The sequence below is a fragment of the Clavibacter nebraskensis NCPPB 2581 genome (assembly GCF_000355695.1).
Taxonomy (GTDB): Bacteria; Actinomycetota; Actinomycetes; order Actinomycetales; family Microbacteriaceae; genus Clavibacter; species Clavibacter nebraskensis.
In genome coordinates, this window is record NC_020891.1 from 2325738 (window position 1) to 2383188 (window position 57451).

Consider the following 57451-nt stretch of genomic DNA (forward strand, 5'->3'; position numbering starts at 1 on the left):
CGAGGACTTCGCGCACCACGAGGCGCTGGCCGACGCGCGGGCGTGCGCCGCCATCGTCGTGCACGCGGCCTCGCGGCACGGCGCCGCGTCGATCGCGGGGCTCGCGGAGGCGGCCGGCGTGGGCCTCGGCCGCATCGGCGCGCCGCGCACGCAGACCGTCACGCAGGCCTCCGCCGCCGCGACGCCGCCCATCGACTGGGCCTGATCCTCCGCTCGGCGGCCCCGCCGACCCGCGTCCCGGCCGTGTCGGGGGCCGCTGGCACACTGCACGCATGGATCCCGTCATCGCCCTCCTCGTCGGCCTCGTCATCGGTCTGGCCGTGGGCGCGGTGGTCGGGCTCGCCGTGTCGCGCGCCCGTTCGGGGGTGGATGCGCCCGGCAGTGCCGGTGAGGCCGCGCGCCTCGCCGCCGCGGAGGCCACGGTCCAGGCGCTGCGCGAGCAGCTGGATCGCACGGAGCGGCTCGCCGAGGAGCAGGTCGCCCAGACCACCGCGCAGTTCGCCGAGCGCGCCCAGACGCAGGACGCGCTGCACCGCGAGCGGCTCGACGCGCAGGAGTCCCACCTCCGCGAGCAGATCGGCCAGCAGGAGGACCGCATCGCGGAGCTGCAGACGCGGCTGCGCGAGATCCAGCGCGCCGAGGTCGCCCGCACCGAGGAGGACGGCCGCGTCCTCACCGCGCTCAGCCCCGTCGCCGAGAGCCTCAAGCAGGTGCAGGCGAAGGTGCACGAGCTGGAGGAGCAGCGCCGTCAGCAGCACGGCGAGCTGAGCGAGCAGCTGCGGAGCGCCACCGAGGCGGAGGAGCGGCTGCGCGCCACGGCCGAGACGCTCGCGTCCGCGCTCCGCTCCAACAGCACGCGCGGCGTGTGGGGCGAGACGCAGCTGCGGAGCGTCGTCGAGGCGGCCGGCCTCATCCACCGCGTCGACTTCGACGTGCAGTCGTCCGTCTCCACGGCGCAGGGCATCGGCCGACCCGACATGGTCGTGCACCTGCCCGGCGGCAAGAACATCGCGGTGGACGCGAAGGCGCCCTTCACCGCGTACCTCGAGGCGAGCTCCATCCCCGCGTCCGCGACCGGGCCCGAGGGCGCCCGCCGCGACGCGCTGATGAAGCAGCACGTGCAGGCGGTCCGCGACCACATCACGGCGCTCGGCAGCCGCGCGTACTGGGAGGGGCTCGACGCGAGCCCGGAGATGGTCATCGCGTTCATCCCGAGCGAGTCGCTCGTGTCGTCGGCGCTGGAGGCGGATCCGAGCATCATGGAGTTCGCGTTCTCCCGCCGGGTCGCGCTCTCCTCCCCCGTCACGCTGTGGTCGGTGCTCAAGACCGTCGCGTTCAGCTGGCAGCAGGAGGTGCTCACGGAGGACGCAAAGCAGCTCTTCGACCTCAGCCGCGAGCTGCACGCGCGCCTCGCCACGAGCGGCGAGCACATCGCCAAGCTCGGCCGCTCCCTCACGGGCGCGGTGGGCGACTACAACCGCGTCGTCGGATCCCTGGAGCGGCAGGTGCTCCCCACCGCGCGACGCCTGAGCCGGCTCGACGAGTCGAAGGTCATCGGCACGCTCGAGCCGCTCGAGGCGACCACCCGGGAGCTGTCCGCGGACGAGTTCACGCGCCCCGCCGCCCGGGCCGCTGGCACCCCCGCTGGGTAGAGTGGCGAGCACGCGGGGCCCGGCCGCACGACTCCACCCGCCGGCCGATCAGGATCCCGCGACAGCCGCACGGCGTCGCCGTGGATCCGCCGAAGGAGATGCACCATGCCCGTAGCAACCCCCGAGCAGTACGCCGAGATGCTGGACCGCGCCAAGGCCGGCGGATTCGCCTACCCGGCCGTGAACGTTTCCTCGTCGCAGACCATCAACGCGGTCCTCCAGGGGCTCACCGACGCGGGATCCGACGGCATCATCCAGGTCACCACGGGCGGCGCCGACTACTTCTCCGGCCACACCGTGAAGAACCGCGCGGCCGGCGCCCTCGCGTTCGCGCGCTTCGCCACCGAGGTCGCCAAGAACTACCCCATCACCGTCGCGCTGCACACCGACCACTGCCCGAAGGACGCCCTCGACGGCTTCGTCATCCCGATGATCGAGGCCAGCGAGGAGGAGGTCCGCGCGGGCCGCAACCCCATCTTCCAGTCGCACATGTGGGACGGCTCGGCCGTCCCGCTCAACGAGAACCTCGACATCGCGACGGACTTGCTCCCCCGCATGAAGGCGATCAACGCGATCCTCGAGGTCGAGATCGGCGTCGTCGGCGGCGAGGAGGACGGCGTCAGCCACGACACCGGCTCGCACCTCTACACGACCCTCGAAGACGCGATCTCCACGGTCGAGGCGCTCGGCCTCGGCGACAACGGCCGCTACATGGCCGCGCTCACCTTCGGCAACGTGCACGGCGTCTACAAGCCCGGCGGCGTGCAGCTGCGCCCGGCGCTGCTCAAGGAGATCCAGGACGGCATCCAGTCGAAGTACGGTACCGGCGAGAAGCCGTTCGACCTCGTCTTCCACGGCGGATCCGGCTCCTCCGACGACGAGATCGCCGAGGCCGTGCGCAACGGCGTCGTGAAGATGAACATCGACACCGACACGCAGTACGCGTTCAGCCGCTCCATCGCCGACTCGGTGCTCCGCAACTACGACGGCTTCCTCAAGGTCGACGGCGAGGTCGGGAACAAGAAGACGTACGATCCCCGCGCCTGGGGCAAGACGGCGGAGTCGGCCATGGCCGCCCGCGTCGTCGAGGCCACGCGCCAGCTCGGCTCGCACGGCCACTCACAGAGCTAGCGGCGCGCAGCTCCGCGCACTCGGGCGCGCACGACGGCGGGGCCGGTCCTGGTGGACCGGCCCCGCCGTCGTGCGTCAGATGCCGCGCATCACGGCCCGCGGCTCGACATGATCTGCTGGAACGCCGGATCCTGGACGATGAGCGTCAGCACGAGCACGCTCGTGATCACGGTGGCGACGATGGCGCCCACGATCGGGACCCAGAAGGCGATGCGCCGGCGCTTCACCAGCTCGAGCGAGATCCACGCGGCGAGCACGAAGACGACGATGTTCACGACGTTGACGGCGATGCCGATGACCGAGGTCTGCGGCGTGACCTCGTAGGTGCCGCCGCCGAACAGCGCGTACGACTGGTCGATGGCGAGCGACGGATCCGCGTTCGCGCCGATGCTGCCGACGACGTTCACGAGGCCCGCGGCGAGCAGGCCCACGGTGATGGCCGCGTCGAAGCGCCGGGGCGCGCGGCGCGGCTCCTGCCCGGCGAGGTAGGCGGGGCGCTCGGGACGGGTGCCAGGAGCGGCGCCCGCATCGCCGGCGGACGGGGCGGTCGACGCGCGACGCGTGTCCCGGCGCTCCATCGCGGCGGCCCTCTCCGCCGTGCGACGGGCGTCGGCGGCGGCCTTCTCCGCCTCGCGGCGCTCGGCCTGCTGGCGCTCGCGCGCGGCCTTGCGCTCCTCGGCCATCTGCTCGGCGAGGGTCTGCGGCGCGGCGGCCTTGCCGCCCTTCTTCCCGCCTCGGCCGGCGGACGCCGGGGCGTCCCGCTCGGCCTGGGCGCGGCGGTACTCCGCCGCCTCGGCGACGATCCGCGCGTCCGCCTCGGACAGCTCCGACGATCCGCTGCCGTCCGCCGAGGACGGCGACGCGTACTCGCCGTAGCGGGGTGCCGGGCGGCCGGGACGGCGCGGGCCGTCGTCCTCGCTCACGCGCGGGTGCGCCCGCCGATGGCGCGGCTGTCCGTGTTGCCGGACTGGTCCTTGCGCAGCTCCTTGGGGAGCGAGAAGACGAGGTCCTCCTCGGCCGTGACGACCGCGGTGACGTCGCCGTAGCCGGCGTCGGCCAGGTCGTCGAGCAGCTCCTGCACGAGGACCTCGGGGACGGACGCGCCGCTCGTGACGCCGACCGTCTGCACGCCGTCGAGCCACTCCTGCTTGACCTCGGACGCGTAGTCGACCCGGTAGGACGCCTTGGCTCCGTACTCGAGCGCGACCTCGACGAGGCGCACGGAGTTGGAGCTGTTCGCGGATCCGATGACGATCACGAGGTCGGCGTCGACCGCGACCTTCTTGATCGCGACCTGGCGGTTCTGCGTGGCGTAGCAGATGTCATCGCTCGGCGGGTCCTGCAGGTGGGGGAAGCGGGCGCGGAGGCGGCGGACCGTCTCCATCGTCTCGTCCACCGACAGCGTGGTCTGCGAGAGCCAGACGAGGTTGTCGGGGTCCTTGACCTCGATGACGTCGGCGTGCTCCGGGGAGTTGACGACGATGGTCTGCTCGGGCGCCTCGCCCGCGGTGCCCTCGACCTCCTCGTGGCCCTCGTGGCCGATGAGGAGGATCTGCATGTCGGCCTTGGCGAAGCGCACGGCCTCGCGGTGGACCTTGGTGACGAGGGGGCACGTCGCGTCGATGGCCTGGAGCCCGCGGTCGGCCGCGCCCTGCACCACGGCCGGCGAGACGCCGTGCGCGCTGAAGACGACGTGGGCACCCTCGGGGACCTCGTCGACCTCCTCCACGAAGATCGCGCCCATGCGCTCGAGCGTCGAGACGACGTGCACGTTGTGGACGATCTGCTTCCGCACGTAGACGGGGGCGCCGTAGCGTTCGAGCGCCTTCTCGACGGCCACGACGGCGCGGTCGACGCCGGCGCAGTACCCGCGGGGAGCGGCGAGCAGGACCTTCTTGGGTCCGGCCACCGGGTTATCCTTGAGCCTGTTGCGGACGCCGGGCATCCGCGGCATCGACAGGCTGACGACGGGTGCTCCCACGAGTCGCTGGTCAGTGGTCGCTGTAGTCACAGTCCCGAGTCTAAGCGCCCGTGCTGGGCGACGAGTGGGGGAGCCATGAGCGAGACGCGCACCGTGTCCATGCCGGCAGCCGGCGCCCCGACGGTCGACGCCCCCTGGCCCGTCTCCGTGCTGTCCGGGAAGATCAAGGGCTGGATCGACCGGCTCGGCACCGCGTGGGTCGAGGGCGAGATCACCCAGTGGGGCGGATCCGGCGGCAACGTCTACGGGAAGCTCAAGGACCTCGACGTCGACGCCACCATCAGCTTCACCGTCTGGTCGTCGGTGCGGGCGAAGATCCCGGCGGACCTCGGCCAGGGCGCGCGCGTCGTCGCGCTCGTGAAGCCGAACTACTGGGTCAAGGGCGGCACGCTCACGATGCAGGTGCTGGAGATGCGCCACGTCGGGCTCGGTGACCTGCTCGAGCGGCTCGAGCGGCTGCGCCAGACGCTGCGCGCCGAGGGCCTCTTCGACGCCGACCGCAAGCGGCGCCTGCCGTTCCTGCCCGGCTGCATCGGCCTCATCACCGGCAAGGACTCGGACGCCGAGAAGGACGTGCTCCGCAACGCGCAGCTGCGCTGGCCGAGCGTCCGCTTCCGCGTCGTGCACACCGCGGTGCAGGGCGACCGGGCGGCCGGCGAGGTCACGCGCGCCATCGGGGTGCTCGACGAGGATCCCGAGGTCGACGTCATCGTCGTCGCGCGCGGCGGCGGCGACTTCCAGAACCTGCTCGTCTTCAGCGACGAGACGCTCGTGCGCACGGCGGCCGCGTGCCGCACGCCGCTCGTCAGCGCTATCGGCCACGAGGCCGACCGGCCGCTGCTCGACGACGTCGCCGACCTCCGCGCCTCCACCCCCACCGACGCCGCCAAGCGCGTCGTGCCCGACGTCTCCGAGGAGCTGTCGCGCGTGCAGCAGGCCCGCACCCGCATCGGCATGCGCCTCACGTCGCAGGTGCGCGGCGAGATCGACCGCATCGAGCAGCTGCGGTCGCGGCCGGTCCTCTCGAGCACGTCGTGGATCGTCGACTCGCGCGCCGAGGAACTCGGCCGCTACATCGCGCGATCCGCGGAGCTCGCCGGCCGCGTCGTCGAGCGCGGCATGCAGCAGGCGAGCGAGCTGTCCCGGCAGCTGCGCACGCTCTCGCCGCAGCACGTGCTCGACCGTGGATACGCCATCGTGCAGACCGCCGACGGATCCGCCCTCCGCGCCCCCGCGGACGCGCCCCACGGCACCGGCCTCGTGCTGCGCCTCGCCGCCGGCGCGCTCGGCGCGACCTCCACCGGCCCCACCGACGACATCCCGTCCTCGGCCGCGCGGCTGCCCGCCTCCCCCGCCCCGGGCGCCCGGCCGGCGTCCGGGGCCGAAAGCTAGGATCTCCCCCATGCCCACCAGCCCCGCCGACACCGGCGCACGCCTGCCCGACGTCTCCGAGCTCAGCTACGAGGAGGCGCGCGACGCCCTGGTGCGCGTCGTCAACGACCTCGAGCAGGGCGCGTCCACGCTCGAGGAGTCGATCGCCCTGTGGGAGCGCGGCGAGGCCCTCGCGGCCCGCTGCGAGGAGTGGCTGCTCGGCGCCAAGGCGCGGCTCGACGCCGCCCGCACGACCGCCGCATCCGACGCCGGCTGACCGTGGCGAAGCCCCGCACCCCGAACGTCGTCGCCGAGCTCGGCCGGCCCGAGACGCCCGAGGAGACCGCCGCCCGCAAGGCCGCCGACTCCCGCCGCCACCGCGCCAAGCAGACGTTCCGCAACCTGCTCTACTCGCTCCTCGTCACGGTCGCGACCGTCGCCGTGATCGTCGCGCTCGTGCCGCGCTCGAACACCACGATCCTGCCCGACGTCGACTACGGCGCCGCGGCCGCCGAGGCCCAGGGCGGGTTCCCGCAGACGCTCGTGGTGCCCGACCTGCCCACGGCATGGAAGAGCAACGACGCCGAGATCCGCCCGGCCGGCCGCGATGGCGTGGCCGTCTGGTACATCGGCCTCATCACGCCGAGCAACCGCTACATCGGCATCTCGCAGGGCATCGACGCGAACCCCACCTGGCTCGACGAGACGCTGCAGTCCGCCCCCGAGGTGAGCTCCGAGGAGATCGGCGGCCTCGAGTGGACGCTGTACGACAACGCGCAGGCCGACGACCCGGGGAACGTCGTCCTCGCGGCGAGCGCCGTCGACGGCGACAGCACCTACGCGATCTACGGCACGGCCGACGCGAACGAGCTCCGCACCGCCATCGAGGCGGTCGCCGCGGCCCGCACCGCCCCGGGCGGCACGACGGCCACGCCGACGCCCGCCGACGGCACCACCACCAGCACCACCGCACCGGGAGAGGGGGACGAGGGATGACGGACCAGGTCGAGACCGCCCAGGAGGACACCGTGCAGGCGCCCGCCCAGGTGTGGGCCGAGATGGTGGAGGGCAACGCGCGCTTCGTCTCCGGCACCCCCGAGCACCCGCGCCAGGACGTCGAGCGCCGCGCCGCGCTCGCCCACGTGCAGCGCCCGGTCGCCGCGCTGTTCGGCTGCAGCGACTCGCGCCTCGCGGCCGAGATCATCTTCGACAAGGGCCTCGGCGACCTCTTCGTGATCCGCAACGCCGGCCAGATCATCTCCGACTCCGTGCTCGGCAGCCTCGAGTACGCCGTCGCCGTGCTGGGCGTGCCGCTCATCGTGGTGCTCGGGCACGACGAGTGCGGTGCCGTGCGCGCCGCCATCGAGAGCGCGGCGCCGGGCGCCGAGGCGCTGCCGCCGCACATCGCGAACCTCATCGCCCCCATCGCGCCGGCCGTCCGCCGCGTCGCGGGCGACCACGTCGTACCCAGCGACGTCGACGCGGGCGAGGTCGGCCGCCAGCACCTGCGCGGCACCGTGACCCGCATGCTGGAGGCCTCCGAGATGATCTCCGACCGGGTGGCGGCCGGTAGCCTGGCCATCGTCGGCGCCAACTACAAGCTCCTCGAGGGCACCGCGGTGCCCGACGTCATCGTGGGCGACATCCCTCGCTAGAGGACCGCCCGCGCTGACCTGCGCGACCCGGGCCCGCGGGGCCCGGCGCATCACCCGTCCCGAAGGAGAGAGAAACAGCGTGGTCGACACTTCCCCCGGATCCGACAGCAGCTCGGCGGACGAGTTCCGCATCGAGCACGACACGATGGGCGAGGTGCGGGTCCCCCGGCACGCGCTGTACGCCGCCCAGACGCAGCGCGCCGTCGAGAACTTCCCCATCTCCGGCCGCGGGCTCGAGCCCGCGCAGATCCAGGCGCTCGCCCGCATCAAGCGCGCCGCCGCGATCGTGAACGGCGAGATGGGCATCATCGACGCCGACGTGTCGGCCGCCATCGTCTCGGCCGCCGACGAGGTCGCGGCCGGATCCCACCACGAGCACTTCCCCATCGACGTGTACCAGACGGGCTCCGGCACGAGCTCGAACATGAACATGAACGAGGTCCTCGCGGCACTCGCGACCGCGACGCTCGGCAAGCCCGTGCACCCGAACGACCACGTCAACGCGTCGCAGTCGTCGAACGACGTCTTCCCCACCTCGGTGCACGTCGCCGTCACGGGCGCGCTCCTCGCCGAGCTGATCCCCGCGCTCGAGCACCTCGCCGAGGCCCTCGAGACCAAGGCCGACGCGTGGAAGGGGCTCGTCAAGGCGGGCCGCACGCACCTCATGGACGCGACGCCCGTCACGTTCGGCCAGGAGTTCGCCGGCTACGCGCGCCAGATCCGCCTCGGCATCGAGCGCGTGCGCACCGCGCTCCCCCGGGTCGCCGAGGTCCCGCTCGGCGGCACCGCCACCGGCACCGGCATCAACACCCCGGTCGGCTTCCCGCAGAAGGTGATCCGCGTGCTCGCGGACGACACCGGCCTGCCCGTCACCGAGGCGCTCGACCACTTCGAGGCGCAGGGCGCGCGCGACGGCCTCGTCGACGCGTCCGGCGCGCTGCGCACCCTCGCGGTGAGCCTCACCAAGATCTGCAACGACATCCGCTGGATGGGCTCGGGCCCGAACACCGGCCTCGGCGAGCTGCACATCCCCGACCTGCAGCCCGGGTCCTCGATCATGCCCGGCAAGGTCAACCCGGTCATCCCGGAGGCCGTGCTCATGGTGTGCGCGCGCGTCATCGGCAACGATGCCACCGTGGCGTGGGCGGGCGCGTCGGGCCTGTTCGAGCTCAACGTCGCGATCCCCGTCATGGGCTCGTCGCTGCTCGAGTCGATCCGCATCCTCGCCTCCTCCACGCGCCTGCTCGCCGACAAGACCGTCGACGGGCTGCGCGTCAACGAGGAGCACGCGCGGGCGCTCGCGGAGTCGTCGCCGTCGATCGTCACGCCGCTCAACCGCATCATCGGCTACGAGGCCGCGGCGAAGATCGCGAAGCACTCGGTCGCGCAGAAGATGACGGTGCGCGAGGCCGTCGTAGACCTCGGCTACGTCGAGCGCGGCGAAATCACCGAGGAGCAGCTCGACCAGGGCCTCGACGTGCTGCGGATGACGGCGCCCGGCCTGTAGCCGCCTCTCCCACGGACGCCGACGGGCGCCGATCCCCTCGGGGACCGGCGCCCGTCGTCATGCGCGGGGCGGGTGGATCACATGGGGTCGCCGTCGAGCAGCCCCGTGACGAGCGCCGCGATCGCGCTCCGCTCCGAGCGGGTGAGCGTGATGTGCCCGAACAGCTCGTGGCCCTTGAGCGTCTCAATGACGCTCGCGACGCCGTCGTGTCGGCCGACCCGCAGGTTGTCGCGCTGCGCCACGTCGTGCGTGAGCACCACGCGCGAGTTCTGGCCGATGCGGCTGAGCACCGTGAGCAGCACGTTGCGCTCGAGCGACTGCGCCTCGTCCACGATGACGAACGCGTCGTGCAGCGACCGCCCGCGGATGTGGGTGAGCGGCAGCACCTCGAGGATCCCCCGCTCCACCACCTCGTCCATGACGTTCTGCGAGACGACCGAGCCGAGGGTGTCGAACACGGCCTGCGCCCACGGGTTCATCTTCTCGGCGGCGTCGCCCGGCAGGTAGCCGAGCTCCTGGCCGCCCACCGCGTACAGCGGCCGGAAGACCATGATCTTGCGGTGCTGCTGCTTCTCCAGCACCGCCTCGAGCGCGGCGCAGAGGGCGAGCGCCGACTTGCCGGTGCCGGCGCTGCCGCCGAGGGAGACGATCCCCACCTCGCGGTCGAGCAGCAGGTCGATCGCGAGCCGCTGCTCCGCCGAGCGGCCCTTGAGGCCGAACACCTCGCGGTCGCCGCGCACCAGGTTCACCGTGCCGCGGCGGACGACCCGGCCGAGGGCGGATCCGCGGTCGGAGTGCAGCACGACGCCCGTGTTCACGGGCAGGTCCTGCACGACGCGCGTCTGCAGCGTCTCGCCGTCGTAGAGGTCGGCCATCTGCGCGCTGGAGAGCGTGACGTCGGCCATGCCGGTCCAGCCGCTGTCCACGGCGAGCTCGGCGCGGTACTCCTCCGCCTGGAGGCCGATGGAGGCGGCCTTCACGCGCAGCGGCATGTCCTTCGAGACGACCGTGACCGCGAGGCCCTCGGTCGACAGGTTGAGCGCGACCGCGAGGATCCGCGAGTCGTTGTCGCCGAGCTGCAGGCCGTTCGGGAGGCCCGACATGCTCGAGTGGTTGAGCTCGACCCGCAGCGTGCCGCCGGCCTCGCCCACCTCGATGGGGAAGTCGAGCCGCTCGTGCTCCTCGCGGAGCTGGTCGAGGAGGCGGAGGGCCTGCCGCGCGAAGTACCCGATCTCCGGGTCGTTCCGCTTCGCCTCGAGCTCGGTGATGACGATGACCGGGATCACCACCGCGTGCTCGGCGAAGCGGAAGAGCGCACGCGGGTCGGACAGGAGGACGGAGGTGTCGAGCACGTACGTGCGCTCGGCCTGCGGCGCCCCCTCCCCCCGGCTCGCGCGTCGTGCGGTGCTGCTCTGGCTGTCCATCGGGGCCACGGGCCACTCCATCCCCGAGCGGTCGCGCTCGGATCCTGACGGCGATCGGGCCACGGTGGCGAGAAGAGATCCCGCGGCCCTCTCGATCGGGCGCCATGCCCGATGAGTGCGAACCTACGTCGCGCACCGCCGACATGACCAGAGCGACGCGGGTCCGGATGTGTCGTGGACATTAACTCTTCCTCCGCGCGCCCCGAGCGGCGCCGGGGAGCGCGTCAGGAGCCGAAGCGGCGCTGGCGGGAGGAGTAGTCGCGGAGGGCCCGGAGGAAGTCGACCTCGCGGAGGTCGGGCCCCAGCGCCTCCATGAAGTAGAGCTCGCTGTGGGCCGACTGCCACAGCATGAAGTCGCTGATGCGCTGCTCGCCCGAGGTGCGGATCACGAGGTCCGGATCCGGCTGCCCGCTCGTGTAGAGGTGCTCGCCGATGAGATCGGGCGTGAGGAGCGCCGCGAGGTCCTCCAGGGTGCCGCCCGCGAGGTGGTGCTGCTGCACGATGCTGCGCATGGCGTCGGCGATCTCGGTGCGCCCGCCGTAGCCGACGGCCAGGTTGATGTGGAGCCCGGCGTTGCCCTTCGAGCGCTCCTCGGAGGCGTCGAGCCGGGCGATGAGCTCGGGCGGCAGGCCCTCGTCGGATCCGACGTGCTTGACGCGCCAGTCGCGGTGCCGGGAGAGGTCCTCCGCGAGCTCGCCGATGATGTCGATGAGCGCCGTGAGCTCGGCGCTGCCGCGGCCCGTGAGGTTGTCGGTGGAGAGCAGGTACAGGGTGGTGACCTGGATGTCGAGGTCGTCGCACCACTCGAGGAACTCGAGGAACTTGGCCGCTCCGGCGCGGTGCCCGTGCGCCGCGGACTCGAGCCCGAGCTGGCGGGCCCAGCGGCGGTTGCCGTCGAGGATCATCGCGATGTGGTGCGGCAGCGCGTTCCGGTCGAGGCCGCGGCGGATGCGCTTCTGGTACGCCCGGTAGAGCAGACCGCGCCACGGTCGGATCGGCTTCTCTCGCACGGAGGCCACGCTATCCCACCTGCCCGTGCGCCCGGATCGCCCGCCCGGCGGACGTCGTCGACCGCTGTCCTACACTCGCAGGATGACGCCCGCCGCCTCCTCCCCCGGATCGTTCGGCAGACCGGACGGCGAGGCGCCGGAGGAGAACGCTCCCATCGCCCACCTCCCACTGCTCGAGGACGCGCAGGACGTCGGACCCGAGCCGAAGCCCACCTGGCGCGGCTGGCTGCACGCGGGCATGACCCCGGTGGCGCTCGTGCTCGGGATCGTGCTCATCGCAGTCGCCGACGGGGCCGCGGCGAAGGTCGCCTGCGCCGTCTTCGTCGCGTCGTCGCTGCTGCTGTTCGGCGTCTCGGCCGTCTACCACCGGTTCGACTGGTCGCCGCGGGCGAAGATCCTGCTCAAGCGGATGGACCACGCCAACATCTTCCTGCTCATCGCGGGCTCGTACACGCCCATCACCGTGCTGGCGCTGCCGCACGGGAAGTCGGTGCTGCTGCTCTGGCTCGTGTGGTCGGGCGCCGCGATCGGCGTGCTCTTCCGCGTGCTCTGGATCCACGCCCCGCGCTGGCTCTACGTGCTGCTGTACCTCGTGCTCGGTTACGCGTCGCTCGTGTTCATCGTCGACTTCTTCCGCGCCGACGCCGCGATGATGACGCTCATCCTCGCGGGCGGCCTCGCGTACACGGTCGGGGCGGTCGCCTACGCGCTGAAGCGGCCGAACCCCTGGCCCGGCCGCTTCGGCTTCCATGAGATCTTCCACGCGTTCACCCTGGTGGCGTTCCTCTGCCACTGGACGGGGATCCTGCTGGTGGCGACGCACCCGCCCGTCGTCTGACCGGGCGGGTGCGTCGGGCGCCCGCTACAGGTACGGCTGCACGTTCTCCGTGTAGGCGCTCGTGAGCTGCGTCGCGGCGGCCGGGAACACCTGGGCCGGGTCCGCGTCCTGCGTGAGGATCTGCGACCACGGCTGCTGCAGGTACGTGTCGCCGTTCGGGATGAGCGTGCGCGCCCAGTCCTGCGAGCGCACGTGGTCGAGGCTGTCGTACACGGTGCGGAAGGCCGGGTTCGAGGCCCAGAAGCCCGTGAGCTCGGACGACTCGCCCGCCGACGTGCGGGAGGGCGCGTAGCCGGTCTTCTTCGCCAGGGCGACCTGCTGGTCCACCTCGGTGAGGTGCTTGATGAACATGGCCGCCGCGAGCTGCTGCTCCTTGGTCTTGCTGCCGATGACCGCGAGTCCGGTGCCGCCCGTGGGGACGAACTGGCCCTGGGGGCCGCCCGGCAGCACGCCCGTGCCGATGGGGAACTTCGCGCTCGCGGTGACGATGCCGACCGCGCCCGCCGAGGCGATGGTGGACGGCGCGAGCCCGCCCGCGAAGTCGACCGCGGTGTCGCCGCTGGCCGCCGCCACGTTCGCGATCTTCGAGTCGAAGACGAGGCCGCGCGCGTAGCCGGCCGCCTCGAGCGTCTCGGGCTGGTCGAGCTTCAGCGTCCAGCCGTCGGAGTACTGGCCCCCGCGGCCCCAGAGGACGTTGCTCATCGCCCAGGTGCCGATGGATCCCTGCGGCAGGCGCACCGCGGGCGTGCCGCCGGTCGCCTTCATGATCGCGGGCGCCCACTCCTCGAGCTCGGCCCAGGTGTCGGGCGCGCGGTCCGGGAGGCCCGCCTTCTGCCAGATCGACTTGTCGTAGTAGAAGATCGGCGTCGAGCGGGCGTACGGCACCGCGAAGCGCGCGCCGTTGTACAGGTAGTCGTCGAGGAACACCTTGTTGAAGTCGTCGAGCTCGAAGCCGAGGTGCGACATGAGGCCGTCCATCGCGATCGACTGCTTGTTGACCATGTAGCGGAACCACCAGGTGTCGCTGGCGTTCACCATGTCGGGCATGCTGTCGGTGCCCGCGGCGGCCTGCAGCTTCTGCGCGATCTCGTCGTAGCTCGCGCCGCCCGTCACCACGTTCACGGTGATGCCGGTCTTCGCGAGGAAGTCCGCCGCGAACTGGGCCTCGAGGTCGGAGGTCTGGCCGGGGTGCGTCGTCCACCAGGTGATGTCGGTGGCGGGCTGGATCCCGTCCCAGTCGGTGTCGGTGGCCGCGCTGGCCGCCGTGTCGCCGCCGACCGACGGACCGGAGCAGGCGGCGAGCATGGCGGTGCCGCCGAGGACGGCGCCGAGCTTCAGCACGCTGCGGCGGTCGAACGGGCGGGCGGCGAAGCCGCCGAGGGCCGAGCGGGGATCGATGGGCATGGTTCTCCTGGGTTCGGGATGCGGGTCGAGCGGGGAGGGGTGAGGCGGGAGGGAGAGGCGCGTCAGCCGGTCACGGCGCCGGCGGTGAGACCGCCGACGATGCGCCGCTGGAAGACGAGGAAGACCGCGAGCACGGGGATCGTGACGATGACGGTGCCCGCCATGAGCACACCCCAGTTGGTGATGCCCGTGGTGTCCTGCAGCAGGGTGAGGCCGACGGGGAGCGTCATCATGTGCGGATCGGTGGTGACGAGCAGCGGCCAGAGGTAGTCGTTCCACTCGCCGACGATGGAGACCAGGGCGACCGCGGCGATCGTGGGGCCCGACATGGGGACCACGAACGACCACAGGCGGCGGAGGTGCCCCGCGCCGTCCATCGCGGCGGCCTCGAGCACGGAGCCCGGCAGCGTGAGGAAGTGCTGGCGGAACAGGAACGTGCCGTACGCGCTCGCGACGCCGGGGAGGATGAGGCCCGGGTAGGTGTTGATCCAGCCGAGGCCCGCGATGACCTGGTAGTTCGGGATCATCACGATCTGCTGCGGCACGAGGAGCGCGAGGATCACGACGCCGAACCACACGTTCTTGAACGGCACGCGGATGAAGACCAGCGCGTACGCGGTCATGAGGCCGAGCAGCACCTTGAGGCCGGAGCCCGCGATCGTCTTGATGAGGCTGTTGGTCGCGAGCGTGGAGAAGGAGACCGTGTCGGACGCGGTCGCGTAGTTCGTCGGCGCGAAGGACGACGGCAGGAGCTTCAGCGGCAGCGAGTAGATCTCGCCGAAGTCCTTGAAGCTCGTGAGCACCATCCACACGAGCGGCAGGAGCATGACGACCACCGCGAGGGCGAGCGCGAGGTACGTACCGGCGAGGGACGGGCGGGCGGATCCCGACGCGGAGGGACGCACGCCGCGGCGGGAACCATGCGATCCGTCGGGGACGGCCGCGGGCTCCGGGCGGGCGAGGGTCGTGGTCACGAGTAGTGCACCTTCCGCTGGACGACGACGAGCTGGACGAGCGTGACGACGAGCAGGACGAGGAACAGGATCGTGGCGACGGCGGACGAGTAGCCGGCCCGTCCGGCCACGAAGCCCTCGTGGTAGATCTGGTACATCATCGTGGTGGTCCCCTGCAGCGGCCCGCCCTTGGTCATCGCGCTGATGAGGTCGAAGGTCTGCAGCGAGCTCAGCAGGGTGGTCACGCGGAGGAAGAACGTGGTCGGGCTGAGCAGCGGCAGCACCACGCGGAGGAAGGTGCGGATGCGGCCGGCGCCGTCGAGGGCCGCGGCGTCGAGCAGGTCCTTCGGCACGGCCTGGAGGCCCGCGAGGTAGATGAGGGCGCAGTAGCCGAGGTCGCGCCACACCTGCACGGTCGTGACCATCGCGAGGGCGGCGCCCGGGTCGCTGTACCAGTCGGGCGACGGCAGCCCGACGAGCTGGAGGCCCGCGGAGATCAGGCCGAAGTTCGGGTCGAAGACGTAGAGCCAGAGGAAGCCGACGGCCACGCCGGAGAGCACGTACGGCGCGACGATGATGGTGCGCACCGGGCCACGCAGACGGATCTTGCGGTTGAGCAGCACGGCGACGCCGAGCCCCAGCACCATCGACCCGACGACCGTCACTCCCGTGAACACCAGCGTGACGCCGACGACCGTGGGGGTCTGCGGATCCTGGAACCAGGCGACGTAGTTGGCGAGGCCGACCTCGCGCGCCACCTGGGAGCCGATGTTCCACTGCAGCGTGGAGTAGTAGAAGGACTCGAGCAGGGGCTTGTACGTGAAGACCGCGAGCAGCAGCACGTTGGGGCCGACGAACGCGAGGAAGAGGAGCCCGTCGCGGAGGCGACCCGGTCGGTGACGGCGGCGAGGGGCGGAGCCGGGACGCGCGGCGGTCGGGCGGATCGGCGTCGAGACCGCATGCGGCGTCGGCGTGACCCGTGTGGGCGCGGGGGCGTGCGTCACGACGGTCCTCCTTCTGGCGCACGAGGAGGGAACGTTCCCTCCGTGCCTGGCAAAACTAAGGAGGACGGGTTAACCGCGGGGGTCGCGCAGGTGGCGCGCCGGCGGACGGGCGACGGCCGACACCCCCTGGACGGGGGACACGCGACGGCCGGCGTCCCAGATCCGGGACGCCGGCCGTCGGTCCGATCGATCAGGCGCGGAGGCGCGGGGCGTCCTGGGAGTACAGCATCCAGTTGTGCCCCTGGCGAGTGTCGAACGGACCGTAGCCGCCGGCCGTCTGGAACGCGACGTGGCACTCGGGGCCGTCGTAGCTGGTCTCCTCGTAGGTACCTTCCGGCAGGTCGACCTGGATGTAGGGCCAGATGTCCGCCTCGGGCCGGTAGGCGCCCATCGAGTAGCAGTTGGAGATGGGCTTCCCGGCCACGTTCTTCGACTGGATGCGGATGGACCGGACGTGGGGCAGTCCGGGCACCCAGTGCGTCTGGAACTGGATCCTGACGGTGCCGGTCCCGGAGACGGCTTGCGTGCTGATCGCTTGCGCGCCGAGCTGGCCGTGGCCGGACGCGGCGGACGCCGGCGCGCTGCCGAACGCGAGGACCGCGGAGAGCGCCAGGGCGACGCCGGAGACGAGGGCCCCCACCCGCCGGACGCGACGGGGCGTTCGGGTGGAGAGGGTGGTGGATGTCATGGGGATGGTGCTCCGTTCTCGGTGGGGGATGGGGCGAGGAAGCGACGGATATCTGGTCCCGGACCAGGGTTGCCTGCCGTCGCGCGGATCAGGCGCGTGGGGTCGGCTGGTCGTCCGAATGGACCATCCAGTTGCGGTAGTCCGTGTACCGGCCCACGAGCGACGGCCTGCGCCCCTCGGATGGAGGACGCCGGCCGTGGGCGCGTGGATCAGCCGCTGACCATCAGCCGCCGTGGTGACCGTGGCGCCATTCCCCGATCGAGGGCAGACCCACGTAGCAGGGATCCGGCTCGGACTGGGTGTGGTTGTGCCCCATGGCGCTGACGCTGACTGCGCCCGAGGCGACGGTCGCGGCGACGTCCGTGACGGATGCGAACCGGGCGGGACGAAGCGGGGATCGGCCCGAGGGCGTGGTGGATGACGTGTTCATGGAACTCCGTTCTCGCGTGGACCACGAGACTAGGGAGCCGGGCGCAGGCAGGCCGACGCGCGTCCACAGCGCGTGGACGGGACCGGCACCCGGGAAGCGCGCCGCTCAGGCGCGCGGCGTACCCGCGGGGTCGTCCGGATCCCCGGCCTCGTCGCCGTCCGCGACCGCGGGGTCCGTCGTCCGGCGCTCCCTCTCGGGCGCGGAGTCGCGCGCGAGGTCGGCCTCGAGCTTCTCCGCCTCGAGGCGGCCGCGGATCTCCTCGCGGTAGCGCGTGCGGCGGATCCGGCGGGTCATGTCGACCATGAGCAGCAGCACCATGACGGCCACGAAGAAGATGGCGACGAATCCGATGGGGCCGGGCGACACCGTGTCCGGGTCGAACTCGGCCGTGGGCGTGGGGCTCGGGGTCGTGACGGCGGCCGCGAGGCGGAGCACGAGGTCCGAGCGCATCACGCGACAGCCGCCCGGTCAGCGCCGGACACGTCGCCGCCGGACACGTCCGCGCCGGACACGTCGTCCGCGATGCCGGCGAACAGGTCGTCCTCCGGCTCGGGCACGGGCACGCGCGACTCGACGAGCTGGAAGTCCTCGAACGGCCAGGCGCGCTGCTGCAGGTCGCGCGGCCAGCGGAAGAAGGTGCTGTCGGGCGCGACCTGGCTCGCGTGGGAGAGGAGCGCGCGGTCGCGGGCCTCGAAGTGGTCGGCCACGTGCACGTGCGTGGTGGCGAGGTCGGGGCGGTCGCCCATCCAGCCGAGCATCTCGTCGACGGCCTCGAGCATCTCGGGACCGGCATCGGTGGCGACCAGGTGCTCGCGCACGGCGCGGAGCTTCGCGCCGTTGAAGATCCGGTCGAAGTAGAGCTTGGCGATCTCCCACGGCTCGCCCGCGTCGGGGTAGGAGCCGGCGACGCCGGACTCGCGCCACGCCTCCATCGCGATCACGTGCGCCTGGATGTGGTCGGGGTGCGGGTAGCCGCCGTTCTCGTCGTACGCCACGAGGACGTGCGGGCGGAACTCGCGCACCAGGCGGATCAGCGGCTCGGCCGACACCTCCACCGGGATGCTCGCGAAGGACGCGGGCGGCAGCGAGCCGTCCTCGCGCGCCATGCCCGAGTCGACGTAGCCGAGCCAGCGGTGCTGCACGCCCATGACGGCCTGGGCGCGCGCCATCTCGATGCGGCGGAGGCCCGGCAGGTCGCGCTCGGCCATCGCGCGCTCGGCGAGGCCCTCGTTGAGGATGTCGCCCGCCTCGCCGCCCGTGCAGCTGACGACCATGATCTCGGCGCCCTGCTGCGTGTAGTGGGTGTAGGTCGCCGCGCCCTTGCTGGACTCGTCGTCGGGGTGGGCGTGCACGGCCATGAGGCGCAGGGTCACGGGGCTCCAAGGGTGGGGAAGGTAGTCTGGATCCCCAGAGTACAAGGTGCGTGTGAGGAGATCGCCGTGACGACCGAGTCCCGCTCCCCCGCACCCGCCGGCCCGCCCGCGGACGACGACGAGATCGTCGAGCACCGCGTCCCCGCGCCCCGGTCGACGCCCGCGCTCGACGAGCGGTACGGCCGCACGCGACCCGCGCGCATCCGCCAGCGCTGGCTCTACGGCACGGCAGGCGGGCTCGTCGCGCTGGTGTTCGGCGCCTGGGTGCTGTGGGCGGGTCTCGACCAGGCGTCGGGGAACGTCGACGCCACCGACCGCGCGTTCGACATCGTCGACGACCGCACCATCGACGTCACCTTCTCCGTCGTCATGCCCGCCGGCACCCAGGCGTTCTGCGCGGTGCAGGCCCAGGACGAGCAGCGCTCCATCGTCGGCTGGAAGGTCGTCGAGCTGCCGGCGCAGGACGGGTTCGAGCGCATGGAGACGGTGCGCCTCCGCACCACCGGTCCCGCGGTGACCGGGTTGATCCACAGCTGCTGGCCCGCCTAGAGTGGGGGATTCGCCTCGACGGTTCCGTCGGGGCGTCCGTGCGAGTGCAAGGAGTCCATCGTGGCGCAGGAGCAGGCAGTCACCTGGCTGACTCAGGAGGCGTTCGACCGCCTCAGCAGGGAGCTCGACACCCTCAGCGTGCAGGGCCGCGAGGAGATCGCGAAGAAGATCGAGATCGCCCGCGAGGAGGGCGACCTCAAGGAGAACGGCGGCTACCACGCCGCCAAGGAGGAGCAGGGCAAGATCGAGGCGCGCATCCGCCAGCTCACCCAGCTGCTCCGCACGGCCGAGGTCGGCGACGCCCCCGAGAGCCACGGCGTCGTGGAGCCCGGCACGGTCGTCACCGCGATCATCGCCGGCGACGAGACCAAGTTCCTGCTCGGCAACCGCGAGATCGCGGGCGACAGCGACCTCGACGTCTACAGCGAGCAGTCGCCGCTCGGCGCCGCGATCATCGGCTGGGAGGTCGGGCAGAAGGGCGCGTACACCGCGCCGAACGGCCGCGAGATCCCCGTCGAGGTCCAGGCCGTGGAGAACTACACGCCGTAGCGCGAGCCCGGACGACGAGAGGGGGACGCGGACCGATGGGTCCGCGTCCCCTCTCTCGTCGCCCGGGCGGGCTGCCCGTGGGTCAGTCGCGCTGGAGGCGCGGGTCGTAGCCGGCGTCGCGGAGGCGCTGGACGACCTCGCCCGTGTGCTCGGGTCCGCGCGTCTCCACGCTCACCTCGAGCTCGACCTCGCTGATCTGCAGGCCGCGGCCGTGGCGCGTGTGCAGCACCTCGACGACGTTCGCGTTCGCCTCCGAGATGATCTGCGAGGTGCGCGCGAGCTGGCCCGGGCGGTCGGGCAGCATGAGCCGCAGCTTCACGTAGCGGTCGGAGGCCGCGAGCCCGCGGCTGATGACGCGCTCCATCATGAGCGGGTCGATGTTGCCGCCGGAGAGGATGACGACGGTGCGGCCGGCGTCCTTCACCAGCCCCGCGAGGAGCGCCGCGACGCCGACGGCGCCCGCGGGCTCGACCACGAGCTTGGCGCGCTCGAGCAGCAGGAGCAGGGCGCGCGCGGTGTCGTCGTCCTCGACCGTGACGACCTCGTCGACGCTCTCGCGGATGATGTTGAAGTTGAGCAGGCCCGGCTTCGCGACCGCGATGCCGTCGGCGATGGTGGGCGTGATCTCGATCTCGGTCGCGCGGCCCGCGGCGAGGGACGGCGGGTAGGCGGCCGCGTTGCGCGCCTGCACGCCGATGACGCGGATCGCGCGGCCCTCCTCGGCGGCGCGCAGCTTGAGCGCGGTCGCGACGCCGGAGATGAGCCCGCCGCCGCCGATCGGCACGACGACCGTCTCGACGTCCGGCGTCTGGTCGAGGATCTCGAGGCCGAGGGTGGCCTGGCCCGTGATGACGTCCTCGTGGTCGAACGGCGGGATGAGGACGGCGCCCGTCTGCGCGGCGAACTCGGCGGCGGCGAGCAGCGGCTCGGCGACCGTGTGCCCGCGGAGGATGACCTCGGCGCCGTACTGGCGGGTGGCCTGCAGCTTCGGGAGCGCGACGCCCACGGGCATGAAGATCGTGGCGCGGATCCCGAGCTCGCGCGCCGCGAACGCGACGCCCTGAGCGTGGTTGCCGGCCGACGCCGCCACGACGCCGCGCGCCTTCTCCTCGTCGGTGAGGCGCGAGATCCGGTTGTAGGCGCCGCGGATCTTGTACGACCCGGTGCGCTGCAGGTTCTCGCACTTGAGGTGCACGGGGCTGCCGAGGATCTCCGCGAGGAACCGCGAGGACTCCATGGGCGTCACCTCGGCGACGCGGCTGACGACCTCCCGCGCGGCCTCGATGCGCGCGAGCGTGGGCGCGGATCCGCGGGGCAGCTCCTGCGCGAGCGCCGTCGCGTCCTCCCCCAGCTGCGACGGGTCGAGCTCGTCGCCGACGGCGCGCAGGTGCGGCAGGTCGGCGTGCGGCGCGGCGGGAGCCTCTTCGGCGGGGGTCCGGGCGGGTGCGGCGTCGGTCATCGGGTGGGCTTCCTCGGGTTCGGGCGGCGGGTGGCGTGCGCGGCGTCGGCAGGGACCGCGGGAGGTGGCGGCTCGGGCTGCCCGCGCCATGCCCCGCTGGCGACGTGCTTGACCATGGAGTTGAGGGTCGCGACGAGCGGCACGGCGAAGAACGTCCCCGCGATGCCGCCGACCATGCCGCCGGCCGCGACCGAGAGGACGACCGCGAGCGGATGCACCTTCACGACCGATCCCATGATGAGCGGCTGGAGGACGTGGCCCTCCACCTGCTGCACGATGAGGACGATGGCGATCATGATGAGCGCCTGCGTCAGCCCGTTGTAGACGAGGGCGACGAAGACGGCGAGCGTGCCCGTGACGACCGCGCCGACGATCGGGATGAACGAGCCGAGGAACACGAGCACGCCGATGGGGATCGCGAGCGGCACCCCGATGATCGCGGCGCCCCCGGCGATGCCGACCGCGTCGATGAGCGCGACGAGCACCTGCACCTTCACGAAGTTCTGCAGCGTGGTCCAGCCGGCCTTGCCCGCGCCATCGATCGCGGGACGCGCGAGCCGCGGGAAGAGCCGCACGACCCAGCTCCACATGCCCGCGCCGTCGATGAGGATGAAGAGCGTCGAGAAGAGCACGAGGAGCACGCCCGTGAGCACGTGGCCGAGCGACGACGTGACCGAGAGGGCGCCGCTGAGGAGCGCTCCCGCGTCCCGCTGCACGGCGTCGACCGCCTGCGCGTACGCGTCGTTGAGCTGCTGCTCGGACAGCTGGAGCGGCCCGTCGGTGAGGAAGCCGCGGAGGTCGGCGTAGCGCGTGAGGGTCTGCGCGCGGAGGGAGTCGTACTGGCCGATGATCTGCGTCGTCACGAGGTAGACGAGGGCGCCGACCGCGACGATGACGCCGATCTCGGAGATCGCGACGGCCAGCCACTTGGGCACGTGGCGGCGCTGCATCCGCTGGGAGATGGGCACGAGCAGGGCCGCGAGGACGATGGCGAGGAACAGCGGGATGACCACGTACTCCAGCTGGATCACGAGCCACGCGACGACCCCGAGCACGCCGAGGATGAGGAGCAGCCGCCAGGCCCACGCGCCCGCGATGACCATGCCGGGCGGCACCGTCTCGGCGACGGTGCGCGCGACGGGCTGGACGGAGTCGATGTCGGGCTCGGCGGGCCGCTCGGCCGCGCGGGCGGCTGCCGCGGCGCGCGCACGGGATCGCTGGCCGAAGATCATGCTGGGAGTCTAGGACGGGGCTGTCGTGCGGCCGTTGCCCGCCGGTCCGGTGCCGCCGGTCCCTGCCGCCCGGTCGGGGGTCGCCGGTAGCGTCGCAGCATGGTCGATACCGTCTCCCCCGCCCTCGCCCGACGCGTGGCCCTGGGAGCGCAGGGCCTCGGCCGGCCGCACGCCGACGCGGCGGGCACGCGGCGCCTGGCCGCGGAGATCCGGCGCCTCGGCCTGCTGCAGATCGACTCCGTCAACGTCTTCGAGCGCAGCCACCACCTGCCCGTACTCGCCCGCGTGGGGCCGTACGACCGCGCGGCGCTCGACCGGATGCTGTTCGGCGGCGGCGGCGCGTACACCGAATACTGGGCGCACCAGGCCGCCGTGCTCCCCGTCGACGACCTGCCGCTGTTCGGATGGCGGATGGCGGCGGAGCGCGAACGACGCACGCGACCGGGATCCTGGGCGCTCGAGCACGCGCCGCTGATCGCCGAGGTGCGGGCCGAGCTCGCCCGCACGGGACCGGTGCCCGCGAGCGCGATCGAGCACGAGTCCAACGTCCGCACGGGTCCGTGGTGGGGCTGGTCGGACGTGAAGCGCGCGCTCGAGGCGATGTTCGCGTGGGGGGAGATCGCGAGCGCCGGGCGGCGCGGATTCGAGCGGGTCTACGGGCTGGCGGAGGACGTGCTGCCGGCCGCGGTGCGCGAGCGCGAAGTGGCGGAGGAGGACGCCGTGCGCGAGCTCGTGCGCCGCGCCGCCGTCGCGCACGGCATCGGCACCGCCGCCGACCTCGGCGACTACCACCGGCTGTCCCGCGCCGCGACGGACCGCGCGATCCGCGACCTGGCCGACGCGGGCGAGGTGCTGCCCGTCACCGTTCCCGGGTGGGAGGGGCGCGGGAAGCCGCTGCCCGTGTGGCTGCACCGGGACGCGCGGCTGCCCCGGCGGATCCGCGGCGAGGCCCTGCTCTCCCCCTTCGACCCCGTCGTGTGGTTCCGCGAGCGGGCGCTCCGCCTCCTCGACCTGCACTACCGGATCGAGATCTACACGCCGGCGGCGCAGCGCGTGCACGGCTACTACGTGCTGCCGGTGCTGGTCGACGACGAGATCGTCGCCCGGGTGGACCTCAAGAGCGACCGGCAGGCGGGCCTGCTGCGCGTGCAGGCGTCGTGGATCGAGGGACGCCACGATCCCGCGACGGTCGCCGGACGCATCGCGCCGCTGCTCGAGCGCGCCGCCGCGTGGCAGGGGCTGGAGCGCGTGGGCGTCGTCGACCGCGGCACGCTCGCGCCGGCGCTGCGGGCGCACCTGCCGGCGGTGGACGCCACGACCGACGCGCCCGCATGACGGGACCCCGCTAGAACTGCACGCGGGGCGGCTCGGCGATGGAAGCGAGGCTCGAGACCTCGTAGAAGTCGCGCTCGCCGAAGCCCAGCCCGCGCACGAAGAGCGTGTTCGGGAACTGCGTGATCTTCGTGTTGAGCTCGCGCACGCCGCCGTTGTAGAAGCGGCGCGACGCCTGGATCCGGTCCTCGGTGTCCACCAGCTCGCCCTGCAGCTGCAGGAACGTCTGGCTCGTCTGGAGCTGCGGGTACGCCTCGGCGACCGCGAACAGCGACTTCATCGCGCCCTGCAGGTGTTCCTCGGCGGAGCTCGCCTCCGCGGGGCTCGCCGCGCTGATCGTCTCGGTGCGCGCGGACGCCACCTTCTCGAACACCTTCTGCTCGTGGGTGGCGTAGCCCTTGACCGACTCGATGATGGTCGGCAGCAGGTCCGCGCGCCTCTTCAGCTGCACCGTGATGTCGCTCCACGCCTCGTCCACGCGGACGTCGAGGGTGACGAGGGCGTTGTACGTGGCCCAGAGGTAGATGCCGACGAGAACTGCCAGGAGCACGACGACTCCGAGCGCGATCCACAATTCCATGCTCAGGATCCTACGCGCGGGGCTGGGGAGGACCCGGGGTGATCGGGGCCCGCGCACCCGTTCTGGGGGCGTCGACGCGTCCGCGCGTCCGGGTCAGCCGCGCTCGCGCAGGGTGTCGCGGAGGAAGCGGTACGAGGAGCGGGGCGCGCGGTCGCCGGTGAGCGGATCCACGTGCACGAGGCCGCGCGGATGCGCGCGCCCCGCCTCCCACTCGAAGCCGTCGAGCAGGCTGCCCGCTACGACGGCCTCGAGCCGCACGCCCTCCGCGGGCCCGCCCGGCGCGACGGCGGCGAGCGCCTCGACGAGGTGGTCGGAGATCGCGTGCGCGCGGCGCGGATCCCGGCGGGAGCCGTCGCGGTCGTCGACCTGCTCGGGGTGCGCGGCATCGAGGCCCGAGAGCACGACGGGCGGCAGGGCGTCGCCGTATCGCGCGCGGAGGTCCGCGAGCACGACGGGTACGAGATCGGGCGCGACGGGGTGGCCGTCGAGGGAGGCGGGGTGGTCGGTCCAGGGCAGCTCGGCGAACGGGGTCGCGGTGGATCCGGCGACGAGGCGCGGCACGGCGGCGACGCGGATCGGGTCGGCGAGCGCGACGCCGTAGTGGTCGAGCGGCTGGCCGATGGAGCGGAGGTCGGCCGGGTCCACGCGCCCGAGCCGCTCGAAGGCCTCCGCGTGCGGACCGGCGAGGTCCGGGTAGCGGCCGAGGAGCACGGCGTCGGCGAAGAGGTCCTGGTGCAGGGCCCGCGCGACGACGGCGGCGGCGCGGTCGTCGTCGTCCCCGGTGGCGGCTTCGACCACGCGGTGCGCGTTCACGATGCCGACGCGCGCCGCGGAGCTCGCGCCGCGGATCGCCTCGACCGCCCGGCCGTGCGCGAGCAGCTGGTGGTGCACGGTGAGGAGCGCGTCGAGCCCGAGGCGGGATCCGGGCGCGTGCGTCCCGGCGACGTGGCCGGCCATCGTGGTGAGCGCGGGCGTCCGGAGCGTCACCCAGTCGGGCACGCGGTCGGCGAGCGCCTCGGCGGCGAGGTATGCGAGGTCGCCGAAGCGCAGCGCGGTGTCGCGGTGGAGCCAGCCGCCGCGGTCCTGCAGCTCGACGGGCAGGTCATGGTCGTGCAGGGCGGCGCGCGGGCGGATCCCCGCGGCCAGCAGCGCGTCGACCAGCTCGTCGTAGAACGCGATGCCCTCGCGGCGCAGTCCGCCGCGCGCCTCCGGCTGGATCCTCGACCAGGAGAGGGAGAAGGAGAGGACATCGGCGCCGAGCTCGGCCGCGAGCGCGACGTCCTCCCGGTACCTCTCCATGTGCCGCGCGCCGCGCTCCGGGTCGCTGCCGTCCGCCACCGCGCCGGGCCGCCGCGCGAACGCGTCCCACACCGACTCGGTGCGTCCGCCCTCGTGCGCGCGGCCCTCGACCTTGGTCGCGCTCGTGCTCACCCCGATGCGCGGGCCGCCCGCGAGGAGCCCCGCGAGCTCGGTCGGCGTCGGGCGGTCGGGGACGGCGTCGCGGGGGGTCACGTGAGCCAGTATCGGGCACCGGGACGGCCTCGCCTCGCGCGACCGGGGAGGGATGCCGGCGGTGACGCGGCCGGCCGCGAGCCCGAGGGGCGCACCGACGACGCACACCGTGCGCCCCGACGCCGGGCATGCGGCGCCCAGGTTCCCGTCCCACTTCCGTCACGGTCGGTGCGTGCGGTTGACACGCCCGGACGCAGCCGACTGAATGGACGCACGGTGCAGCGACTGGCGAGGAACGAGGATCGTCCGTCCACGGGGGGTGGAGCGGGCGGTGTCCGGCGATCCCGCGAGCGGCTCGTCCGCACGGCCTCGGTGCTCCTGCTGCTCGCGGCGCTGACCGCCGGCGGCACGGTCGCCGCCTCCGCCGCCACCGAGACCCCGACCCCCACGCCGAGCCCGGTCCCGTCCGGCGCTCCCACCCCGGCGCCGACGGTGCAGACGCCGCCGTTCTCGACCGACGGCGCCATCGCGGTCACCGGCACCCGGCCCGCGGGCGTCGACGTGCAGGTCACCATCGCGAGCGTGCCCGCCGCCGTCACGCTCCCCTCCTCCACCACCTGGCGCGCCACCGCGACCGGCGTCCCGGACGGGCAGAGCCCCGTGCGCGTCACCGCGGGAGGGCAGGAGGCCACCGCCACGGCGTCCGTCCTGCGTGCTCCCGGCGTCAACAGCTTCTCCGTCGTGACCTCCGGGCTCGTCAGCGGCACGGGCTACCCGGGTGCGGTCGTCGACGCGCGCTCCGGATCCGCCGAGTGCCGCGCCACCGTCGGCGCCTCGAGCACGTGGGCGTGCCTCCTCGCCCCGCCGCCGCCCTCCGGCACCGGCATCCCCGTCACCGCGACGCAGTCCACGTCGTGGAGCACGGGGACACCGGCGGTCGGACGCGGCACGGGCAGCTTCGACACGACGGCGCCGGACGCCGCGGTCATCACGGCGCCCGCGGCCGGCGCCACCGTCGATGCCTCGGGGATCACGATCTCCGGCACCTCCGACGAGGACGGCGACGTCGTGCGCGCGTACCTGACGGGCTACGGCGACGCGGCGTGCCAGGCGCAGGTCGCCGGCGGCCGCTGGTCGTGCACCACCGGCACGCTGCCGCCCGGGCCGCTCGGGATCACGGCGTCGGTCACGGATCCGCTCGGCAACATCAGCACGCTCGCGGCCGAGGTGGACATCACGGTCGCGCAGCCCGCCTCCTCCCCCACGCCGGGCGCGACCACGCCGCCCGCGAGCCCCACGCCCGAGGCCACCAGCTCACCCCAGGGCACGCAGGCGGCTCCGGCGCCCGGATCCGGTTCCGGCGGCGGCGAGGGCGGCGGCTCAACCGGCACCGCTCCCGGCCCCGACGACGCGCCCCGCTCCGGATCCGCACCCGCCGCCGCCGCGCCCGGCACCTGGAACGCGCCCACGCGCTTCGGCACGTCGCTCCAGCCGCTGCCCGCGGCGTTCACCGACGGCCGCGGCCTCCTGCCCCTGCTCCTCGCGCTCGGCGCCGTGCTCCTCGTGACCCTGCCGGCCCTCCTCCTCCGCGGCGCGCTCGTCGCGCGCTTCGGCGGCCGCCACCGCGCAGCCGAGGACGTGACGCCGCTGCGGATCGTGCCGCGCGGCGACGCCGGCGCCCTCACCACCCGGGCCGTGGCCGCGGCCTTCACGGACTCGATCGCGACGACCGGCCAGCTGCGCATCGTGCCGGGCCGGCTCGACTCCGCCCCCATCCCCATCTCCATCCCCATCCCCGCCCGCCGCGAGCCCGCGCCGACGCTCCTCGGAGCCCGTCCCGCCCGCGAGCCCGGCCGCGCCGGCCGCTGGGGTGCCGCCGCGGCGGCCCTCGCCCTGGCCGCCGCGCTGGCCGCGCTGTCGCTGCCCGTGGGATCCGACCCCAACGCCGTGCGCCTCTTCCTCGCGGCCCTCGTGGGCCTCGCCGTCGTCAACGGCGTCGGCGTGGTCGCGGTCGCCGCGGTGGCCGGCCGCGTCGGCGCCGGACCCACCCGCGTGCACACCGTGCCCGCCCTCCTCGTGCTCTCGGCGACCGCCGTGCTCGCGTCGCGCGCGTTCGGCCTCGCTCCGCCCATCGTCATCGGGCAGGTCCTCGGCCTCGTGGCCGACGACCGCGACGACCGGTCCCGGGCCCGCCTCGCGCTCGTGCAGTCGGGATCGCTCGCGACGCTCGGCCTCGTGGCCTGGATCCTCTACGGCCTCGTCCCCGCGGACGGCGGCATGTGGCCGCAGCTCGCGAACGAGCTGCTCAGCGTCGTCACCCTCGCCTCCCTCAGCTCCGCCGCGCTCGCGCTCGCACCCGTCTCCCTCGTGCTCGGCCGCTCGCTGCTCCTGCGCTCCCTGCCGCTGTGGGCCGTCGTCAGCGTCGCCGTCCTCACGCTGGCGTTCGCCGCGGTGGCCACGACCGCGAGCGGCGTGCCGGCGGAGGTCTGGATCACGGCCCTCGTCGTCGCGGCGGCCTTCGCGGCGGTGAGCGTCGCCGTGTGGCTCTGGATCCGCGTAGTCGAGCCCTCCCTGCAACGCCTCTAGCAGCCGTCCCCCGCCGCTGTCCCGCTGCCGCGCCGCACCTGGTGCGGATCTTCGGCCGAGGCCACACTGGGTCCGTCGCCGGCTCCGGCGGCCTCGACCGGGCCCGCGCGGCCCCGACGGCAGGAGTCCTGCATGAGCACATCGAGCACGTCCCTCTGGGCGGCGCTCACGCGGCGGAAGCCCGTGGAAGCCATCGAGGCGGAGCCCGGCGCGGCGACGGAGGAGGGCGGCCTCACGCGCTCGCTCGGCCTCTGGCAGCTCACCGCGATCGGCGTGGGCGGCATCATCGGCACCGGCATCTTCACGCTCGCGGGCACCGTCGCGAACCAGACCGCCGGGCCCGCGGTCCTCATCTCCTTCCTCATCGCGGGCATCGCCAGCGCCGCCGCCGCCCTCTCCTACGCGGAGTTCGCGGGCATGATCCCGAAGGCCGGATCCGCGTACACCTACGGCTACGCGGCCCTCGGCGAGATCGTCGGCTGGTTCATCGGCTGGGACCTGCTGCTGGAGTACACCGCCATCGTCGGCGTGGTCGCCATCGGCGTCTCCGGCTACGCGGGCTTCCTCCTCGACCAGCTCGGCGTCGACCTCCCGGCCTGGATGCTCGGCGCGGCCGGCACCGGCGACGGCCACGTCGTCGACCTGTTCGCCGTGATCCTCTGCCTCGGCACCGCGTTCGTCCTCACCCGCGGCATGAAGAGCGTCGGCCGGTTCGAGCTCTACCTCGTGGGCCTCAAGGTGGCGCTGGTGCTCGTGATCGTCGTCATCGGCTTCACGCAGATCACCGGCGCCAACTACCAGCCGTACTTCCCGTTCGGCGCGGCCGGCGTCTTCACGGGCGCCGCCACCGTGTTCTTCGCGGTCTTCGGCTACGACGCCATGAGCACCGCGGCCGAGGAGTCGAAGGACGCGACCAAGCACATGCCGAAGGCGATCCTGCTGTCGCTCGCCATCGCGATGGTGCTCTACGTGCTCGCGACCGTCGTCCTCACGGGCATGCAGAAGTACTCGGACATCAACCCGGAGAGCGGCTTCGCGACCGCGTTCGAGTCGGTGGGCCTGCCCGCGGTGGCGAACGTGGTGGCGGTCGGGGCGATCGTCAGCGTCGTCACCGTGATGCTCACGTTCATGCTCGGGGCGTCGCGCGTGTGGTTCTCGATGAGCCGCGACGGGCTGCTGCCCAAGTGGTTCGCGGTCACCGACGAGAAGCGGAACGTGCCGACGCGCGTGACGTGGATCATCGGCATCGGCTCGGCCCTGTTCGCGGGCTTCCTGCCCATCACGGTGGTGGCGGAGCTGACGAACATCGGGATCCTGCTGGCCTTCGTGGTGGTGTGCGCGGCCGTCATCGTGCTGCGCTACAAGCGGCCCGAGATCCCGCGGGCGTTCCGGCTGCCGGCCATGCCCGTGGTGCCGATCATCGGCATCGGCTTCTCGCTCTGGCTTGTCTCGTCGCTGCCATGGGAGACGTGGGTGCGGTTCGCGGTGTGGCTCGTCATCGGCCTCGTGATCTACCTCACCTACTCGCGCCGCAACTCGGTGCTCGCCGCCGACAGCCCGCGCAACCGGCGCTGACGGACGCCGGCCCGCCCGCCCGGACGACGACAGGGGCGCCGCCCACCTCGCGAGGTGGGCGGCGCCCCTGCTGCATGTCGCCCGGCTGGCTAGTTCGCGCCGCTGGTGTTGATGCCGCCGTTGACGCCGTTGGGGTAGAACCCGCCACGGGTCACGGCCTTGCTGTTCAGGTACACGATGTTGAGGACCTGACCCGTGGTGCGGCTGAACGCGATGCCGTTCGCGTCGGTCGGCACGAGGTTCGCGCCGCCCGAGACCGTGATGCCCTGGTCGAGGTCCGAGGATCCGTCGAGCGAGTCGCGCGCGTTGGAGATCGCGTTGGTCGGGGCCGCGAGGCCCTTCGCGAACAGCGACGTGCGGATGATGCCCGCGTGGTACGCCTCGACCGCGAGGATCCCGGCGGCCGCCTCGAGGTACGTCTTGTTGGTGATGAGCGGGGCCGCGCCCTTGTAGGCGGTGACTCCGACGTCCTCGAACACGAACGACGCGAGCAGGAAGTTCTCGTCGCTCGCGAACGCGTCGAACTTCTGGCCCGGCTTGATGAGGCCCGCGGCGGTCGCGGCGGCGGAGAACGCGGCGTCGAGGTCGATCGCGGGACGCGCGACCTTCGCCGAGCCGAGCGCGGACCGCAGGAACTTCACGTGGGCCTTCTCGTCCTGCGCGATCTCGCGGGCGTACTCGCGGATGGCGCGGTCCTTGAACTGCACCTGGCGGCCGCCCGTGACGCCGCCGGCGGTGCCGACGCCGGAGATGTCGTTCGGGACGAGGCCCGCGCCCGTGGATGCGCGCAGGTAGAACTCGGCCTCGAGGTACTCGAGGTTGAGCGCGAAGTTGAGGACGGCGGCGTCCGTGACGGCGCCCGCGTCGGCCTCGGCCTGGGCGTCCGCCGCCTGGGCGCCCGTCGCGGGGATGAGGGCCGCGGCGCCGACGCCGAGACCCGCGACGCCCGCGGCGCTGAAGAAGCGGCGACGGTCGAGCGGCGACTGCGCGCTCCGGTCGATGGCCTGGGTGATGAACTTCTTGTCGAACATGGATGAGCTCCCTTGATCGGCGCGTCCGTATCCCAGATACCGAGCGCGAGGTGGTTCGAACGCTAAACGGGTGGTCGGCATCCGGATAGGGGCGCGATGCACTGTTTCGCCGGATGTCACGAACCCTTCGGAACGCGGCTCTCCACGGATTGGCCCGGAGGCGCGCGGATCCCCGGGACGCGGATCAGGTCGGGATGACCTTGAAGAGCACCTTGCGCGTCACCATGAACCAGATCGCCGCCAGCACGAGGGTGTGGACCACTGCTCCCTGCCAGGGATTCGCCCTGTCGAGGAACGGCAGGCTGCCGACGATCAGCACGAAGAACACGTGGACGATGAAGACGTAGAGGCTCGCGGATCCGAGCGGCGTGTAGAACCAGCCGAACGCGCGGTCGACGGGCTTCCACATCCGGGTGAGGAACGTGTACGCGACCACGAGCATCAGCGCGAGGTCGATCAGGCGCCCGGGCTGCAGGAACGTGCGCTGGTACATCGACTCGTACAGCGACGAGTAGAGGCCGTCGGGCACTCCCGGCAGCTGCACGCCGTACGTGTGCCCGGCCCAGAGCACGGCGAGCGAGCCGACGTACGCCACCAGCCCGATCGTCACGAGCACGCGGCCCACGCGGCCGGTGAGGGCGCGCGTGATCCGCTTCCGGTAGTAGCCGATGACCATGCCGTTGAGGAACGCGACCTGCCAGGTGAGCAGCGGGAACACGTCCTCGAACATCGACGGCAGCACGCGGATGTCGAACTGCGCGTTGAGCACGTACGCGGTCCAGCTGGCGATGAGCACGACCCACCACATGCGGCGGCGGAGCAGCCACACGATCGCGGGGACGAGGAGGGTCAGCACCACGAAGAGGCCCATGATGTTGAACACCCACGGCCCCATGCGGAGCAGCAGCAGGTCGCGGATCGCGTACCAGGGCGGCGGGTAGTCGAGCAGGCGCGCGCCGTTCGGGTAGAGGTCGTAGACCTGCCCGGTGGTGACCTTGCCGTCGGCGCCCGTGCCGCGGTCGGTGAACGTGGTGATCACGTCGGTGTCGAGGAACGGCACGAACGTGAGCGCGAAGACGATGACGACCACCGCGATCGCCACGATGTACTGCTTGAACGCGCGGCGCAGGATGGAGACGAGCGCCTTCATCTCGCCGAACTTCTTCACGGCCAGCGGGTAGACCATGCCGAGCACGAGGCCCGACAGCAACACGAACATCTCGGCGCCCGTGATCGCGCCGATGGCGTTGATGGTGACGTACGAGTAGGGGCTCGCGACCTCGATGTGGGTGATGACCACGGCGACGATGGTCCAGCCGCGGAAGAGGTCGAGGCGGCGGTCGCGGGGCGAGTTCTCGTCGGGGTAGCGCCAGCCGGGCTTGAGGCGGCCGATGGGACCGGAGATCACGAAGAGCAGCAGGAGCACGACCGCGCAGAGCACGATCCAGCCCATCTGCTCGTCCTCGGGGGATCCCGGGTCGCGGTACTGTGCGGTGGCGACGTTGGCGCGCTCCTGGTCGAAGACCTGCGTGACGGGGCCGAGCGTGGCGGTCGCGGGATCCAGGTGCGTGAGGAGCGCGGACGCGACCGTCGGGTCCCCCGTCGCCCGCCAGTCGATGACGATGCCCTTCGCCTCGGCCTCGGTGCGCTGGAGCTCGCGCCACACGACCATGCCGATGCCGGGGTGGGCCGACCGGATGTCGGCGGAGAGCACCTGGCCCCACCACGCGCTCTTGATGTCGATCTCGGAGGCCCCGTCGGTGCGGGCCGGGTCGTAGAGGGCGCCCGTCTCGATGACGGCGGGCTTGCCGGTGCCCTCGATCCACTCGGCCGCGAAGTCGCGCCCCGCGCCGCCCCGGTCGGAGTAGCCGTACGCTCCCGCGAGCTCGCGGGCGAACTTGTCCTGCTCGGGCACGACGTTCTTCCCGAACTCCTGCTGCGGGATCACCTCGGTGCCGAGGTAGTCCTCGGTCGGCTCCCCGACGGTGAAGTCCTGCTCGGCGCCGAAGTGGGAGGCGGAGAGGCCCACCCAATCGACGGCGTCGTCGCCCGGGTAGTACGGCCGGTACGCGTCGTCGTCCACGTCGACGCGGCCGTTGCCGTCGGTGTCGAGCTCCGCGATGGAGCGGGTGGCGGAGCCCTGCGTGAGGCCGTCGGCGGATCCGAACGGGTAGCCCGCCGCGTACGCGGGCGACCACACGGTGACGGCGCCCGCGTCGGACGCGTGCACGGCGTCGGCGACCTGGCGGAACGCGGCGATGTACGCGGTCGGCTGCTGGCCCCAGGGGGTCCACGAGCCGTTCATCTCGGGCGCGAACCGGACGAGCGTGCGGGAGTCGTAGCGCTCGCGCAGCGCCTCGAGCCGGCCCGTGAGCGCGGTCGCGTCGGCCGCGGTCAGGTCGGCGAGCGGCTTCGTCGGCTCGAGGGTGAGGAAGAGGAGCGATCCCTGCTGGGCGGCCTGCTGCGCGAACTGGTCGAGGTAGGTGACGTCGTCGGATCCGAGCGGGTAGCGCACCGACTGGCCGAGCACCGCGGGGGTCGCCCCGAGGCGGTCGGCGTAGCTCTGCGCGTCGTCGGCGGTCCAGTCGATGATGCCGCCGAACCAGGGCGCGGCGGGTGCCCGGGTGAGGTCGACCTCGTCCGCCGGCGCCGCCGGCGCTGCGGCCGTCGGCGCGGTCGCGGCCGGCACGGCGAGCGCCGCCGTCGCCGGCACGACCACGATGGCCAGTGCCACCATTGCCGCAGCCCAGCCGCCGATCCCCCTGTGCGTGCGCCCGCCCCCGCGTGCCCGCATCCCCCCGCCGCGCATCAGCCGCGCAGCCTGACCAGCCGCCAGCGGTTGCTGCCGTCGGTGCGCTCGTAGGTGAGGTCGTCGAGGACCGCCTGCGCGAGCGCCAGCCCGCGGCCGCTCTCGCTGAGGTCGTCGGGCATGGACACGCGCGTGAGGTCGACGACGGCGGGCTGGCCGTCGTCCTCGAACAGGGCGACGATGCGGTCGTGCTGGCAGATCACGGTCATGGTGAACGTCACCGGATAGCCCGCGCGCTCCCCCACCGCGACGCCGTGCTCGACGACGTTGCCCGCGATCTCCACCACGGCCGTCTCGAACAGCATCCGCTCGGTGTCGCTCACGTCGTGCGCCTGGTCCCACACCGCGGCGATCACGGCATGCACGGCGGCGAGGCTCTCGTCCACCGCCGGGAGCGTGACGTTCGCCCGCACCGGAGGCGCGTGGTGCGTCATGCCCTCATCGGTCACGGAACACATCCTCGGGCGACTCGTGCACCGTGAGCACGCGGTTGAGGTTGGTGAGCTCCAGAACGGCCTTCACCTGCGCGTTTGGGCGGGCCAGGCGGAGGTCGCCGCCCGCCTGCCGGGCGCGCTTGAGGCCCGAGACGAGGGCGCCGAGCCCCGAGGAGTCCATGAAGTCGGTGCTGCCGAGGTCCACGACGACGAAGGGCCGTCCGCCGTCGATGACCCCGGTGATGATCGTGGTGAGCTGCCGCGCGGAGACCATGTTGAGGCGGCCGGTCGGCATGACGACGCTCACGTGCGTTCCCTGCTCGTTGACTGCGATGTCGATCATGCGTCCTCCTTGGCCGGCGTGAAGCCCCGGTAGCGGGCCGCACGGATGATGATGCTGAAGATCGCCAGGTCGAAGACGACCCAGGCGAGGTTGGTGAACGTGCCGAGCGGCGTCGCCTGCCCGATCGCGAGGCGCAGCAGGCCGATCGCGGACGCGACGATGAGCGCGCCGATCACGTAGAGCTGCGGCTTCACGAGGTCGTACCGCGGCTTCCCGCTCTCGGCGCGGACCTTCGGGGTCACGGCGAAGTCGAGGGGACGGCGGAAGAAGACGTTGCCGACCGCGGTGGTGACCGACGAGATCCACACGGGGAAGAGCGCGAGGGAGTACTGCTGCCCGCGCCAGGTGCGCTTGCCGCGGCCGACCACCGCGAACAGGAGCTGGTTCACGAGGAGGAACGGGATCAGGCGGCTGAAGAAGTCCGTCGAGAGCGCCTGCACCGGGAGCACGCCGAAGACGAGGTAGATGATGGGCGCCGCCACGTAGACGAGCGCCGTGAAGCCGGAGAAGTAGCTCCACATCGTGGCGAAGTACATGAGGCGCTGCGGGATCGAGAGCGCCTTCTGCAGCAGCGGGTTCTCGCGGAAGAACACCTGGATCGTGCCCTGCGCCCAGCGGAGCCGCTGGGTGAGCATGGTCGGCAGGTCCTCCGGCGCGAGCCCGAACGCGAGGACCTCGTCGTGGTACGCCGACTTCCAGCCGAGCCCGTGCAGGCGCATGCAGGTGGCCATGTCCTCGGTGACGGAGATGGTGGCCAGCGGCATGATCGACTGCGCGTCGTCGTCGCGGTGCACGTCGATGTCGCGGACGATGGCGCGCACGGCGTCGAGCGCCCCGAGCGGCGACCAGTCGCGCTGCGCGAGGCGCGTCATGGCGCTCTCGTCGACGAGCGAGACCGCGTCGCGCTCGGCGGAGTGGCGGCCGGCCAGCGCGGCGATCTCGGCGAGGTCGGCGTGGAGGGCGGCCATGTCGTCCTGCACCATGCGGGCGGCGATGGAGTCGACGCGCTTCTGGAAGCGGTAGGTCACGTCCGCCAGCGCCTGGCCGCGGCGGAGCTCGGCACGGGCGCGGCGCACGTCGTAGGCGACGTCGTCGAGCGCCTTGCGGAGATCCAGCTGGTCGGGCTCGAGCTCCTGGCGCGCTTTGTCGATCACGTCCCCCGCGGTGCGGAGCGCGCGGAACACGCTGATCTCGATGTCGGTCACGTACCGCGAGACGCCGAGGAGCATGAGGGCCTCGCGGCGGAGGATCGCGTTCGATCCGCAGAAGAACGCCGCGTTCCAGCCGTCCTTGCCCTGCTGGATGGGGCCGTAGAACAGCGGCGCCTGGCTGCCGAGCGGATCCGAGTCCGGCACGTTCACGAACACCTGCGGCGTCTGCACGATCGCCATGCGCCGGTCGTCGAAGTAGCCGAGCGTCTTGTCGAGGATCTCGGGCACGGGCACCTGGTCGGCGTCGAGGATGAGCATGAACTCGCCCTCGGTCGTGAGCAGCGCGTTGTTGAGGTTGCCGGCCTTCGCGTGGCGCGCGCGGCCCGACCAGTCGGCCGAGCGGGTGATCCAGCCGATGCCCTCCGCCTCGGCGAGGTCGCGGAGCTCGGTGCGGTTGCCGTCGTCGAGCACCCACGTCTTGTGCAGGTAGGTGATGCGCTGGGCGGCGCGCGCGGTCTCCATCACGAGGTCGAGGGGCTCGTTGTACGTCGCGATGAACACGTCGACCGTGAGGCCCGGCTGCGGCGCCGGCGGCTTCGGACGGTCGCGGGCTTGCCACATCGTGAGCCCGAACAGGAGCGAGTCGATGAGGCTGTACGTCTCGGCGAGCACGAGCGGGATGGCGATCCAGAGCGCCTCGGGGTTCACCGAGAACAGCAGGCGCCAGACGATGTAGTTGAGGCCGAGGAGCGCCGTCACCACGGCGAGCAGGCGGATGAACGCGAAGCGCAGCGGCGACCGGCCCGTGGTCGGCGCGCGGTGCGTCGAGCGGCTCACGCGCGGCTCACGGCGAGGACGGTCACGTCGTCGAGCGGCGTGCCGGCGGACGCGAGGATGCGGACCCGCTCGATGAGCGCCTTCACGCCACCGGCCTCCGTCACGAGCCGGCCGATGGCCCCGAACGCGGGATCGCTGCCGCCGAACATGTCGAAGAGGCCGTCGCTGAAGGTCACGAGGGTGTCACCGTGCCCGAGCACCACGTGGCGCTCCTCCCAGCGGTGGTCGGCGTCGATGCCGACGGGGAGGTCGCTCGTGTCCAGGTGGGTGACGCGGCCGTCGGGGTGCACGATGATCGTCAGCCCGTGCCCGGCGTCGGCGTAGCGGAGGAGCCCGGTGGCCTGGTCGAGGTGCCCGTGCTGCAGGGTGACGAACGAGCCCGTGCGGTCGAGGTCGGCGTCGAGCGAGCGCGCCGCGTCGGTGACCATGAGGCCCGTGTCCTCGAGGACGCCCGCGCCGTAGCGGTCGGCCGTGCTCGCGATGCCGCGGAGGACGGCGCGGACCGTGGCGGTGAGGATCGCGGCGCCGGTGCCCTTCCCCATCACGTCGGCGATGGAGAAGCGGAGGCCGGAGGCGGTGCGCTCGTAGTCGTAGAAGTCGCCGCCCACGACCTGCGCGGGCACGCACACGGCGGCGATCTCGTAGCCGGGGATCTCGACCTCGGCGGCCGGCAGGAGCGCGGACTGCACGGCCTGGGCGCGGTCCATCTCGACGCTCGCGACGAGCTCGCGCTGCACCCACTCGGCGAGCTCGGCGAACAGCACGAGCTGGCCGGCGTCGAGGCCGCGCGGCTCCACGTCGTAGAGGCAGAACGTGCCGATGACGAGGCCCTCGGGATCCCGCAGCGGATGCCCGGCGTAGAAGCGGATGTGCGGCTCGCCCGCGACGGTGGGCAGGTGGCGGAACACGGGATGGGCCCGCGCGTCCTCGACGATGAGCACGCGCTCCTCGCGTACGGTGGTGTCGCAGAAGACGCTGCTGATGGGCGTCTCCGACAGCTCGGCCCCCGCGCACGAGGCGAACCACATGCGGTCGAGGTCGGCGAGGCCGATGGTCGACAGCGGCACGGCGAAGGCCGTGCGGGCGAGGCGCGTGACGCGGTCGAAGCGCTCCTCGGGCGGGCCGTCGAGCAGCCCCAGGGCCTCCACGGCGCGCTGCGCCGCGATCACCCGTGCGTCCTCGATCAGAGTCATCCCCGCCCCTCGCCGACGTGGACCCCCGTCCACGGCACCCAAAACCTAGGGTGCGTTCAGCTTACGTGGCCGGATCCATAGGGGACGTACCAAGTAGCGCTACGCGGACGACACCGGTGGTCGTCCCAGTGGTCGCCGACCGGCTGCTAGCGTCGGGAGCCGATCGGGGGCCTCATGGCATCAGCACGACGACCGGAGCTCCCCTACCTCGACGGCATGCGCGGCGCCGCCGCCCTCGCCGTGGTCGCGTTCCACGCGTTCCTCTACACGGGGATCACCGGGCAGGCCTGGCGCGACCTGCCTCTCCTCGGCTGGATCACCGGCTACGGCTACCTCGGCGTGCCCGTCTTCATCGTCCTGTCCGGCTACGTGCTCATGCTCCCCGTCGCCGGCCGCCCGGGGCTCGACCTCCGGCACGGCACCGCGACCTTCCTCCGACGGCGTGCCCGGCGGATCCTGCCGCCCTACTTCGCCGCCCTCGCGCTCAGCCTGCTGATGGCGCTCGCGATCCCCGTGATGCGCGACGGCGGCGGCACCGCGTGGGAGAGCGCCGCGCCCGCCACCCCCGCCGGCATCGTGTCCCACGTCCTCCTGCTCCAGGACCTCTCCCCGGAATGGGTCAGCCAGGTGAACGCGCCGCTCTGGAGCGTCGCCGTGGAGTGGCAGATCTACTTCCTCATGCCGCTGGTGCTGCTGCCGCTGTGGCGGCGCTGGGGCGGGCTGCCCGTCGTCTTCGCCGCCACGGTGGTCACGACCGGCGCGTCGCTCGCGGGCGTCGCGCCATGGGCGTGCCCGTGGCTCCTGGGCCTCTTCGCCGCCGGGATGCTCGCCGCCGAGCTCACCGTCGGCGCGCGCCCGCGCTGGGCGTCCGACCGGCTGCTGCTCGCGGTGGCCGTGGGCGCCGCGGCCGTGCTGCTCCTCGGGATCACAGAGCTGCAGGACAGCGTCTGGGCCGCCGAGCTCGTCGCCGGTGCGGGCTTCGCGGCGCTCCTCGCCTGGGCGGGCGCGCGCACCATGGCCGGGTCCCGCCCCCGCGCCCTCGGCGCCTTTGTCACCCGCCCGGCGCAGCGGATCGGCCTCGTCTCCTACAGCGTCTACCTCGTGCACAGCCCGTTCCTGGCGCTCGGCAACCTCCTGCTGCTGCCGCTCGGCCTGCCGACGGGCGCGCACGCCGCGCTGATGCTGCTGGTCGTCGCGCCGCTGGCGGTCGCGGCCGGCTTCGGCTTCTTCCACCTCGTGGAGCGGCACTTCCTCAACACGCGCCAGGCGCACGTGACGGAGGCGGCGGATCCGGATGCGGCGCCCGTGGCGCCCAAGCCCGCGGCCTGAGCGGCCCGCCGTATTGGTGCCCCCGCAGGGACTCGAACCCTGACCTGTAGCGATTTTAAGTCGCCCGTCTCTGCCAATTGGACTACGGGGGCGTGGCGCCGGGGCGCTCCCGACAGCCTACGGTCGCGGCGCGGGACCGATGTGCCCGGGCATGACGACGGCCCGCACGCTGCGGCGTGCGGGCCGTCGTCGGTGGTGCGGGTGGATCAGGCCGAGGGCTTCTCGTCCGTGGTCTCCGCGCTGGGCGACGAGCTGTAGCTGCCCGCGAGCGCCGGGGACTTCTCGCCCTCGGCGGGCGCGTCGGCCTTGTCGTCCGCGGCCTTCTTGGCGGGCGCCTCCTCCTTCTTGACCGGGGCGGCCGGCGCGGCGTCCGCGGCGGGACGCGGGCGCGACGCGAACGTCTCGAACGCGGTGCGCGGGGTCTCGCGCGCCTCGAGCGAGACGATGTCGCGACCCCAGACCAGGTTGTTCACCCAGCCGGTGACGACGCGCGCCTTGCGCTCGAAGGACGGGATCGCGAGGCCGTGGTAGCCGCGGTGCATGACCCAGGCGGGGAAGCCGGTGATGCCGATCTTCCCGGACTGGAACGCGCCCTGGTAGAGGCCGAGGCCCGCGACGGCGCCGAGGTTCTTGTGGAAGTAGTCGGTGATGCCCTCGCCGCGGAGGCTCGCGGTGATGTTCTTCGCCATGAGCTTGCCCTGGCGGACGGCGTGCTGCGCGTTGGGCACGCAGAAGCCGCCGACGCCGCCGCCCGTGAGGTCGGGGGTGGCCGCCACGTCGCCGGCGCCCCAGGCGTCCGCCACGATGCCGTCGTCGCCCTCGACGCGACCGTCGGCGCGCACGCGCAGGCGCCCGCGCTCCTCGATCGGGAGGTCGGTGTTCTTGAGCATGGGGCTGGCCATGACGCCCGCGGTCCAGACGATGACGTCGGACTCGAACGACTCGCCGGTCGACAGCTCGACGACGCCGCCGACGGCGGACTTGAGCTGCGTGTCGAGGTGCACGTTCGCGCCGCGCTCGGCGAGGTTCTTGAGCACCCAGTGGCTGGTCTCGAGCGACACCTCGGGCATGATGCGGCCCATCGCCTCGACGAGGTGGAAGTGCGTGTCCTCGAAGTCGATCTCGGGGTACTTCTTGACGAGGTCGGTCGCGATGCTGCGCATCTCGGCGAAGACCTCGATGCCCGCGAAGCCGCCGCCGACCACCACGAAGGTGAGGAGGCGGTCGCGCTCGGGGCCGGCCGGCAGCGTGGCCGCGCGGTCGAAGTTGGCGAAGATGCGGTCGCGGATGGCGACGGCCTCCTCGATCGTCTTCAGGCCGATGGCCTCGTCCGCGACGCCCGGGATCGGGAACGTGCGCGAGACGCTGCCCGCGGTGACGACGATGATGTCGTACGCGAACTCGTACGGCTCGCCCACGGGCGGCGTGATCGTGGCGGTCTTCGACGCGTGATCGATGCCGGTGACCTTCGCCGTGACGACGTTGGTGGTGCGGAGGTGGCGGCGCTGCGAGACGACCGCGTGGCGGGGCTCGATGGATCCGGAGACCACCTCGGGCAGGAACGGCTGGTACGTCATGTACGGCAGCGGGTCGACCATGGTGACCTCGGCCTCGCCGGATCGGAGGTGCGACTCGAGCTTCCATGCCGTGTAGAAACCGGCGTAGCCGCCGCCGACGATCAGGATTTTGGGCACGATGGATGACTCCCTGCAGGTTGTGGTCGAAATCAGGCTACCCCTTCCGGAGCAGCCGCCTGAAATGCCGCCACGCCACGACCGCCATGGCCGCCGCGAGCGCCGCGAAGACGGAGAGGACGAGGGCCGGGATCCCGACCTGGCGGAGCTCGCCCGCGGTGGGCAGGGCGTCGGCCGCCAGGTCGGCGGTGGGGGCGTCGGCGGGCACCGCGGGCGCGGCGTCCGGGGTGGCGGAGGCGGACGGATCCGGCGTCGCGGCGGGCGCGCGGCGGTACAGCCGCACCCACTCCTCGAGGTCGCCCAGGGGCTTGCCGCTCGCGGGCGCGACGTCGGCCGTGACGGCGGCGGACGCGTCGACGAGCCCGCGGCCGTAGATCTCCGGCTTCCCCTTCTGCCGTGCGGTGGCGAGCACGCGCTCCACCACGTCGTCGGCCTTCAGCTCCGGATGCGCGGCCCGCACGAGCGCGACCACACCGGAGACGAGGGGCGCCGCGCCGCTCGTGCCGCTCCACTGCACGTACCGGCCGCCGGGCTCGACGCCCACGAGCTGCTCGCTGGGCGCGGCGACCGCGATCGTGATGCCCTGCGAGGACGCGTCGAAGCTCGCGGCCCCCGCGCGGTCGACGCCCGCGACCGCGAGCACGCCCGGGATGGTGGCGGGCGCGCCCACCTCGGTGGTGCCGCTCCCCCGGTTGCCCGCCGCCGCGACGACCACGACGTCGTGCTGGTAGGCGTAGAGGAACGCGCGGTCCCAGCTCTCGGGCCAGTCGAGCGAGTTGCGGGTGAGGGACATGTTGATGACGCTCGCGCCGTTGTCGACGGCCCAGCGGACGGCGTCGGCGATCTGCGCGTCCTCGTCGCGCGCGCCGGGCGTCGGGCCGCCGAGCGCGGCCGAGACGCTGAGGACGCTCGCGGCCGGGGCGACGCCGATGACGCCGGATCCCGTCCCCGTGCCGCGGCCCGCGAGCAGCGAGGCGACCATGGTGCCGTGCTCGCTGGAGGCGCCGACGGGCTTGGTGCCGTCCGCGGATCCGACGCCCGAGACGTCCGTGCCGCCCACGACCGCGCCGCGCAGGTCCGCGACCGAGGCGTCGATGCCCGTGTCGATGACGGCGATCTTCACGCCCTCGCCGCGCGTGGTCTGCCAGGCCTGCTCGACGCCGTAGTCGGCGAGCCAGTACTCGCGCTCGCGCACGGGATCCGCCTGGGCGGGCGTCGCCGCGGTGAGCGCGGCGACGAGGGCGAGGATCCCGACGGCGGCCGACCGCGCGAGGCGGCGCCCGGGCCGGGTCGACGCACGCGCGCCCGACTCGGGGATCACGGCGCGTCGTGGTCGGCGCACTCGCAGACGTCCGGCGACCAGGAGGCCCGGGCCAGCGCGATGTCGCCGATGGGGTTCACACCCGGGCCCGCGGCGAGCGCGTGGCCCGCGAGGGCGTGCAGGCACTTGACGCGCACGGGCATGCCGCCCGCCGAGACACCGGCGAGCTCGGGCACCACGAGGATCGACTCGCGGTCGGCGAGGTAGGACGCGTGGGCGGCGGCGTACGCGTCGCGCAGCGCCTCGTCGTCCGCGAGGTCGTTCTGCAGCTCGGCCATCACGTGCTCGGCCTCGAGGTGCGAGATGGCGGCCGTGGCGGCAGGGTGGCACAGGTAGTAGAGCGTGGGGAACGGCGTGCCGTCGGTGAGGCGCGGGGCGGTGCTCACGACGGTGGGGTTGCCGCAGACGCAGCGCGCGGCGATGCCGACCACGTCGCGCGCGGGGCGGCCGAGCTGGGCGGTGACCACGCGCACGTCGCGCTCGGAGGGCGGGTCGAAGGGGGGTCGGGTCACTGGTCGCCTCCCTGGACGGATCCCTGGAGCTGGTCGGGCGGGGCGTCGCTGAGGGCGCTCGTGAGCGCGGATCCGACGAGGGCCTGCACCCAGTCCTGCTTCGTCTCCTGCAGGTCGGCGCTGATGGGCGCGCCGTCCGGCGTCGTGGCGGCGTCGCCGGTCGCGGCGGGCAGCCCGCGGACGAGGTAGCTCGTCTCGCCGGGCATCACGTAGAAGAGGCGGTCGCGCACCTGGGCCTTGAGGAAGGCGGGGTCGTCGTAGCGGGCGCGCTGGTCCTGGAGCTGGGCGATGGTGCCCTTCTGGGCGTCCACCGCGCTCTGCAGGCTGCTGAGCTGCTGCCGCTGCTCGAGGTAGATGCGCAGGCCCGGCGCGAGCACGACGACCGTGAGGACGAGGAGCACGAGCACCATCACGGAGAACCCGGAGAAGCGCATGCTGCGGAGCCAGTTGCCCGCGGGGGCGTCGCCGTCGGGCAGGGCTACGGGGACGCGCTCGGTGCGCGGGCGCGGGGCGCGGCGGGCGCGGAGGGTGTCGAGGCCGGGGAAGCGGGCCATCGGTCCTCCTTCGTCGTGTGCGGATCGGGTTGTGCGGGGGGGGACGGCGATCCGCCCGCGCCGGGCGGGCGCGGGCGGACCGGCCGGGTCAGGCCTGGAAGCGCGGGAAGGCGCTGCGGCCGGCGTAGACCGCGGCGGCGCCGAGGTCCTGCTCGATGCGGAGGAGTTGGTTGTACTTCGCGACGCGCTCGCTGCGGGCGGGAGCGCCGGTCTTGATCTGGCCCGCGTCCAACGCGACCGCGAGGTCGGCGATGGTCGTGTCCTCGGTCTCGCCGGAGCGGTGCGAGAGCACGGTGGTGTAGCCGCTGCGCTGCGCGAGGCTGACCGCGTCGAGCGTCTCGGTGAGCGTGCCGATCTGGTTGACCTTCACGAGGATCGAGTTGGCGACGCCGCGCGTGATGCCGTCGGCGAGGCGCTTCGGGTTCGTGACGAAGAGGTCGTCGCCGACGATCTGCACCTTGGAGCCGAGCTCGGCGGTGAAGTGGTCGTAGCCGGCCCAGTCGTCCTCGTCCAGCGGGTCCTCGATGGTGATGAGGGGGTACGACGCGACGAGGTCGGAGAAGTACGCGGTCATGTGCGCGGCGTCGACCTTCTGGCCCTCGAACGTGTACGCGCCGTCGGAGTAGAACTCGCTGGACGCGACGTCGAGGCCGAGCGCGATCTGCTTGCCGGCGGTGAAGCCGGCGGAGTCGATGGCCTCCATGAGCAGGTCGAGCGCGGCGCGGTTGCTGTCGAGGTTCGGCGCGAAGCCGCCCTCGTCGCCGAGGCCGGTGGAGAGGCCCTTCTTCTTCAGCAGGCTCTTGAGCGCGTGGTACGTCTCGACGCCCCAGCGCAGTCCCTCGGAGAAGGTGGACGCTCCGACGGGCAGTAGCATGAACTCCTGGATGTCGACATTGGTGTCCGCGTGCGAGCCGCCGTTGATGACGTTGAGCATCGGCACGGGCAGCGTGTGCGCGTTTGGGCCGCCGAGGTAGCGGTAGAGGGGCAGCTCGGCCGAGTCGGCCGCGGCCTTCGCGACGGCCAGGGAGACGCCGAGGAGCGCGTTCGCGCCGAGGCGGGACTTGTTCTCGGTGCCGTCGAGCTCGATCATCGTGGCGTCGATGATGCGCTGGTCCGCGGCGTCGAGGTCCTGGATGGCCGGGCCGATCTCGTCGACGACGGCGGCGACGGCCTTCTGGACGCCCTTGCCCAGGTAGCGGCCCGCGTCGCCGTCGCGCAGCTCGTACGCCTCGAAGGCACCGGTGGAGGCGCCGGACGGGACGGCCGCGCGCGTGAACGTGCCGTCCTCCAGGAGCACCTCGACCTCGACGGTCGGGTTGCCCCGGGAGTCGAGGATCTCGCGTGCGTTGACTGCTTCGATGGCTGCCACGGATGGTCTCCTTGTGTTGCGGTGAGGGGGTGGGAAGTCGGGTCCATCCTAGCCGCGGGGTCGTTCCGGGCCGGGGGCGGCGGGGCCTGCGCGCAGGTGTCGCGCAGGTGGCGGATCAGCCGCGCGGGCCGCCGTCGAGCGGGCGCTCCTGCAGGGACGCGGCGTCGCCCGTGTCGGCGTCGACGGCCGCGAACGTGCGGAAGCCCTGCTGCTTGAGCGCCTCGAGGAGCGGCGCGACGTTCTTCGGCCGCAGCTCCAGGCGCACGCGCCGACCGGATGCGACCAGCTCGGCCTTGAGGCGCGCGAGCACGGCCACCGGGGTCCGCCTGTCGTGCACGAGCGCGATGGCGTCGGCGTCCTCCGCCGCGGGCAGGACGGCCAGGTCGACGATCCGCTCGAAGCCGATGGAGAAGCCGGCCGCCGGCACGTCCTGGCCGAGGAAGCGGCCGATCATGCCGTCGTAGCGTCCGCCGCCGCCCACCGAGCTGCCGGACGCCGGGTGCGCGATCTCGAAGATCGTGCCCGTGTAGTAGCCCATGCCGCGCACGAGGGTCGGGTCGAAGCGGAGCGTGACGCCATCCGGCAGGCCGACGAGCGCGCCCGCGAGGGTCTCGAGGTCGGCGACCGCGTCGGGGTCGACGCCGTCGGGGAGGATCTCGGTGATCGCCTCGGCCGTGAGCGGCACGCCGCCGTCGGCGAGCGCGGGCTCGATGCGCTCGAGGATGCCGCCGAGCACCGCCGCCGCGTCCGCGCCGCCCTCGGCGAGCTCCGCCACCACGCCCGCCGCGCCGATCTTGTCGAGCTTGTCGATGCTGATGAGCGCCTGCGCCTGGCGGTCGGGTGCGAAGCCGCAGAAGCCGAGGATCCCGGCGAGGAGGCGCCGGTCGTTGACGCGGATGGTGCAGCCCGTGAGGCCGAGGGCCGCGAGCGTGGCGGCGGTGGCGGAGATCAGCTCGACCTCGGCCAGCTGGCCGGCCTCGCCGATGATGTCGATGTCGCACTGCATGAACTGGCGGTAGCGGCCCTTCTGCGGGCGCTCGGCCCGCCAGACGGGCGCGGCCTGGATCGACCGGAAGACGCCCGGCAGCTCCGCGCGGTGCGAGGCGTAGAAGCGCGCGAGCGGCACCGTGAGGTCGAAGCGCAGCCCGAGGTCGGAGAGCGCGAGCACGTCACCGGCGTCGGCCGCCGCGTGCAGGTCGTCGCCCGAGAGGCCGCGCTTCAGCACCGAGTAGGCGAGCTTCTCGTTGTCGCCGCCGAGGCCCGCGTGCAGCCGACCGGACTCCTCGACCACGGGCGTCTCGATCTCGTCGAAGCCGTGGGCGCGGTAGGTGCGGCGGATGATCGCGAGCGCCTGCTCGCGACGGGCCTTCTCGGCGGGCAGGAAGTCGCGCATGCCGCGGGGCGGCGTGATCTGCTGGGGCATCCCCCGATTCTGTCAGTCGGCGCGGTGCCGGTCGGGCGACCCGGGCGGGCGCGGGCGGTCCGGCAGGTCGAGCCAGGGCCGGATCCGCGGGACGAACGCGTCGACGAGCGCCTCGAAGCCGCGCATGGCCCGCACGCGGTCGCCGGAGATCACGAAGTCGAGCTGCAGGCCGCAGGAGCCGGCCTGCAGGAGGTCGGCGGTGTCGATCGCGACGTCCTCGGGCACGCCGTGGGTGACCATCCACTCGAGCCCGAACCGCCGCCACGCCGCGACGCTCGCGATGGCGTGGGGGCGGACGACGCCGTCCCGGGTGCGCAGGAGCGCGGCCTCGAACTCGAGCCGCTGGAAGTCGCGGTTGACGTCGGTGAGGCGCCACCGCCACGCCTGCGTCGCCCACGCGCGGAGCTCCGTCGCGGGGATCGCGCGCGGATCGCCCGCCGCCATCTCCGCCTGCCGCTGGTCGATGGCGTCCATCGCGGCCTCGAGCAGCCGCTCCTTGGACCCGAAGTGGTAGACGAGCACGAAGGTGCTCTCGCCGAGCGCGTCGGCGAGCCCGCGGAAGGTGACCGACTGGAGCGGGTGCCCGCGCAGGTGGTCGAGGATGTGGGCCAGCAGGTCCTGGCGGCGATGCGGATCCGGGGCTGCCACGCCCTCACCATAACAAGCGTGATGGACCGAGGGCGAAGGCCGTTAGCGTGTGAGCGCCCAGAGCTGTCCGCCGTCTCCTTCGGGTGGAGGCGACGGACATGGCGCCCCGGGATCGGGTAAATCTCGGGCGACGCCCCCGCGGGCCGGACCTCGCCTCAGGCGCTCCGGCCCGCGCCGGGGGACGCGTCGCCACCGTCGGCCCCATCGTGGATGCCGCCGTCGCCGGGAGCCCGCCCCTCCGCCGGGATCTCCGCCGCCTGGATCTCCGCGGTCAGCGACCGCAGCGTCGTCCGCAGCGCGCGCTCCGCGTCGAGCCCGCGCGATCGCGCGGAGACCACGACCGCGAGCAGCAGCCGCCCGAGGTCGTCCTCGTCGTCGACGGGGATCGCGGCCGGCGCGTCCGCCTCCAGCAAGCTGACGCGCTCCGCCCGGCCGAGCAGCTTGTCGGCGAGCGCGAGGGACGGCATGCCCATCGGGATCCCGTCGACGACGCTCGTGCGCGCGGACTTCTCCCGGTCCTTGGCGGCGCCCCAGACGCGCAGCACCTCCTCGACGGTGTCGGCGCGCTCGTCGCCGAAGACGTGCGGGTGGCGGCGCACCATCTTGTCCGTCGCGGTGCGCGCCACGTCGGCGAGGTCGAAGCCCTCGCCCTCCGTGCGCGCGATGTCGGCGTGGAAGACGACCTGGAGGAGCACGTCGGCGAGCTCCTCGCGCATGCCCGGCACGTCGTCGGTCTCGATGGCCTCGACGAGCTCGTGGCTCTCCTCGAGGAGGTACGGGACGAGCGTCCGGTGCGTCATCCCCCGGTTCCAGACGCAGCCGTCGGGGGCCCGGAGGACGGCCATGGCGGCGGCCAGCTCCGCGACGGCGTCCCCGGCGGGTCCGGCCCCGAGGCCGGTGTCGTCGGCGAATGCGGACGGGGACGCGGGCTCGCTCATCCCGCCATCCTCGCACCGGGCCGCCGGTAGGCTCGTCGTCGGTGTGCCGGGAAGTCTGGTCGGCGGCGGGTGACCGTCTCCCCCTCCCCCGACCCCGGAAGGCCCCATGACCTCCCTCATCCGCTCCGAGCGCGTCGCCGCCGGGCTCCTCCTCCTCGCGGCCGTCGTCGGCCTCGTCGTCGCGAACACGCCCGCCGGGCCCGGCCTCCTCGCGTGGGCCGACGGGCACGTCGCCCTCCCCGCGATCGGCGTCGACCTGTCGCTCCGGCACTGGGTCAGCGACGGCCTGCTCGTGGTCTTCTTCTTCATCGTCGCCGTGGAGCTCAAGCACGAGTTCCTCGCGGGCGGGCTCAACAGCGTCTCGCGCGCCCTCGTGCCCGCCATCGCGGCGGTCGGCGGCGTGGTGGTGCCCGCGGGCGTCTACCTCGCGATCACGGCGGGCAGCGGTCTCGAGCGCGGCTGGCCCGTGCCGACCGCGACCGACATCGCCTTCGCGCTGGGCGTCCTCGCGGTGTTCGGCCGCGGGCTGCCCGCCGCCGTGCGCGTGTTCCTGCTCGCGCTGGCCGTGCTCGACGACCTCATCGCCATCGGGATCATCGCGGTCTTCTTCACGACTGACCTCGACCTGGGCGCGCTCGGCCTCGCCGTCGTGGGCGTCGTCCTGTTCGCGGTGGTCGGGCGCCTGGGCGTCGGGCGGACGGGTGCCGCGCGGATCGCCGTGGTCGCGCCGCTGGTGCTCATCGCGCTCGTCACGTGGTGGGCGACGCTCTCCTCGGGGGTCCACGCGACCATCGCGGGCGTCGCGCTCGGCTTCGCGCTCCCCCGCCTCTCCGGCCTGCGCGCGGCGCATGCGCTCGAGCCCGTCTCCAACGGCATCGTCCTGCCGCTGTTCGCGTTCTCCGCGGCGCTCGTCGCGATCCCCGCGATCGGCCTCGCGGAGCTCGCGCCGGCCTTCTGGGGCATCGCGCTCGCGCTGCCGCTCGGCAAGCTCGTGGGGATCACGGCGGGCGGGCTGCTCGGCGCGTGGATCGCGCGGCGTCGCGGATCCGCCGCGGGGCTCGCCGCGGGGCTCGCCGTGCCCGACCTCGTGACCGTGTCGCTCCTCGGCGGCATCGGCTTCACGGTGTCGCTGCTGATGAGCGAGCTCGCGTTCGCCGGCCTCGACGAGGTGCGCGACGAGGGCACGCTCGCGGTGCTGCTGGGATCCGGCGTCGCGATCGTCGCGGCGGCCGTCACGCTGTCGATCCGCAGCCGCCGCGCCCGCCGTGACGGCGCCGCCGATGACGACGACGCGACGCACGACGACTTCCCGGCGCACGCCGTCGGCGGACCGGCCCGCGCCTAGGCGCCGACCGGCCCGCCACCGGGATCAGGACTTCGGCGCGGACTCCTTCGCGGCCGGCGCCGGCTCCACCACAAAGACGGCGTCGAGCAGCTGCCGCACCCAGTCGACCAGCTCGGCGTCGGGCAGCGGCTCGCCGTCGCGCTTGGGCAGCGGCACCGTGACCGCGTTGGTCTGCGCGAACAGCCGGCTGCCCGGGTACATGCGCTGCAGGCGCACCTGCTTGCTGTCCGCGAGGTCGGCCGGCGCGATGCGCAGGTTCGGCCCCATCGCGACGACCTCGCTGAGCCCGGCCCGCTGCGCGACGCGACGCAGGCGCGAGACCCGCACCAGGTTGTCGACCTCCACGGGCGGCTCGCCGTAGCGGTCCGCCAGCTCCTCGATGACCCGGTCGATCTGGTCGTCCGTCGCCGTGGGCGAGGCCGCGGTGGAGAGCTTCTGGTACGCCTCGAGGCGCAGCCGCTCGCTGTCGACGTACTCCTCGGGGATGTGCGCGTCGACCGGCAGCTCGAGCCGCAGCTCGGTCTGGCCCTCCGCGACGTCGCCGCGGAAGGTCGAGACGGCCTCGCCGATCATGCGCAGGTACAGGTCGAAGCCCACGCCCTGGATGTGGCCGGACTGCTCGCCGCCCAGCAGGTTGCCCGCGCCGCGGATCTCGAGGTCCTTGAGCGCGACCTGCATGCCGGATCCCAGCTCGTTGTTCGCCGCGATGGTGGACAGGCGGTCGTGCGCCGTCTCAGACAGCGGCTTGTCGGCGTCGTAGAGGAAGTACGCGTACGCGCGCTCCCGCCCGCGGCCGACGCGCCCGCGCAGCTGGTGCAGCTGGCTGAGGCCGTACTTGTCGGCCCGGTCGATGATGAGCGTGTTCGCGTTGGCGATGTCGAGGCCGGTCTCGATGATGGTGGTCGACACGAGCACGTCGAACTTCCGCTCCCAGAAGTCGACGATGACCTGCTCGAGCATCGACTCGCTCATCTTGCCGTGGGCCACCGCGACGCGCGCCTCGGGCACCAGCTCGGCCAGCTCCGACGCGACCCGATTGATGCTCGACACGCGGTTGTGCACGAAGAACACCTGGCCCTCGCGCAGCAGCTCGCGGCGGATGGCGGCGGCGATCTGCTTCTCGCTGTTCGGGCCCACGAAGGTGAGGATCGGGTGCCGGTCCTCCGGCGGCGTCGCGAGCGTCGACATCTCGCGGATGCCGGTGACCGCCATCTCGAGCGTGCGCGGGATCGGCGTGGCCGACATCGCGAGGATGTCGACGTTGGCCTTGAGCTTCTTCAGCGCGTCCTTGTGCTCGACGCCGAAGCGCTGCTCCTCGTCGATGATGACGAGGCCGACGTCCTTGAACGCGATTCTGCCAGTGAGGAGGCGGTGGGTGCCGATGACGACGTCGACCGAGCCGTCCTCGAGGCCCTTGATGGTCTCGCGCGACTCCTTGTCGGTCTGGAACCGGCTGAGCTGGCGCAGGTGCACGGGGAACCCGGCGAAGCGCTCGGAGAAGGTCTCGAAGTGCTGCTTCACGAGCAGCGTCGTCGGCACGAGCATCACGACCTGCTTGCCGTCCTGCACGGCCTTGAACGCGGCGCGCACGGCGATCTCGGTCTTGCCGAAGCCGACGTCGCCCGAGACGAGGCGGTCCATGGGGATGGGGCTCTCCATGTCGCGCTTGACCTCGTCGATGACGGTGAGCTGGTCGGGCGTCTCCATGAAGGGGAACGCCTCCTCGAGCTCGCGCTGCCACGGGGTGTCCGGCGGGAAGGAGTGCCCGCGCGACGCCATGCGCGCGGAGTAGAGCTTCACGAGCTCGACCGCGATGTCGCGCACGGCCCGGCGGGCCTTGCCCTTCGCGGCGGCCCAGTCGCTGCCGCCCATCTTGCTGAGGGCGGGCTCCTCCCCGCCGACGTAGCGGCTGAGGAGGTCGAGCTGGTCGGTGGGCACGAAGAGCTTGTCGCCCGGGTAGCCGCGCTTCGAGGGCGCGTACTCGATGACGAGGTACTCGCGCCGGGTCTTCACCGCGTTGCGGCCGCCCGAGGAGACCTCGCGCTGCGTCAGCTCCACGAAGCGGCCGATGCCGTGCGTGGTGTGCACGACGTGGTCGCCGGGCTTGAGCTGCAGCGGATCCACCACGTTCTTGCGCCGGGTGGCGAGCTTCTTGACCTGGCGGCTGTCGTAGCCGGCGGCCCGGCCGTAGAACTCGCTCTCGGTGAGGAGCGCGAGCTTGACCTCGGGCATCTCGAAGCCCGCGTCGATGGCCGAGCGGAGGAGGTAGGCGATGCCGGGCTCGGGCTCGGCGGGGAACTCCTCGACCACGCGCGCCGGGACGCCCGCCTCGCGGAGCACCGTGTCCGCGCGCTCGACGAGGCCGGATCCCTGGGCGACGACGCCCACGCTCCACCCGGCCGCGAGGCGCTCGCGCGCGTGCTCGATGGCGCCGTCGGCGTTGCCCGCGAAGCTCGGCACGGGATCCGCCTGGATGCGCACGGTCATGACCTCGTCGATCCCGAGGTCCTCCGGCAGCACGTCATTGGCCTGGAAGCCCGAGAGGGTCCACCAGCGGCGCGGGCCGCGGGCGTCCCGAAGGCGGCCGAGCGAGAGGAAGTCGCCGGACGCGAGGTCGATGGGCGCCTGCGCGCCCGCCGTGGCGGCGTTCCACGCGGCGTCGAGGAACTCGCGGTTCGTGTCGGCGAGGCTCTGCGCACGGGTGGACACGCGCTCGGGCGAGACGACGGCGATGGCCGCGTCCACCGGCAGGTAGTGCGTGACGGGGACGAGCTTGTCGACGAGCGCGGGCGCCAGCGACTCCATGCCCTCCACCGGGATGCCCTCGGCGATCTTCGCGAGCATCTGCTGCAGGTTCGGGAACTCGTGCTGCATCTCGCGGGCGCGCTGGCGCACGGGCGCGCTCAGCAGCAGCTCGCGGCTCGGCGGCAGCTCCACCGAGGTGATCTCCTCCTCGAGCGAGCGCTGGTCGGCGACCGCGAACGGCCGCATCTGGTCGACCTCGTCGCCGAAGAACTCGATGCGCACGGGGTGGTCGGAGACGGGCGGGAAGACGTCGAGGATGCCGCCGCGCACCGCGAACTCGCCGCGTCGTGTGACCATGTCGACGCGCGAGTACGCGAGGTCGACCAGGCGCACGGCGAGCTCGGAGAGGTCGTGCCCGCGGCTGCCGGTGGCGAGCTGCACGGGCGCGAGCTCAGTGAGGTTGTCGGCGACGGGCTGCAGGGCCGCGCGCACCGAGGCGACGATCACGAGCGGGCGCACCTGGTCGGCCGGCACCTCGCGGGCCCCCTGGCCGAGCGCGGCGTGCCACTGCTCCATGCGGCGGAGCGCGTGGATCCGCTTGCCGACGATCTCCGCGCTCGGGCTGAGCCGCTCGTGCGGCAGCGTCTCCCACGCGGGGAACTCGAGGATCTCGGCGTCCGGCAGCACGGCAGCGAGACTGCGGCGCATGCCCTCGGACTCGCGACCGGTGGCGGTGACGACGAAGAGGCACCCCGGGATGCCGCGCTGGATGCGCTGGCGCAGGAGCCCCGCGAGCAACGGCCCCTGGAGCCCCTCGGTGAGGGAGAAGTCGGCGTCGCGGGAGGCCGATGCGAGGGCGTCGTCGAACGTGGAGGCGCGCGAGAGCGCCGGGATCAAGCCCTGGAGGATCACCAGATGATCGTACGCGCCGCCACCGACGCGCTCGCCGTCGTCCGCCGTGGGCGGACGCGCGGGCCGCACGCCGGACCCGCCCCGCGGTTCAGGACGCGGCGGTGTGGAAGCGCAGCTGCGCGGCGATGAGGCCGTCGGAGGCGATCATCTCCACGGCGTCGGCCGCGTCCTCCAGCACGTTGGGCAGCACCTGCCGCTCGGTGGAGGAGAAGGGCTTGAGCACGAAGTCGGCCGCGTCCTGACGGCCGGGCGGGCGGCCGATGCCGATGCGCACGCGCGTGAAGTCGCCCGTGCCCGCGGAGGAGATGATATCGCGGATCCCGTTGTGCCCGCCGTGCCCGCCGCCCTGCTTGAGCTTCATGGAGTCGAACGGGATGTCGAGCTCGTCGTGCGCGACCACGAGCTGCGCGGGCTCGAGCGAGAAGTACTTGAGGAGGTTCGCGACCGGGCCGCCGGACAGGTTCATGAACGAGCTCGGCTTCGCGAGGATGAGCTTCGGCCCGCCGGGGACCGCCCGCCCCTCCGCGACCTGCGCGTTGGCGCGGTGCGACCGGAAGGTGGCGCGCATCCGGTCGGCGAGCACGTCGAGCGCCATCTGGCCGACGTTGTGCCGCGTGCCCGCGTACTGCGGGCCGGGGTTGCCGAGGCCGACCACGAGCAGGGTCCGGTCGTCCACGTGCGCTCTCCTCGGTAGGTCGATCGCATCCGGGACGGATGCGCGGAGCCCGCCGGCCGCGGCCGGTGATCCCGGACGGCGGCCGACGGGCTCCGTGGTGCTGGTCGTGCTGTGGTGCTGGTCGTGCGTGCGGCCGGGGCCGCGGGGATGCTACTTGTCGTCGCCCGACTGGTCGCCGGTGGCGCCCTCGTCGGTGACCGCGACGTCCGCGTCGCCCTCGGCCACGACGTCCTCGTCGACCGCGTCGGTCGTGAGGTCGAGCTGGGGCACGGAGATCGCGACCACGAGGGTCTCGGGGTCGGTGACGAGGTTGGCGCCGGCGGGGAGGTCGACCTGGCCGGCCGTGACCTGGGTGCCCTCCTCGAAGCCCTCGATGGAGACGGTGAAGCGCTCCGGGATGTGGGTGGCCTCGACGTCGACGGTGATGGACGTGTTCTCGAGGTTGTGGATCGTACCGGGGTAGGACTCGCCCTCGACGTGGATCGGGACCTCGACCTCGACGCGCTCGCCCTGGCGGACGACGATGAGGTCGACGTGCTCGATGATCTGGCGCACGGGGTCCTTCTGGACGTCCTTCACGAGCACCAGCTGGGGCGTGCCCGCGATGTCGAGCGTGATGATCTGGTTGGCCTTGCGGATGATGAGCATGAGCTCGTGGCCCGGCAGCGTGACGTGCTGCGGGTCGGTGCCGTGGCCGTAGATGACCGCGGGGATCTTGCCGATCGCGCGGATCTTGCGGGCCGCGCCCTTGCCGAACTGCGTGCGCAGCTCCGCGGTGAGGTTGTTGTCAACCATGGTGTCGCTCCAATTGCGGCCCGTGAGGGCTCGCGTCGTGTGCCTGTGTCTGCTCGAACGCTTGCGCGTGAGGAATGAGGTGCGAGCCCCGTCCACCGCGTCGATAACGGACCGCCGCCGCGCTCGCGCGCGGCCCCTGCGATCCCTCGCCGAAGTTCAACCCCCGATCCTACCGGACGGAGGGCTCCCCGGTCGACGCGTCCCCGGCGGCCGCGGGCGACGGGGATCCCGGCGCGGGCGGCGTGGACTGCCCGACCCGCAGCCGCAGGCCGTCGTGGACGCCGTCGACGACGTCCTCGAACGCGACCGGCGTGCCGAGCGTGGCCGACACATAGACGCTCACGACGGTCGCGAGCGACAGGAACGCGTCGTCGACCGTGACCCCGGCCGGGCGACCGGTACGCAGCGCGTCGGCGATGTCGTTGTACTGGCGGTAGTGGCCCTCCAGGTACGTGTTGTCGAGGCGCGGCGAGCGCGGCAGGTCGGCGGCGTGGATCTCCAGCTCGGCGTCGTTGCGCACGTCCGCCTGCGCGGGCACGCCCGACTCGGGCGCGGCGTGGAAGTAGGTGAGGGATCCCGCCTCGATGACGGCGGATCCGCGCGTGCCCTGCACCTGCACGCGGGTGTCGAGGCCCGGGTAGCCGGCGGTGGTCGCCTGCAGCGTCGCGAGGGCGCCGGAGGCGAACCTGATCACGGCGACCGCGACGTCCTCGACCTCGATGCCGTCGTGCGCGAGCAGCGCGGTCTGCGCGTAGACCTCGACCGGCCGGCCGAGGTAGGAGACGAGCAGGTCGAGCGTGTGGACGCCCTGGTTCATCAGGGCGCCGCCGCCGTCGAGGTCCCACGTGCCGCGCCAGTGGCCGGAGTCGTAGAAGCCCTGGCTGCGCCACCACGGCGCGCTGGCGACCGCGGTGGTGAGGCGGCCGAGGCGACCGGAGCGCACAGCGCGGTCGACGATCACGCTCGACGGGTTGAAGCGGTGCTGGCTGATGACGGTCGAGAGGATCCCGCGCCCGGCGGCCTCGCGCGCGAGCTCGGCGATGCGGCGGCCGCGCGCCAGGTCGACGTCGAGCGGCTTCTCGATGACCACGTGGAGGCCGGCGGCGAGCGCCTCCTCGGCGAGGCCGATGTGCAGGCCGCTGGGGGTGCAGATGACGACGAGCTCGGCGGCGTCCGCGCGGATCATGTCGCCGAGGTGCGCGAAGACGCGCGGGCGGTCGGCGCGCAGCTCCTCGACCACCACGTCGGCGAGCTCGTCGGCCGTGGCGGCCGAGACGTCCACGAGCGCGGCGACGCGGAACTCGGGGTGCTCGGCGAGGACGCGCGCGTGGTGCGTGCCGATGACGCCGCAGCCGACGATCGCGACGCGGATGGGCTCGTGGATGGCGGCCGCGGGCGCCCCCTCCGCGCCGGCGGCCGGGGCCGCGTCGGCGCGGTGCACGTCCGCACGGGGCGCATCGGCGTCAGACCGCGCCTCGCGGACGACCGCGGGGACGTCCGCCTCGGGCACCGCGGCGGCGGGCTCGGTCGAGGTGGCGGGCGCGTCGTCGACCCGGCCCGGAGACGCCGTGCGCCCGCCCGGCAGCAGCTCGCGGACGGCCGCGTCGGCGAGCGCGACGGGATCGTCGGTGATGTCGAGCGTGATGCCCTGCTCGTCGTCGCCGAGCGGCTCGAGCGTGCGCAGCTGCGACGCGAGGAGGCTCGACGGCATGAAGTGGCCCTCGCGGGAGCCGAGGCGCTCGGCGAGCAGCTCGTGGTCGCCGGCCAGGTGCACGAAGACGGCGTCGGGCGCGGCGGCGCGGAGGGCGTCGCGGTAGGAGCGCTTGAGCGCGCTGCACGCGACGACGGGCCCGCCCTCAGGGCGGCCGGCGAGTTCCCGGCCCACCCGCTCGAGCCAGGGGCGGCGGTCGTCGTCGTCGAGCGCGTGGCCCGCGGCCATCTTGCGGCGGTTGGCCTCGGGGTGCAGGTCGTCGCCGTCGATGAAGGGGACGCCTGCGTCCTGGGCGAGGATCTCGCCCACCGTCGACTTGCCGGATCCGGAGACCCCCATCACGATCACGGGCGGGAACGGGCGGACGGCGTCGATGCGGATCACTCCCTGCGGTTCGGTGAGGAACTCGTGCGGCGCTCCGTGTGGGTGCGCTCGTCCATCCTACGAGACGCTCCCCGCCGCCCCGCTGACGGTCGGGAGCCCGGGCGTAGCCTGATGGCGACTGTCGACAAGGAGGCATCAGATGTCAGATGACCAGCAGGCCACGGCGAACATCGGGGTGGTGGGGCTCGCGGTGATGGGGTCGAACCTCGCCCGCAATCTCGCCAGCCGCGAGGGCAACACGGTCGCGGTGTACAACCGCACGACCCAGAAGACCACCGACCTCGTCGAGGAGCACCCCGAGGCGGGCTTCGTCGCCGCCACCACGATCGAGGAGTTCGCCGCCTCGCTGCAGCGTCCCCGCACCGCGATCATCATGGTCAAGGCCGGGCGCGGCACGGACGCCGTCATCGAGCAGCTGACCGAGGCGTTCGAGGAGGGCGACATCATCGTCGACGGCGGCAACGCGCTGTTCACCGACACGATCCGCCGCGAGAAGGAGGTCCGCGCGAAGGGCCTCCACTTCGTCGGCGCCGGCATCTCCGGCGGCGAGGAGGGCGCGCTCAAGGGCCCGAGCATCATGCCCGGCGGCACCGCGGAGGCGTACGAGACGCTCGGCCCCATCCTCGAGTCGATCGCCGCGGTCGCGGAGGGCAAGCCCTGCGTGACCCACATCGGCACAGACGGCGCCGGCCACTTCGTAAAGATGATCCACAACGGCATCGAGTACGCCGACATGCAGCTCATCGCCGAGTCGTTCGACCTGCTGCGCCGCGTCGGCGGCCACGAGCCGGACGCCATCGCGGACGTGTTCGAGGAGTGGAACGGGGGCGACCTCGAGTCGTACCTCATCGCGATCACGGCCGAGGTGCTCCGCCAGACGGACGCCGCCACGGGCAAGCCGCTCGTCGACGTCATCGTCGACCAGGCCGGGTCCAAGGGCACGGGTGTCTGGACCGTCCAGAACTCGGTGGGCCTCGGCGTGCCGGTGGGCGGGATCGCGGAGGCCGTGTTCGCGCGCGCCGTGTCCTCGAAGCCCGAGCAGCGGAAGGCCGTGCAGGCCACCATCACGAGCCGGCCGGAGATCCAGCCCGGCGGCGACACCTTCGAGGACGACGTGCGCGCCGCGCTCTACGCGAGCAAGGTCGTCGCGTACGCGCAGGGCTTCGACGCGATCATCGCCGGCGCGAAGGAGTACGGCTGGCACATCGACAAGGGCAAGGTCGCGGAGATCTGGCGCGGCGGCTGCATCATCCGCGCCCAGTTCCTCAACCGCATCGTCGGGGCGTACGAGAAGGACTCCGGCCTCGCGACGCTCCTCGAGGACCCGTACTTCGCCAAGGCCGTCGCCGACGGCGAGCAGGCCTGGCGCCGGGTCGTCTCAGTCGCCGCGCTGTCGGGGATCCCGGTGCCCGGCTTCGCGTCGGCGCTGAGCTACTACGACTCGCTCGCCTCCGAGCGCCTGCCCGCCGCCCTCGTGCAGGGCCAGCGCGACTTCTTCGGCGCGCACACGTATCACCGCACCGACAAGGAGGGCACCTTCCACACGCTGTGGTCCGGCGACC

The 57451-nt window shown here is 72.9% G+C and carries 49 protein-coding genes and 1 tRNA gene (2 of these 50 only partly in view); 17 read left to right on the plus strand and 33 right to left on the minus strand.

What is annotated here, in order from left to right; all coding sequences use genetic code 11:
* The 3 genes from CMN_RS10855 to fbaA form a co-directional block, all read left to right on the plus strand.
* A protein-coding gene (locus tag CMN_RS10855) for a 3'-5' exonuclease (protein WP_015490861.1) crosses the window boundary here: on the plus strand, positions 1-205 show its 3' end. The gene continues 425 nt to the left of window position 1, outside the view; only the last 205 of its 630 coding nucleotides appear in the window; its start codon lies beyond the left edge, outside the window; its stop codon occupies positions 203-205.
* 67 nt (positions 206-272) lie between these two features.
* Positions 273-1652, plus strand: coding sequence for a DNA recombination protein RmuC (locus CMN_RS10860; protein ID WP_015490862.1), 1380 nt, complete (start codon positions 273-275; stop codon positions 1650-1652).
* A gap of 105 nt (positions 1653-1757) precedes the next feature.
* Positions 1758-2783: a class II fructose-bisphosphate aldolase gene (gene fbaA / locus CMN_RS10865; protein WP_015490863.1), complete on the plus strand. Its 1026-nt coding sequence runs from the start codon at positions 1758-1760 to the stop codon at positions 2781-2783.
* 89 nt (positions 2784-2872) lie between these two features.
* Here fbaA and CMN_RS10870 read toward each other — a convergent pair whose 3' ends face one another.
* The gene (locus CMN_RS10870) at positions 2873-3706 is read right to left on the minus strand and encodes a DUF6264 family protein (protein ID WP_015490864.1); all 834 of its coding nucleotides are present in this window, start codon (positions 3704-3706) and stop codon (positions 2873-2875) included.
* Complete coding sequence (locus tag CMN_RS10875; RefSeq protein WP_041465289.1) at positions 3703-4737, minus strand: 4-hydroxy-3-methylbut-2-enyl diphosphate reductase; 1035 nt, start codon at positions 4735-4737, stop codon at positions 3703-3705. Before CMN_RS10875 ends, CMN_RS10870 begins: the two co-directional genes overlap by 4 nt.
* Positions 4738-4839: 102 nt before the next feature.
* Between CMN_RS10875 and xseA the strand changes: the two genes are divergently transcribed.
* The 5 genes from xseA (at position 4840) to CMN_RS10900 (ending at position 9297) form a co-directional block, all read left to right on the plus strand.
* Complete coding sequence (xseA, locus tag CMN_RS10880) at positions 4840-6156, plus strand: exodeoxyribonuclease VII large subunit (protein ID WP_015490866.1); 1317 nt, start codon at positions 4840-4842, stop codon at positions 6154-6156.
* A 10-nt stretch (positions 6157-6166) separates the two neighbouring features.
* Positions 6167-6412 (plus strand): exodeoxyribonuclease VII small subunit, encoded by a 246-nt coding sequence (locus CMN_RS10885; protein ID WP_015490867.1) that lies wholly within the window; start codon positions 6167-6169, stop codon positions 6410-6412.
* Between the two features lie 2 nt (positions 6413-6414).
* Positions 6415-7131 carry a DUF4245 domain-containing protein gene (locus CMN_RS10890; RefSeq protein ID WP_015490868.1) on the plus strand — a complete coding sequence of 239 codons (717 nt, stop codon included), beginning with the start codon at positions 6415-6417 and terminating at the stop codon, positions 7129-7131.
* Complete coding sequence (locus CMN_RS10895; RefSeq protein ID WP_015490869.1) at positions 7128-7790, plus strand: carbonic anhydrase; 663 nt, start codon at positions 7128-7130, stop codon at positions 7788-7790. Before CMN_RS10890 ends, CMN_RS10895 begins: the two co-directional genes overlap by 4 nt.
* A gap of 79 nt (positions 7791-7869) precedes the next feature.
* Positions 7870-9297 (plus strand): class II fumarate hydratase, encoded by a 1428-nt coding sequence (locus CMN_RS10900; RefSeq protein WP_015490870.1) that lies wholly within the window; start codon positions 7870-7872, stop codon positions 9295-9297.
* Between the two features lie 77 nt (positions 9298-9374).
* Here the strand turns inward: CMN_RS10900 and phoH2 are convergent, their stop codons facing one another.
* Both phoH2 and CMN_RS10910 read right to left on the minus strand, forming a co-directional pair.
* Positions 9375-10721: an RNA 5'-3' helicase PhoH2 gene (gene phoH2 / locus CMN_RS10905; RefSeq protein WP_041465543.1), complete on the minus strand. Its 1347-nt coding sequence runs from the start codon at positions 10719-10721 to the stop codon at positions 9375-9377.
* Between the two features lie 224 nt (positions 10722-10945).
* A complete protein-coding gene (locus tag CMN_RS10910) occupies positions 10946-11731 on the minus strand; it encodes an isoprenyl transferase (protein WP_041465544.1) in 786 nt (261 codons plus the stop codon).
* A gap of 82 nt (positions 11732-11813) precedes the next feature.
* Between CMN_RS10910 and trhA the strand changes: the two genes are divergently transcribed.
* Positions 11814-12569 carry a PAQR family membrane homeostasis protein TrhA gene (gene trhA / locus CMN_RS10915; RefSeq protein WP_015490873.1) on the plus strand — a complete coding sequence of 252 codons (756 nt, stop codon included), beginning with the start codon at positions 11814-11816 and terminating at the stop codon, positions 12567-12569.
* A gap of 24 nt (positions 12570-12593) precedes the next feature.
* On the opposite strand, the gene CMN_RS10920 is transcribed toward trhA, so the two are convergent.
* From CMN_RS10920 to mca, 6 genes are all read right to left on the minus strand, one after another.
* Positions 12594-13973, minus strand: coding sequence for an extracellular solute-binding protein (locus CMN_RS10920; protein WP_015490874.1), 1380 nt, complete (start codon positions 13971-13973; stop codon positions 12594-12596).
* Positions 13974-14035: 62 nt separating this feature from the next.
* Positions 14036-14947 (minus strand): carbohydrate ABC transporter permease, encoded by a 912-nt coding sequence (locus tag CMN_RS10925; protein ID WP_015490875.1) that lies wholly within the window; start codon positions 14945-14947, stop codon positions 14036-14038.
* Positions 14944-15930, minus strand: coding sequence for a carbohydrate ABC transporter permease (locus tag CMN_RS10930; RefSeq protein ID WP_015490876.1), 987 nt, complete (start codon positions 15928-15930; stop codon positions 14944-14946). Before CMN_RS10930 ends, CMN_RS10925 begins: the two co-directional genes overlap by 4 nt.
* Positions 15931-16120: 190 nt before the next feature.
* Positions 16121-16618, minus strand: a complete 498-nt coding sequence (locus CMN_RS10935; protein ID WP_015490877.1) for a hypothetical protein — start codon at positions 16616-16618, stop codon at positions 16121-16123.
* Between the two features lie 535 nt (positions 16619-17153).
* Positions 17154-17498 (minus strand): hypothetical protein, encoded by a 345-nt coding sequence (locus CMN_RS10940; RefSeq protein ID WP_015490878.1) that lies wholly within the window; start codon positions 17496-17498, stop codon positions 17154-17156.
* Positions 17498-18421 carry a mycothiol conjugate amidase Mca gene (mca, locus tag CMN_RS10945; protein WP_015490879.1) on the minus strand — a complete coding sequence of 308 codons (924 nt, stop codon included), beginning with the start codon at positions 18419-18421 and terminating at the stop codon, positions 17498-17500. Before mca ends, CMN_RS10940 begins: the two co-directional genes overlap by 1 nt.
* Before the next feature lie 66 nt (positions 18422-18487).
* Between mca and CMN_RS10950 the strand changes: the two genes are divergently transcribed.
* Entirely contained in the window at positions 18488-18970 is a 483-nt protein-coding gene (locus CMN_RS10950; protein ID WP_015490880.1) for a DUF4307 domain-containing protein, read from the plus strand.
* A gap of 60 nt (positions 18971-19030) precedes the next feature.
* Positions 19031-19519 carry a transcription elongation factor GreA gene (gene greA / locus CMN_RS10955; RefSeq protein ID WP_015490881.1) on the plus strand — a complete coding sequence of 163 codons (489 nt, stop codon included), beginning with the start codon at positions 19031-19033 and terminating at the stop codon, positions 19517-19519.
* A gap of 82 nt (positions 19520-19601) precedes the next feature.
* Here the strand turns inward: greA and ilvA are convergent, their stop codons facing one another.
* Complete coding sequence (gene ilvA, locus CMN_RS10960; RefSeq protein WP_015490882.1) at positions 19602-20978, minus strand: threonine ammonia-lyase; 1377 nt, start codon at positions 20976-20978, stop codon at positions 19602-19604.
* A complete protein-coding gene (locus CMN_RS10965) occupies positions 20975-22210 on the minus strand; it encodes an AI-2E family transporter (protein WP_015490883.1) in 1236 nt (411 codons plus the stop codon). Before CMN_RS10965 ends, ilvA begins: the two co-directional genes overlap by 4 nt.
* A gap of 99 nt (positions 22211-22309) precedes the next feature.
* On the opposite strand from CMN_RS10965, the gene CMN_RS10970 reads away from it, so the two are divergent.
* Positions 22310-23545 (plus strand): winged helix-turn-helix domain-containing protein, encoded by a 1236-nt coding sequence (locus CMN_RS10970; protein ID WP_015490884.1) that lies wholly within the window; start codon positions 22310-22312, stop codon positions 23543-23545.
* A 10-nt stretch (positions 23546-23555) separates the two neighbouring features.
* Here the strand turns inward: CMN_RS10970 and CMN_RS10975 are convergent, their stop codons facing one another.
* Together CMN_RS10975 and CMN_RS10980 are read right to left on the minus strand one after the other, a co-directional pair.
* Positions 23556-24122: a LemA family protein gene (locus CMN_RS10975; protein WP_015490885.1), complete on the minus strand. Its 567-nt coding sequence runs from the start codon at positions 24120-24122 to the stop codon at positions 23556-23558.
* A 93-nt stretch (positions 24123-24215) separates the two neighbouring features.
* On the minus strand, positions 24216-25634 hold the full coding sequence (locus CMN_RS10980) for a glycoside hydrolase family 1 protein (protein ID WP_015490886.1): 1419 nt from the start codon (positions 25632-25634) through the stop codon (positions 24216-24218).
* A gap of 312 nt (positions 25635-25946) precedes the next feature.
* Between CMN_RS10980 and CMN_RS10985 the strand changes: the two genes are divergently transcribed.
* Together CMN_RS10985 and CMN_RS10990 are read left to right on the plus strand one after the other, a co-directional pair.
* The gene (locus CMN_RS10985; RefSeq protein WP_227077680.1) at positions 25947-28160 is read left to right on the plus strand and encodes a hypothetical protein; all 2214 of its coding nucleotides are present in this window, start codon (positions 25947-25949) and stop codon (positions 28158-28160) included.
* A gap of 132 nt (positions 28161-28292) precedes the next feature.
* Positions 28293-29735, plus strand: a complete 1443-nt coding sequence (locus CMN_RS10990) for an amino acid permease (protein ID WP_015490888.1) — start codon at positions 28293-28295, stop codon at positions 29733-29735.
* Positions 29736-29824: 89 nt separating this feature from the next.
* Here CMN_RS10990 and CMN_RS10995 read toward each other — a convergent pair whose 3' ends face one another.
* From CMN_RS10995 to CMN_RS11020, 6 genes are all read right to left on the minus strand, one after another.
* On the minus strand, positions 29825-30766 hold the full coding sequence (locus CMN_RS10995) for a ferritin-like domain-containing protein (RefSeq protein WP_015490889.1): 942 nt from the start codon (positions 30764-30766) through the stop codon (positions 29825-29827).
* 184 nt (positions 30767-30950) lie between these two features.
* A complete protein-coding gene (gene opgC / locus CMN_RS11000) occupies positions 30951-33503 on the minus strand; it encodes an OpgC domain-containing protein (RefSeq protein ID WP_041465291.1) in 2553 nt (850 codons plus the stop codon).
* A gap of 71 nt (positions 33504-33574) precedes the next feature.
* Positions 33575-34024 carry an ATP-binding protein gene (locus CMN_RS11005; protein WP_227077681.1) on the minus strand — a complete coding sequence of 150 codons (450 nt, stop codon included), beginning with the start codon at positions 34022-34024 and terminating at the stop codon, positions 33575-33577.
* Complete coding sequence (locus CMN_RS11010; RefSeq protein WP_015490892.1) at positions 34014-34352, minus strand: STAS domain-containing protein; 339 nt, start codon at positions 34350-34352, stop codon at positions 34014-34016. Before CMN_RS11010 ends, CMN_RS11005 begins: the two co-directional genes overlap by 11 nt.
* Positions 34349-36340 (minus strand): glycosyltransferase family 2 protein, encoded by a 1992-nt coding sequence (locus CMN_RS11015; protein WP_015490893.1) that lies wholly within the window; start codon positions 36338-36340, stop codon positions 34349-34351. The genes CMN_RS11010 and CMN_RS11015 overlap by 4 nt, the downstream gene beginning before the upstream one ends.
* Positions 36337-37533 (minus strand): PP2C family protein-serine/threonine phosphatase, encoded by a 1197-nt coding sequence (locus CMN_RS11020; RefSeq protein WP_015490894.1) that lies wholly within the window; start codon positions 37531-37533, stop codon positions 36337-36339. Before CMN_RS11020 ends, CMN_RS11015 begins: the two co-directional genes overlap by 4 nt.
* A gap of 174 nt (positions 37534-37707) precedes the next feature.
* On the opposite strand from CMN_RS11020, the gene CMN_RS11025 reads away from it, so the two are divergent.
* Positions 37708-38862 (plus strand): acyltransferase family protein, encoded by a 1155-nt coding sequence (locus tag CMN_RS11025; protein WP_015490895.1) that lies wholly within the window; start codon positions 37708-37710, stop codon positions 38860-38862.
* Between the two features lie 14 nt (positions 38863-38876).
* On the opposite strand, the gene CMN_RS11030 is transcribed toward CMN_RS11025, so the two are convergent.
* The 9 genes from CMN_RS11030 to CMN_RS11070 all read right to left on the minus strand — a co-directional run bounded on the left by CMN_RS11030 (position 38877) and on the right by CMN_RS11070 (position 47321).
* Positions 38877-38954 (minus strand) — tRNA-Leu (locus CMN_RS11030).
* A gap of 114 nt (positions 38955-39068) precedes the next feature.
* Positions 39069-40556, minus strand: a complete 1488-nt coding sequence (locus CMN_RS11035) for an NAD(P)/FAD-dependent oxidoreductase (RefSeq protein WP_015490896.1) — start codon at positions 40554-40556, stop codon at positions 39069-39071.
* A gap of 37 nt (positions 40557-40593) precedes the next feature.
* Entirely contained in the window at positions 40594-41877 is a 1284-nt protein-coding gene (locus CMN_RS11040; RefSeq protein WP_015490897.1) for a S8 family serine peptidase, read from the minus strand.
* On the minus strand, positions 41874-42389 hold the full coding sequence (locus CMN_RS11045; protein ID WP_015490898.1) for a DUF501 domain-containing protein: 516 nt from the start codon (positions 42387-42389) through the stop codon (positions 41874-41876). Before CMN_RS11045 ends, CMN_RS11040 begins: the two co-directional genes overlap by 4 nt.
* Positions 42386-42943, minus strand: a complete 558-nt coding sequence (locus tag CMN_RS11050) for an FtsB family cell division protein (protein WP_015490899.1) — start codon at positions 42941-42943, stop codon at positions 42386-42388. The genes CMN_RS11045 and CMN_RS11050 overlap by 4 nt, the downstream gene beginning before the upstream one ends.
* Positions 42944-43031: 88 nt before the next feature.
* Positions 43032-44312, minus strand: a complete 1281-nt coding sequence (gene eno / locus CMN_RS11055) for a phosphopyruvate hydratase (RefSeq protein ID WP_015490900.1) — start codon at positions 44310-44312, stop codon at positions 43032-43034.
* 115 nt (positions 44313-44427) lie between these two features.
* On the minus strand, positions 44428-45735 hold the full coding sequence (gene hisS / locus CMN_RS11060) for a histidine--tRNA ligase (RefSeq protein ID WP_015490901.1): 1308 nt from the start codon (positions 45733-45735) through the stop codon (positions 44428-44430).
* A 12-nt stretch (positions 45736-45747) separates the two neighbouring features.
* On the minus strand, positions 45748-46383 hold the full coding sequence (locus CMN_RS11065) for a TetR/AcrR family transcriptional regulator (RefSeq protein ID WP_015490902.1): 636 nt from the start codon (positions 46381-46383) through the stop codon (positions 45748-45750).
* A gap of 155 nt (positions 46384-46538) precedes the next feature.
* Positions 46539-47321 (minus strand): nucleoside triphosphate pyrophosphohydrolase, encoded by a 783-nt coding sequence (locus CMN_RS11070; protein WP_015490903.1) that lies wholly within the window; start codon positions 47319-47321, stop codon positions 46539-46541.
* 106 nt (positions 47322-47427) lie between these two features.
* Here CMN_RS11070 and CMN_RS11075 point away from each other — a divergent pair, with 106 nt between their 5' ends.
* Positions 47428-48666, plus strand: coding sequence for a Na+/H+ antiporter NhaA (locus CMN_RS11075; RefSeq protein ID WP_015490904.1), 1239 nt, complete (start codon positions 47428-47430; stop codon positions 48664-48666).
* Positions 48667-48690: 24 nt separating this feature from the next.
* On the opposite strand, the gene mfd is transcribed toward CMN_RS11075, so the two are convergent.
* From mfd to CMN_RS14670, 4 genes are all read right to left on the minus strand, one after another.
* Positions 48691-52323, minus strand: a complete 3633-nt coding sequence (gene mfd / locus CMN_RS11080) for a transcription-repair coupling factor (protein ID WP_015490905.1) — start codon at positions 52321-52323, stop codon at positions 48691-48693.
* Between the two features lie 88 nt (positions 52324-52411).
* Positions 52412-52999 carry an aminoacyl-tRNA hydrolase gene (gene pth / locus CMN_RS11085; protein WP_015490906.1) on the minus strand — a complete coding sequence of 196 codons (588 nt, stop codon included), beginning with the start codon at positions 52997-52999 and terminating at the stop codon, positions 52412-52414.
* A gap of 150 nt (positions 53000-53149) precedes the next feature.
* The gene (locus CMN_RS11090) at positions 53150-53794 is read right to left on the minus strand and encodes a 50S ribosomal protein L25/general stress protein Ctc (RefSeq protein WP_015490907.1); all 645 of its coding nucleotides are present in this window, start codon (positions 53792-53794) and stop codon (positions 53150-53152) included.
* Between the two features lie 169 nt (positions 53795-53963).
* Complete coding sequence (locus tag CMN_RS14670; protein WP_015490908.1) at positions 53964-55889, minus strand: gluconokinase, GntK/IdnK-type; 1926 nt, start codon at positions 55887-55889, stop codon at positions 53964-53966.
* Positions 55890-56028: 139 nt separating this feature from the next.
* Here CMN_RS14670 and gnd point away from each other — a divergent pair, with 139 nt between their 5' ends.
* Positions 56029-57451, plus strand: the 5' portion of a protein-coding gene (gene gnd, locus CMN_RS11100; protein ID WP_015490909.1) for an NADP-dependent phosphogluconate dehydrogenase. It continues 32 nt past the right edge of the window; the window shows 1423 of its 1455 coding nt (coding positions 1-1423); it begins with the start codon at positions 56029-56031; its stop codon lies beyond the right edge, outside the window.

What these genes read in the sequence shown, in the direction of transcription:
- CMN_RS10860 (WP_015490862.1), top strand. Translation starts at nt 273, where the DNA reads ATGGATCCCGTCATCGCCCTCCTCGTCGGCCTCGTCATCGGTCTGGCC.
- fbaA (WP_015490863.1), top strand. Translation starts at nt 1,758, where the DNA reads ATGCCCGTAGCAACCCCCGAGCAGTACGCCGAGATGCTGGACCGCGCC.
- CMN_RS10875 (WP_041465289.1), bottom strand. Translation starts at nt 4,737, where the DNA reads ATGCCGCGGATGCCCGGCGTCCGCAACAGGCTCAAGGATAACCCGGTG.
- xseA (WP_015490866.1), top strand. Translation starts at nt 4,840, where the DNA reads ATGAGCGAGACGCGCACCGTGTCCATGCCGGCAGCCGGCGCCCCGACG.
- CMN_RS10885 (WP_015490867.1), top strand. Translation starts at nt 6,167, where the DNA reads ATGCCCACCAGCCCCGCCGACACCGGCGCACGCCTGCCCGACGTCTCC.
- CMN_RS10895 (WP_015490869.1), top strand. Translation starts at nt 7,128, where the DNA reads ATGACGGACCAGGTCGAGACCGCCCAGGAGGACACCGTGCAGGCGCCC.
- phoH2 (WP_041465543.1), bottom strand. Translation starts at nt 10,721, where the DNA reads ATGGACAGCCAGAGCAGCACCGCACGACGCGCGAGCCGGGGGGAGGGG.
- trhA (WP_015490873.1), top strand. Translation starts at nt 11,814, where the DNA reads ATGACGCCCGCCGCCTCCTCCCCCGGATCGTTCGGCAGACCGGACGGC.
- CMN_RS10920 (WP_015490874.1), bottom strand. Translation starts at nt 13,973, where the DNA reads ATGCCCATCGATCCCCGCTCGGCCCTCGGCGGCTTCGCCGCCCGCCCG.
- CMN_RS10935 (WP_015490877.1), bottom strand. Translation starts at nt 16,618, where the DNA reads ATGACATCCACCACCCTCTCCACCCGAACGCCCCGTCGCGTCCGGCGG.
- CMN_RS10940 (WP_015490878.1), bottom strand. Translation starts at nt 17,498, where the DNA reads ATGCGCTCGGACCTCGTGCTCCGCCTCGCGGCCGCCGTCACGACCCCG.
- ilvA (WP_015490882.1), bottom strand. Translation starts at nt 20,978, where the DNA reads ATGACCGACGCCGCACCCGCCCGGACCCCCGCCGAAGAGGCTCCCGCC.
- CMN_RS10965 (WP_015490883.1), bottom strand. Translation starts at nt 22,210, where the DNA reads ATGATCTTCGGCCAGCGATCCCGTGCGCGCGCCGCGGCAGCCGCCCGC.
- CMN_RS10970 (WP_015490884.1), top strand. Translation starts at nt 22,310, where the DNA reads ATGGTCGATACCGTCTCCCCCGCCCTCGCCCGACGCGTGGCCCTGGGA.
- CMN_RS10975 (WP_015490885.1), bottom strand. Translation starts at nt 24,122, where the DNA reads ATGGAATTGTGGATCGCGCTCGGAGTCGTCGTGCTCCTGGCAGTTCTC.
- CMN_RS10990 (WP_015490888.1), top strand. Translation starts at nt 28,293, where the DNA reads ATGAGCACATCGAGCACGTCCCTCTGGGCGGCGCTCACGCGGCGGAAG.
- CMN_RS10995 (WP_015490889.1), bottom strand. Translation starts at nt 30,766, where the DNA reads ATGTTCGACAAGAAGTTCATCACCCAGGCCATCGACCGGAGCGCGCAG.
- opgC (WP_041465291.1), bottom strand. Translation starts at nt 33,503, where the DNA reads ATGGTGGCACTGGCCATCGTGGTCGTGCCGGCGACGGCGGCGCTCGCC.
- CMN_RS11010 (WP_015490892.1), bottom strand. Translation starts at nt 34,352, where the DNA reads ATGATCGACATCGCAGTCAACGAGCAGGGAACGCACGTGAGCGTCGTC.
- CMN_RS11020 (WP_015490894.1), bottom strand. Translation starts at nt 37,533, where the DNA reads ATGACTCTGATCGAGGACGCACGGGTGATCGCGGCGCAGCGCGCCGTG.
- CMN_RS11025 (WP_015490895.1), top strand. Translation starts at nt 37,708, where the DNA reads ATGGCATCAGCACGACGACCGGAGCTCCCCTACCTCGACGGCATGCGC.
- CMN_RS11050 (WP_015490899.1), bottom strand. Translation starts at nt 42,943, where the DNA reads ATGGCCCGCTTCCCCGGCCTCGACACCCTCCGCGCCCGCCGCGCCCCG.
- hisS (WP_015490901.1), bottom strand. Translation starts at nt 45,735, where the DNA reads ATGCCCCAGCAGATCACGCCGCCCCGCGGCATGCGCGACTTCCTGCCC.
- CMN_RS11070 (WP_015490903.1), bottom strand. Translation starts at nt 47,321, where the DNA reads ATGAGCGAGCCCGCGTCCCCGTCCGCATTCGCCGACGACACCGGCCTC.
- CMN_RS11075 (WP_015490904.1), top strand. Translation starts at nt 47,428, where the DNA reads ATGACCTCCCTCATCCGCTCCGAGCGCGTCGCCGCCGGGCTCCTCCTC.
- CMN_RS11090 (WP_015490907.1), bottom strand. Translation starts at nt 53,794, where the DNA reads ATGGTTGACAACAACCTCACCGCGGAGCTGCGCACGCAGTTCGGCAAG.